The sequence below is a fragment of the Alicycliphilus sp. T452 genome, from assembly GCF_054512775.1.
Window position 1 is genome coordinate 52,882 of the sequence record NZ_JBTNEH010000017.1, and the last position, 56,943, is coordinate 109,824.

Here is a 56,943-nt window from a genome sequence, read left to right on the forward strand (position 1 = left end):
GCTGGTGCCGGGGCTCAGTTGGCTGGCCTTGCTGGCCGGCATGGTGGTAACGATGAAAGCGTACTGGATCGCGCTGCTGGCGCGCCCCGGTGTTCGACGAACCGATTGATATTTGAGAGAAGAGTTGTCCAATGGCCGCAGAAGCGAATGCACCGACCGCCAGTGAATACATCGTTCACCACCTGCAGCATCTGCAGAACGTCAAGCAGGGTTTCATCGTTGACTTCTCGGTGGTCAACCTCGACTCCATCGCCGTCAGCGTGCTGCTGGGCGTGCTGATGCTGCTGGTCTTCTGGTCGGCCGCGCGCAAGGCCAGCGCAGGCGTGCCGGGGCGTTTCCAGGCGGCGGTGGAGATCCTCGTCGAGATGGTGGACAACCAGGCCAAGGCCAACATCCACAACGCCCAGAGCCGCAAGTTCATCGCGCCGCTGGCGCTCACCGTGTTCGTCTGGATCTTCCTGATGAACGCCATGGACATGCTGCCCGTCGACCTGCTGCCGGTGCTGTGGCAGGGCGCGCTGAGCGACCACCACGCCTATCTGCGCGTCGTGCCCACGGCCGACCTGTCCACGACACTGGGCCTGTCCTCTGCCGTGCTGCTGCTGTGCTTCTACTACAGCATCAAGATCAAGGGCCTGGGCGGCTGGATCCACGAACTGTTCACGGCGCCGTTCGGCACCAGCAAGAATCCGCTGTTCGCCGCCATTTTGGGCGTGGTGAATTTCGCCATGCAGATCATCGAATACCTTGCCAAGACGGTTTCGCACGGCATGCGACTGTTTGGCAACATGTACGCTGGTGAGTTGGTGTTCATGCTGATCGCCCTGATGGGCGGCGCGGCTGCCATGTCGCTCTCTGGTGTGTTGCTCCCCCTGGGGCACATCATTGCGGGCTCTATCTGGGCGATCTTCCACATTCTGATCATCACCCTGCAGGCCTTCATTTTCATGATGCTGGCGCTGATTTACCTCGGCCAGGCGCATGACGCTCACTGAGCTTTCCCTTTCCTTTTCCTTTCTCAACCAACCTTTCTTTTCATCCTAGGAGTCATCATGGAAAACATTCTCGGCCTCGTCGCTCTGGCTTGCGGTCTGATCGTTGGTCTCGGCGCCATCGGCGCTTCGATCGGTATCGCTCTGATGGGCGGCAAGTTCCTGGAATCGTCGGCTCGTCAGCCTGAGCTGATCAACGAGCTGCAAACCAAGATGTTCATCTTGGCCGGTCTGATCGACGCGGCCTTCCTGATCGGCGTGGCCATCGCGCTGCTGTTCGCTTTCGCCAACCCCTTCGTCCTGGCCTAAGCGCTCCGATCAACGCCAACGAATAGAAAGGTGTTGCCGTGAGTATCAACGCGACCCTGTTCGTTCAGGCTATCGTCTTTCTGATCCTGGTGTGGTTCACGATGACTTTCGTGTGGCCCCCGATCGCGAAGGCGCTGGATGAACGAGCCCAGAAAATCGCCGATGGTCTCGCCGCTGCCGATCGTGCCAGGACCGAGCTTGCCGCTGCCGACCAGCGCGTTAAGCAGGAACTGGCAGCCGCCAGCAACGAAACCGCGAGCCGCCTGGCCGACGCCGAGCGCCGCGCCCAGGCCATCATCGAAGAGGCCAAGGCGCGCGCCACAGACGAAGGCAACAAGATCGTCGCCGCCGCCCGTGCCGAGGCCGAGCAGCAGGCCATTGCCGCCCGCGAGGCCCTGCGCGAGCAGGTTGCCGCGCTGGCCGTCAAGGGCGCCGAGCAGATTCTCCGTAAGGAAGTCAATGCCGGTGTCCACGCCGATCTGCTGAACCGTCTCAAGACCGAGCTGTAAACGTAAGGGAGCAACCCCATGGCTGAAATCGCCACCATTGCCCGCCCTTACGCAGAGGCGCTGTACAAGGCCTGTACCGGCAAGGCCGGTGCCGACCTGAACGGCGCTTGCGCCTGGGTGGACGAGCTGGCGGCGATTGCCGCCAACCCTCAATTGCGCCAGTTGCTGGACAACCCCAAGGTGACCGCGGAACAGCTGTTCGGTGTCATCACCGGGGTGGCCAAGACGGCGCTGCCGGAGATGGCGCACAACTTCCTGCGCACCCTGCTCGACAACGGCCGGGTGCAGGTGCTGCCCGAGATCGCGACGCAATTCCGCGCGCTGGTCAACCAAGGCAACGGCTCTTCGGATGCCATCGTCTACAGTGCCTTCCCCCTGGATGCCAACGCCCTGGCCGAGCTCTCGGCCACGCTGCAAAAACGCTTTGCCCGCACACTCAATCTCTCCGTGCAGACGGACGAGTCCCTGATCGGCGGCGTGCGCGTGGTGGTGGGCGACGAGGTGCTCGACACCTCCGTCAAGGCACGTCTGGAACAAATGAAAGCGGCCCTCACGGCCTGAGCGGCCGGTGAGGTCTGGGCTTATTAAAGAAAGAAGGAAAGAGTCATGCAACTCAATCCCGCAGAAATTTCTGAACTGATCAAGAGCCGCATCGAAGGGCTGGCAGCCAGCAGCGACATCCGCAACCAGGGCACCGTGGTGTCCGTGACCGACGGTATCGTGCGCATCCATGGCCTGTCGGACGTGATGCAGGGCGAAATGCTGGAATTCCCCGCCGACGCGGACGGCCAGCCGAGCTACGGCCTGGCGCTGAACCTGGAGCGCGACTCCGTCGGTGCGGTGATTCTGGGCGCCTACGAGCACATCTCCGAGGGCGACACCGTCAAGTGCACGGGCCGCATCCTGGAAGTGCCCGTGGGCCCCGAACTGGTCGGCCGCGTGGTGAACGCCCTGGGCCAGCCCATCGACGGCAAGGGCCCGATCAACGCCAAGATGACGGACGTGATCGAGAAGGTCGCTCCCGGCGTGATCGCGCGCCAGTCCGTGGACCAGCCCCTGGCCACCGGCCAGAAATCCATCGACTCCATGGTGCCCGTCGGCCGCGGCCAGCGCGAGCTGATCATCGGCGACCGCCAGACCGGCAAGACGGCCGTGGCCATCGACGCCATCATCGCCCAGAAGGGCCAGGACGTGACCTGCATCTACGTCGCCATCGGCCAGAAGGCGTCGTCGATCAAGAACGTGGTGCGCTCGCTGGAGCAGGCCGGTGCGATGGACTACACCATCGTCGTCGCCGCATCCGCATCGGAATCCGCCGCCATGCAGTACGTGTCGGCCTACTCCGGCTGCACCATGGGCGAATACTTCCGCGACCGCGGCCAGGACGCGCTGATCGTCTATGACGACCTGTCCAAGCAGGCCGTGGCCTACCGCCAGGTCTCGCTGCTGCTGCGCCGCCCGCCGGGCCGCGAAGCCTTCCCCGGCGACGTGTTCTATCTCCACAGCCGCCTGCTCGAGCGCGCCGCCCGCGTGAACGCCGATTACGTCGAAGCCTTCACCAAGGGCGAAGTCAAGGGCAAGACCGGCTCGCTGACCGCGCTGCCCGTGATCGAAACCCAGGCCGGCGACGTGTCCGCCTTCGTTCCGACCAACGTGATCTCGATCACCGACGGCCAGATCTTCCTGGAAACCAGCCTGTTCAACGCCGGTATCCGCCCCGCCATCAACGCCGGTATCTCGGTGTCGCGCGTCGGCGGTGCTGCACAGACCAAGCTGATCAAGGGCCTGTCCGGCGGTATCCGTACCGACCTGGCTCAGTACCGCGAACTGGCCGCGTTCGCGCAGTTCGCCTCCGACCTGGACGAAGCCACCCGCAAGCAGCTCGACCGCGGCGCCCGCGTGACCGAACTGCTCAAGCAGCCCCAATACAGCCCGCTGCCCATCAGCCTGATGGCCGCCTCGCTGTTCGCGGTGAACAAGGGCTTTCTGGATGACGTGGATGTGAAGAAGGTCCTGCCCTTCGAGTCCGGCCTGCACCAGTTCCTCAAGACCAGCCATGCAGCCCTGCTCGAGCGCCTGGAGCAAAACCGCGCCTTCGACAAGGAAGGCAAGGACGAAGCCGAACTGACGCAAGCCATCACGGCCTTCAAGAAGTCGTTCGTTTAAACCGGACGAGGAAGCATCATGGCAGCAGGCAAGGAAATACGCGGCAAGATCAAATCGGTGGAGAACACCAAGAAGATCACCAAGGCCATGGAAATGGTGGCCGCGTCCAAAATGCGCAAGGCGCAAGACCGCATGCGCGCTGCTCGTCCCTTTGCCGAGAAGGTGCGCAATATCGCGGCCCATCTCGGCGAAGCCAATCCCGAGTACGTGCATCCCTTCATGAAGGTGAACGACGCGAAGGCGGCGGGCGTCATCGTGGTGACGACCGACAAGGGCCTGTGCGGCGGCATGAACACCAACGTGCTGCGTGCCGTGACGTCCAAGTTGCGCGAGCTGCAGTCCCAGGGGGTCGAGGCGCAGGCCGTTGCCATTGGCAACAAGGGCCTGGGCTTCCTGAACCGCATCGGCGCCAAGGTCGTGGCACAGTCCGTCGGCCTGGGCGACACGCCCCATCTGGAAAAGCTCATCGGCCCCGTCAAGGTGCTGCTGGACGCGTATGCCGAAGGCAAGATCAACGCGGTGTACCTCTCCTACACCAAGTTCATCAACACCATGAAGCAGGAATCGGTGGTGGAGCGGTTGCTGCCCCTGTCCTCGGAGCACCTGAAGGCCGACAAGTCGGGTCCCAGCTGGGACTACATCTACGAGCCGGACGCTCAGACCGTGATCGACGAGTTGCTCGTGCGCTATGTCGAGTCGCTGATCTACCAGGCCGTGGCCGAGAACATGGCTTCGGAGCAGTCGGCGCGCATGGTGGCCATGAAGGCCGCCACCGACAACGCGGGCAACGTCATCAACGAGCTCAAGCTGGTCTACAACAAGACGCGCCAGGCCGCGATCACGAAGGAACTTTCGGAGATCGTCGCGGGTGCGGCAGCCGTCTAACCGGTTTCACAAATTTCTGGAGCAAAAAATGGCTCAAGTGCAAGGCAAGATTGTTCAATGTATCGGTGCCGTGGTGGACGTGGAGTTCCCGCGCGACCAGATGCCCAAGGTGTACGACGCCCTCAAGCTCGAAGGCTCTGCCCTGACGCTGGAAGTGCAGCAGCAGCTGGGCGACGGCATCGTGCGTACCATTGCCCTCGGCTCTTCCGACGGTCTGAAGCGCGGCCTGATGGTCACCAACACGGGCAACCCCATCACCGTGCCCGTGGGCAAGGCCACCCTGGGCCGCATCATGGACGTGCTGGGCAACCCCATCGACGAGCGCGGCCCCGTCAGCCAGGAACTCACCGCCTCCATCCACCGCAAGGCCCCGGCCTACGACGAGCTGTCGCCCTCGCAGGAGCTGCTGGAAACCGGCATCAAGGTGATCGACCTGGTGTGCCCGTTCGCCAAGGGCGGCAAGGTGGGCCTGTTCGGCGGCGCCGGCGTGGGCAAGACCGTGAACATGATGGAGCTCATCAACAACATTGCCAAGGCGCACTCGGGTCTGTCCGTGTTCGCCGGCGTGGGCGAGCGTACCCGTGAGGGCAACGACTTCTACCATGAGATGAGCGACTCCAAGGTCGTGGTGCAGGAGGACCTCTCCCAGTCCAAGGTGGCCATGGTCTACGGCCAGATGAACGAGCCCCCGGGCAACCGTCTGCGCGTGGCCCTGACCGGCCTGACTATCGCCGAGTCCTTCCGCGACGAAGGCCGCGACGTGCTGTTCTTCGTGGACAACATTTACCGCTACACCCTGGCCGGTACCGAGGTGTCCGCCCTGCTGGGCCGCATGCCCTCCGCCGTGGGCTACCAGCCGACGCTGGCCGAGGAAATGGGCCGCCTGCAGGAGCGCATCACTTCCACCAAGGTGGGTTCGATCACTTCCATCCAGGCCGTGTACGTGCCTGCCGACGACTTGACCGACCCTTCGCCTGCCACGACCTTTGCCCACCTGGACTCCACCGTGGTGCTTTCGCGTGACATCGCCGCCTTGGGTATCTACCCGGCCGTGGACCCGCTCGATTCGACCAGCCGCCAGCTCGACCCCCATGTGGTGGGCGAGGAGCACTACAACGTGGCCCGCCAGGTGCAGGGCACGCTGCAGCGCTACAAGGAACTGCGCGACATCATCGCCATCCTGGGCATGGACGAACTCGCGCCCGAGGACAAGCTCACCGTGGCCCGCGCGCGCAAGATCCAGCGTTTCCTGTCGCAGCCCTTCCACGTGGCCGAAGTGTTCACGGGCTCGCCCGGCAAGTACGTGCCGCTGTCGGAAACCATCCGCGGCTTCAAGATGATCGTGGCCGGCGAGTGCGACCACCTGCCCGAGCAGGCTTTCTACATGGTCGGCACCATCGACGAAGCCTTCGAAAAGGCCAAGAAGCTGGCCAACTGAAGCGGGTTCGGAGTGCAGGCTGGCTGCAAGCCTGCCGGCACTCCTCTCCCCGCTTTTTCTAAGGAGCAAAGATGAACACCATCCACGTCGATGTGGTCAGCGCCGAAGAGTCCATCTTCACCGGTGAGGCGCGCTTCGTCGCGCTGCCGGGCGAGGCGGGCGAGCTGGGCATCCTGCCCAAGCACACGCCCCTGATCACGCGCATCAAGCCCGGCTCGGTGCGCATCGAGATGGCCGATGGCAGCGAAGAATTCGTCTTCGTCGCCGGCGGCATCCTGGAAGTGCAGCCGGACTGCGTCACGGTGCTGTCCGACACCGCCATCCGCGGCGCAGATCTGGATGACCAGAAGGCCCAGGAAGCCAGGGCAGCGGCCGAGGAAGCGCTGAAGAACGCCAAGAGCGAGATCGACATCGCGCGCGCCCAGTCCGAGCTGGCCATCATGGCCGCGCAGATCGCGGCGCTGCGCAAGTACCGCCAGAAGCACTGACGGAAGGCCGATGGAAGCAAGAAGGACGTGCGCGACACGTCCTTTTTTTATGCCGCGTCCGGCAGGGCGCACATATCTTGCATGAGGGCGCCCGAGCGCGCGGCGCTGTGATTCAGCCCACCACGGGCATGTCCGGCAGTTCGTTGTCGCGCGGCCCGGGTTGTTCGGGGGCTGCAGGAAAGTGCTCCACCAGCAGGGCCGAGACTTCGGCCAGGGCCTGGGTCAGCCCGTCCTCGTAGCGGCCCGCGCGGAAGGCCTGCGCCATGTGATCGGCCATGGCGCGCCAGGTGTCGGGGGGAACGGCGCGGGCCAGGCCCCGGTCGGCGACGATCTCGATGGCGTGCTCGGCCAGCAGCAGGTAGATCAGCACGCCGTTGTTGTGCTCCGTGTCCCACACGCGCAGCTTGCCGAACTGCGTCACGGCCCGCTCGCGCACGCCGGCGCCGCTCCACAGGTAGGACAGGGGCAGGCCGCCTTCCACGCAGATGCGGATCTGGCCCGTGTGGCGGCGTTCGCTCGCCGACACGCGCCGGCCCAGGCGTTCGAGCAGTTCGGGCGGCAAGGCCTGGTGCAGGCCACCGTCGGCCCAGCGGTGGCGCAGCAGGCGGGCCAGGCGGTGCAGGAGGCCGGTGCGGGTCTTCTTCGCCATGTTTTTCACATCCTCACCAGTCGCCGGAGGCGCCGCCGCCGCCGAAGTCCCCGCCGCCGCCGGAACGGAATCCGCCGCCACCGCCGCCGCTCCATCCCCCGCCGTGGCCGCCCCAGCCGCCCCCGTTCCAGACGATGGGCGCGCCGCGCCCCGCGAAGGCCCAGGTGTAGAACAGCGCGGCGATACCGGCACCCGCGGCCAGCAGCACGCTGGCCGTGGCCAGGAAGGCCAGCGCGCCCACGCCGCCGCCCATCACCAGGGCGCCCAGGCGCTGCCCGAACAGGGTGCGCACGACGGGGCCCGCGACCAGGACGCCGAAGAACAGGAAGATGGCCAGGTCCTCCCAGCCAGCGCCGTCCGATCCGCGCTGCCGCTCGTCTTGCGGCAGCGGCAGCGATTCGCCCGCGATGCGCGCGCCGATCTGGCGCACGGCGGCATCGAGCCCGCCCGCGAAGTCGTTCTCGCGAAAGCGCGGTTTCATCGCGCCGTCGATGATGCGCGCGGCCGCGATGTCGGGGATCGCGCCTTCGAGCGCCTTGGCGACCTCGATGCGCATGCGCCGGTCGTCCTTGGCAACGATGACGAGCACGCCGTCGCCCACGTCGCGCCGGCCGATCTTCCAGGCATTGCCCACGCGGTTGGCGAAGGCGGCGATGTCCTCGGGCGTGGTGGTGGGCACCATCAGCACCACGACCTGCGAGCCGTGCTGCCGCTCGATGGCCGCGAGCTGCGCCTCCAGCGCCTGGCGCTCGCCCTCGGAGAGCGTGGCGGTCTGGTCGATCACGCGCGCCGTGAGCGCGGGCACGGCGCGCAGCGGCTGCGCCGTGGCGCCAGGAGCCCCGATAGCTACTAAAAATATAGCTATCAGCGCTTGTAGTACAAGCGCCAGAGGCATTTTTTACTTGGATGCCGGTGCGGCAGGGCTGGAGAAGTCCACCGTGGGCGGGGTGCTGATCTGCGCCTCGTTCTGCACGGTGAAGCTGGGCTTGGGCGCATAGCTGAACACCATGGCCGTGATGTTGGTGGGGAAGCTGCGCGCGAGCACGTTGTATTCCTGCACGGTCTGGATGTAGCGGTTGCGCGCCACGGTGATGCGGTTTTCCGTGCCCTCCAGGGTCACCCGCAGGTCGCGGAAGGCCTGGTTGGCCTGCAACTGCGGGTAGCGCTCGGCCACCACCATCAGCCGCGAGAGCGCGCTGGACAGCTCGCCCTGTGCCTGCTGGAACTTGTTGAACGCCTCGGGATTGTTGAGCAGCTCGGGCGTCACCTGGATGGAGGTGGCCTTGGCGCGCGCCTCGATCACCTTGGTCAGCGTCTCCTGCTCGAACGCGGCCTCGCCCTTGACCGTGGCGACGATGTTGGGCACCAGGTCGGCACGGCGCTGGTACTGGTTGAGCACTTCGCTCCACGCGGCCTTGGACTGCTCGTCCAGGCGCTGGAAGTCGTTGTAGCCGCAGCCTGACAAGGCCAGTGCCGCGGCGATGATGGCGATGAGTCGTTTCATGGTGCGAGGTCTTTGCAACTGAGGGGATGGGCCGCGACTCGGGAATCAAGTGGCGCCCCGGATGCCGGCATTGTGCCGTGACAAGCCGATCCGTGGTGCGGACAATGGCGGTTTCATCGCATGCACGGCGCCTGGCTCATGACCCGATCCTCTTTGCGTGCTGCCATCCTGGCCGGCACGCCCGACGAACTCGAAACCACTTTCTACGATGCCCTGCGCGCGGGCGACCTCGAGCGCGTGATGGCCTGTTGGGCCGACGAGGACGAGATCGTCTGCATCCACCCCGGAGGCCCGCGCCTGATCGGGCCGGCGGCCATCCGCGCGGCATTCGCCGCCATGCTCAGGCACGGAGGGCTCGGTGTGCGGGCGCAGCAGGTGGTGCGTGTGCAGGCGCTGGCCAGCACCGTGCACAGCGTGCTCGAGCACGTGAGCGTCATGCTGCCCGATGGCCCGGGCGAGGCCGTGGTGTGCGCCACCAACGTCTATCACAAGACGCCGCGGGGCTGGCGCCTGGTGGTGCACCATGCCAGCCCGGGTGCGGCAGGCGAGGGCGCCGCGCCAGCGGCCGCCGCGCATGTGCTGCATTGAGCGTGCGAGTGCTCCCCGCTGCCGTGCAAGGCGCACAATCGCGCCATGGATGACATCGTCAAGCAGGCCATCGCCAAGTGGCCCCATGTACCCGACTGCTACGGCTGGCTGGGCCTGGATGCGCGCGGACAGTGGTATCTGCGTGACGAGGGCACGCAGGCGCGGGGCGACTTCCGCGCGGCGCGCGGTGTCCGGCTGGAGCATGCTAAGCTCATCGACTTCATCCACCGCAACTACGAGGCCGATGCGCGGGGCTGCTGGTTCTTCCAGAACGGCCCGCAGCGCGTCTACGTGGAGCTGGAGGCGGCGCCCCTCGTCTGGCGGGTGAGCGCCGCGGGAGAGGCCGTGGCCCACACCGGCGCGCCCGCGGGCGGCGTGCAGGAATGCCTGGTGGACGAGGAGGGCCGCGTGTATCTGACGAGCCCCATGGGCCTGGGCCTGGTGCACAGCCTGGACGTGGACTGCGTGGCGCAGCAGATCGAGCAGGGGCGCTGGCAGCCGCGCGAGGTGCGCGCGGCCGACCTGCCGGCGGCCTGCGGCTTCGTGCCCAGCCCTGCCGCCCTGGCCCGCACCGGGGCCTGATACGGCTTCGCATTCGATCGCCTAACGTCGTTGGTTCGCCTCGCCGTGCTGCAGCACTGTCTTCGGCTTCCCGCCTAGTTATCCGACCGAATGCAAAGCCGTATGAAAATGCAAAAGCCGGTCATCGACCGGCTTTGGGGTGGGCAGAGGGCCGTTTACTTGGCCGAATTCACCAGGTACTCGACGGCGGCCTTGAAGTCAGCATCCGATGCGCTGGAGCCGCCCTTGGGCGGCATGGCGCCCTTGCCTTGCGTGGCGATCTTCAGCACCTCGTCGAAGCCGGCTACCAGGCGCGGGGCCCAGGCCGCCTTGTCGCCGAACTTGGGTGCGCCCGCGACGCCCGTGCCATGGCAGGCGACGCAGGTGGACTCGTACACGGCCTTGCCGGTCCCGCCCGCGGGCGCGGTGGCGGCAGGGGCGGCAGCTGCTGCGGCGGGGGCCGCTTCCGGTGCCGCAGGGGCTGCCGCGGGAGCGGCATCCGCCGCGGCCGGGGCGCCCGGCTCGGCGAACTTCGCGCCCGCCGCATTCGCCATGTAGGCCACGCCGCGCGCGATTTCGGTGTCATTGAAATCGCCGCCGCCCTGCGGTGCCATGGCGCCCTTGCCCTTGAGGGCCGACTGCACCAGTGCCTCGAAGCCGGTCTTGATGCGCGGGCCCCAGGCCGCCGCATCGGCCAGCTTGGGCGCGCCGGCGGCGCCGGTGGCGTGGCATGCCGCGCACTGGCCCTTGAATACCTCTTCACCCGGGCGCAGTGGGCGGTTGGCATCGCGCACCTGCACGCTGCCGACCTTCTGGAGGCGCTGCGCAATGGCCATTTCGGCGTTGTCCACGCCAGCGTTGGGCTTGTTGCCCGAGGTCACGAAGATCACCAGGCCAATGATGATGAACACTGGCAGCACGAAGGCAAAGATGGCGGAGAGCAGGAACTGCTTCGGGCTTTTGATCATCCCGGAATGCGCTTCGTCGTGGGAGTCGCTCATGAGAACCTCTGTAATGTTGTTGTGCTGGCGGGTGGAAAGAAAAAGAGTTTTCGATTATAGGAGCGGCCTTCGCACCCGCCCGTTGGGGAAAACGGGCAGGCGCGAAGGCCGGCATTGCCATCAGGAGCGCGCAGGTCCGTCGGTATCCGTCCAGCCGCCGCCCAGCACCTTGTACAGAGTGACCTGGTTCTGCAATTGCAGCAGGCGCGTCTGCACCAGGGCCTGCTCCGTCGCGTACAGCGAGCGCTGCGCGTCCAGCAGGTCCAGATAGCTGGCCACGCCATTGCGATAGCGCAGGTCGGACAGGTCCAGGCGCTTGGCATCGGCCTGGGTCTGGGCGCGCTGGGCATCGATCTGCTGCTGCAGCGTGGCCTGTCCCGCCAATGCGTCGGACACCTCGCGGAACGCGGTCTGGATGGATTTTTCATACTGCGCCACGGCGATTTCGCGGCCGGCGCGCGCGGACTCCAGGCCAGCCTGGTTGCGCCCGGCGTCGAAGATCGGCAGGGCCAGCTGCGGCGCCAGCGAGAAGGCCCAGGTGCCGCTCTTGAACAGGCCCGAGAGCTCGTTGCTCACGCTGCCGAACTGCGCGGTGAGCGAGATGCGCGGAAAGAACGCGGCGCGCGCCGCGCCGATGTTGGCATTGGCACCGATCATCAACTGCTCGGCCTGGCGTATGTCCGGCCGGCGCTGCAGCAAGTCCGACGGCAGGCCCGCGGGCAGCGGCTGCATGGGGGCGGCATCGGCCAGGCGCATGGAGGGCAGGCTGGCGCGGATGTCGTCGGGCAGCGGCTGGCCCAGCAGCAGGGCGAGGGCGTTTTCGTCGAGCAGGCGCTGGCGCTGCTGCTGGGCGTAGGTGGCGCGGGCGGCCTGCGCCAGGCTCTCGGCCTGGTGGCTGTCCAGTTCGGAGCTCACGCCATGCTCCAGGCGCAGGCGCGTGAGCTTGACGGACTCCTCGCGCGTCTCCAGCGTGCGGCGGGAGATGTCCAGCAGCTCCTCGTCGGCCATCAGCGTGAGCCAGCCCGATGCCACGGCCGCCACCAGGCTGATCTGCGCCGACTTGCGCGCCTCCTCGGTGGCCAGGAACTGGGCCAGGGCCTGCTCCTTGAGGGCCCCGATGCGGCCAAAGAAGTCGATCTCCCAGGCGGAGATGCCCAGGCCGGCCTGGAACTGGTTGGCGTATTGGCCGTTGACGATGTTGGGCTGGCGCGTGCCGCTGGCGATGGCATTCACCGTGGGGAACTGGCCCGCGCGCTGGATCTGGAACTGCGCGCGCGCCTGCTCGACGTTGAGCATGGCCACGCGCAGGTCGCGGTTGTTGCCCAGCGCGATGCCGATGAGCCGCTGCAGCCGCGGGTCGGTGAAGTAGTCCTTCCAGTCGATGTCGGCGGCGGCTCTGGCCGTGGCCGGTACGTCGCTGCCGGCCAGGGCGAAGGCCTCGGGCACCGGCGCCGCGGGACGCTCGTACTTCGGTATGAAGCTGCAGCCGGCGAGCAGGGCCGCGATCACCAGGGGCGAGAGGGCACGCGCCGGGCGCGTGCGGGGCAGGGTGTGCTTGTGCATGTTTGTCGTACTCCGGCGTCCGGGTCAGGCCGCGCTGTCGCTGTGGTGCTGCATGGCGTGCTTGGCGTCGTGTTCGCGCTGGCGCCGGCTGCCCTTGAAGAAGCTGCGCACCACCACGAAGAACACGGGCACGAAGATCACGGCCAGCAGCGTGCCCGTGATCATGCCCCCGATCACGCCCGTGCCGATGGCGCGCTGGCTCGCCGAGCTGGCGCCCGAGGCGAGGAACAGCGGCAACACGCCGAGCGTGAAGGCCAGCGAGGTCATCACGATGGGGCGGAAGCGCAGGTGCGCGGCCTCCAGCGCCGCTTCGATCACGCCCTTTCCCGAGGCCTGCAGGTCCTTGGCGAACTCGATGATCAGGATGGCGTTCTTCGCCGACAGGCCGATGATGGTCACGAGGCCGATCTGGAAGTACACGTCGTTGGACATGTTGCGCAGCAGCGTCGCGAGCAGCACGCCCAGCACGCCCAGCGGCACGACCAGCAGCACCGAGAACGGGATCGACCAGCTCTCGTAGAGCGCCGCCAGGCACAGGAACACGGCGAGCAGCGAGAACGCGTACAGCACCATGGCCTGCGAGCCCGCGAGCTTTTCCTCGCGCGACTGGCCCGTCCACTCGAAGCCGAAGCCCTCGGGCAGCTGGGCGGCCAGGCGCTCCATCTCGGCCATTGCGTCGCCCGTGCTGAAGCCGGGCGCGGCGTCCCCGGCGATCTTCATCGACGGGTAGCCGTTGTAGCGCACGGTCTGCATGGCGCCGGTCAGCCAGCGCGTGGTGGCGAACGTCGAGAGCGGCACCACTTGCCCCTTGTTGTTGAGCACGGGAATGTCGAGCACTTCCTCGGGCTGCATGCGCGCACGCGCATCGGCCTGCACCACCACGCGCTGCAGGCGGCCCTGGTTGGGGAAGTCGTTGACGTAGGACGAGCCGAGCGCCGTGGAGAGCGCGCTGCCGATGGTGTCGAACGACACGCCCAGGGCGTTGGCCTTGTCGCGGTCGATGTCGATCTGCATCTGCGGCGCATCCTCCATGCCGTCGGGGCGCACGCCGGCCAGCACCTTGCTCTGCGCGGCCATGCCCAGCAGTTGGTTGCGCGCGGCGACCAGTGCCTTGTGGCCCTTGGAGCCGCGGTCCTGCAGGCGGAAGGTGAAGCCCGTGGCGGTACCCAGCTCGGGGATGGGTGGAGGGCTCAGCGCGAAGATGAATGCGTCGCGGTAGCCCATGAGCGCGCCCATGGCGCGGCCCGCGATGGCCGCTGCCGAATGCTCGGGGCCGGGGCGCTCGCTCCAGTCCTTGAGCGTCACGAAGGCCAGGCCCGCGTTCTGCCCCTGGCCCGAAAACGAGAAGCCCGCCACCGTGACGATGTTGTGCACCTCGGGCTGGTGCAGTGCGAACTCCTCCACCTTGGTCAGTGCGGCGCGCGTGCGCTCCAGCGACGCGCCCGCGGGCAGCTGGATGTTGGTGATCAGGTAGCCCTGGTCTTCGTTGGGCAGGAACGAGGTGGGCAGGCGCGTGTAGACGATGGCCACGGCGCCGATCAGCGCTGCGTAGATGATGGCCATGCGCCCGCTGCGGCGCACCAGCCTGGCCAGGCCCGACTCGTAGCTGTGCGTGGTGCTCTTGAACGCGCGGTTGAACCAGCCGAAGAAGCCTTTCTTCTCCATGTGGTGGCCGGCCTCGACGGGTTTGAGCAGCGTGCCGCACAGCGCCGGCGTGAGCGACAGTGCGAGGAAGGCCGAGAACGCGATGGACGTCGCCATGGTGGCGGCGAACTGGCGGTAGATGTTGCCCGTGGAGCCCGCGAAGAACGCGAGCGGCACGAACACCGAGACCAGCACCACCGTCACGCCGACGATGGCGCCCGAGATCTGGTCCATGGCCTTGCGCGTGGCCTGCAGCGGCGGCAGGCCTTCTTCGCTCATGATGCGCTCGACGTTCTCGACCACCACGATGGCGTCATCCACCACGATGCCGATCACCAGCACCATGCCGAACATGGTCAGCACGTTGATCGAGAAGCCCATCGCCAGCAGCGCGCCGAAGGTGCCCAGCAGCGCCACGGGCACCACGATGGTGGGGATGATGGTGTAGCGGAAGTTCTGCAGGAACAGGAACATCACCAGGAACACCAGCACCACGGCTTCGAGCAGCGTGTGCACCACCTTCTCGATCGAGACCGAGATGAAGGTGGAGGTGTCGTACGGGATGGTGTACGTCACGCCCTGGGGGAAGTACTGCTGCAGCTCGGCCAGCCTGGCCTTCACGGCCTTGGCCGTGGCCAGCGCGTTGGCGGTAGGCGTGAGCTGCACGCCCATGCCCACGGCGGGCGTGCCGTTCAGGCGCGCGCTGGTGCTGTAGCTCTGCGCGCCCAGCTCCAGGGTCGCCACGTCCTTCAGGCGCACGGTGGAGCCGTCGGTGTTGGCACGCAGCACGATGTTGCCGAACTGCTCGGTGGTGGAGAGCTGGCCCTGCACCACGATGGTGGCCGTCGTGGTCTGTCCCTGGGCGCTGGGCAGATCGCCGAGGTTGCCCGCGGACACCTGCACGTTCTGCGCGCGGATGGCCGCGTTCACCTGGTCGAGGGAGATGTTGAAGCCCTTGAGCTTGGCCGGATCGATCCACACGCGCATGGCGCGCTCGGCACCGAACTGCGTGACAGAGCCGACGCCGGGCAGGCGCTGCAGTTCGGGCACGATGTTGCGTGCAGCATAGTCGTTGAGTTCATCGATGCTCACGTTCGGGGTTTCAGACGTGAGCATGGAGAACAGCAGGAAGTTGGCGCGCGACTTCTCCACGCGCACGCCCTGCTGCGTCACGGCCGCCGGCAGGCGCGGCGTGGCACGCGAGAGGCGGTTCTGCACGTCCACCTGGGCCATGTCAGCGTTGGTGCCGGGCTCGAAGCTCAGCACGATCGAGCCGGTGCCGTTGGCCTGAGCCGTGGCTTCCATGTAGGCCAGGCCCGTGGCGCCGTTCATCTCGCGCTCGATGACGGCGAGCACCGAGTCCTCGAGCGTCTGTGCCGTGGCGCCGGGATAGACGACGGATACCTGGATCGTGGGCGGCGCCACGGCAGGGTATTGCGCGATGGGCAGCTGGGTGATCGAGACGGCGCCCGCCACCATGATGAAGATTGCGACGACCCACGCGAAGATGGGGCGTTCGATGAAGAACTTGGCCATGTGCCGCGCTCCTGATTCTTATTGCTTGGCCGGCGCTGCGGCGGGTTGGCTGGCGGCGGCCGACGCGGCCGGTGCAGGCGCCTTGGCGGCGCCATTGGCCTGCCAGGGCACGGGCTGAACGATCATGGGATCGCCGGGCTTGACGCGCGGCAGCTTCTGGAAGCCGTCGACCATCACCTGCTCGCCGGCCTTCAGGCCTTCGAGCACCACCCAGCTGGAACCTTGCGCGGGCCCGAGCCTGACCGGGCGCGGCTCGACCTTGCCGCCTTCGCCGACCACCATCACCGTATCGGCCGCGCCCGTGCGCGTGACCGCCTGCTGCGGCAGCAGCACGCCGTTGTCCACCTGCGCCTGTTCCAGCCGCACGCGCACGTACAGGCCCGGCAGCAGCGAGCGGTCGGGATTGGCCACCTCGGCGCGCAGCGTGACCTGGCCGCTGGTCGCATCCACCGTCAGGTCGGTGAACAGCAGGCGGCCGGGCTGCTTGTGCACGCTGCCGTCCTCCAGCACCACGCTCACGTTCGCGACGTTGGCGCCGGCCTTCTTGTACTTGCCGCTGGCCATGGCCGCGCGCAGCTTGAGCGCCTCGGCGGCCGACTGCGTGAAGTTGATGTAGAGCGGGTCGATCTGCTGGATCACCGCCAGTTCGGTCGCCGTGCCCTGGCCGACCAGCGCGCCCTCGGTCACCAGGGCGCGGCCGATGCGGCCGGAGATCGGCGCGGTCACGGTGGCGTAGCCCAGGTTGATGCGGGCCGTGGTCACGGCCGCCTTGGCGGCGGCCACGTTGGCCTCGGCCGTTTTCTGCGAGGCCACGGCGTTGTCGTAGTCCTGCTTGCTGATGGCGTTCACGGCCACCAGCGGGCGGTAGCGCTCGGCCAGTGCGCGGCTCTGGGCCAGGCTGGCCTCTGCCTGCGCCACGCTGGCCTGCGCCTGCGCCAGCACGGCCTCGTAGGGCGCGCTGTCGATCAGGAACAGCTTCTGGCCCGCCTTCACGTCGCTGCCTTCGGCGAACAGGCGCTTTTGCAGGATGCCCGCGGCGCGCGCGCGTACCTCGGCGATGCGCGATGCCTCCAATCGACCTGGCAGCTCCGTGACGAGCCCGATGTCTCCCGGCTGCACCGTCACCACGCCCACTTGCGGCGCGGGCGGCGGGCCGCCCGCACCGGCGGGGGCGGCGTCCTTCTTGCCGCAGGCCGTCAGCGCGAGGGCTGCGGCCAGGGCGATCGACAGGGCTACCGCCGAGCGGCGCTCGAAGCGGCGAACGGGGCGGGCGTTCTTGTTGTTCAGACGAGGCATGGAAGTCCTTTGGCTGGCAGGGTGCGGTGGTGATTTTGCGGTGCCTGTGCAAGGCAAACGCGGGATGCTCGCACCATCGAATGGCAATTGCACAAGGGGGTGAATTATACATACATTCATGAATGTATAATCAAGGGCTGTAGCGCCACCCGATCCGGCTGGTGGCGCTCTTTTTCTCGGAGGTCCACGATCCATGGCTCGACGCACCAAGGAAGATGCAGGCGCCACGCGCAACGCTCTGCTGGACGCGGCCGAACTCGTCTTTTACGAAAAGGGGGTGGCGCGCGCATCGCTGAGCGAGATCGCACAGGCGGCCGGTGCCACGCGCGGCGCCATCTACTGGCACTTCAAGGACAAGGTGGATCTGTTCAACGCGATGATGGATCGGGTCACCCTGCCGCTCGAAGGCGTGTGCAATGCCGGCGAGGTTGCGCACGCCAAGGAGCCGCTTGCGCAGCTGCGCAGCATGGTGGAGTTGCTGCTGCGCAGCATCGTGAACGACGCCCGCGTGCGCCGTGTGTTCGAAATCGCCCTGTACCGCGTGGAATACGTGAGCGAGCTCCGTGGCGTGCGCGAGCGCCATCTGGCCGCGCATGCCCGCTTCCAGGCCCTGCTGGAGCGCAACCTGGCGCTGGCGGCCGCCCAGGCATCGCTGGCGCTGCCAATGACTGCGTCAATGGCTGCAGCCGGTCTGCATGCACTGTTCAACGGCCTGCTGCAATCGTGGATGCTGGGCGATGCCAGTTTCGACCTGCCGGCCACGTGCCGTGCGGCCGTGGATGCTTATCTGCGCGGGTTGGGCTTTCGCGTGTGACCCGCGTGCGATAATTGCCAGTCTTTCCTGAACGCGGCTGTAGCTCAGTGGATAGAGTATTGGCCTCCGAAGCCAAGGGTCGTGGGTTCGATCCCCGCCAGCCGCGCCAACAGTGTCCTTTTTGAGTCCTCCGGGCGGTGTTGCATCGATTGCGGACATGTAACGTTGTGCGGAGCGGATGCTGCAGGTGAGGCTGGAATTTCCAGGGTGGCAAAAAAGCTGCTATGATTGCAAGTTCTTCGGAGGGGTGCCCGAGTGGCTAAAGGGGGCAGACTGTAAATCTGTTGGCTTACGCCTACACTGGTTCGAATCCAGTCCCCTCCACCAAGATGTGAGTTGAAGGCGTTGGATCGCGATTGCGCAAGTCTCGATCTTGCGGGAGTAGTTCAATGGTAGAACCCTAGCCTTCCAAGCTAATGACGCGGGTTCGATTCCCGTCTCCCGCTCCACGTTTTGGTTGTTGGTTTTTTTGGGGGGGTACCTCCAGTTGCCCATGTGGCTCAGTGGTAGAGCACTCCCTTGGTAAGGGAGAGGTCGCGGGTCCGATTCCCGCCATGGGCACCAAGATTCAATGGTGCGTCTCCATATGGGGTGCATCAATATTTGTCGTGTTGGTGTAGCTTTTTCGGAGTCGAAAAGATGGCAAAAGGTAAATTCGAGCGGACCAAGCCCCACGTGAACGTGGGCACGATCGGTCACGTGGACCATGGCAAGACGACGCTGACGGCGGCCATCGCGACGGTGCTGTCCAAGAAGTTCGGCGGCGAAGCCAAGGGCTACGACCAGATCGACAACGCGCCCGAAGAAAAGGCGCGCGGCATCACCATCAACACCTCGCACGTCGAATACGAAACGGCCAACCGCCACTACGCCCACGTGGACTGCCCCGGCCACGCCGACTACGTCAAGAACATGATCACCGGCGCCGCCCAGATGGACGGCGCCATCCTGGTGTGCTCGGCCGCCGACGGCCCCATGCCCCAGACGCGCGAACACATCCTGCTGGCCCGCCAGGTGGGTGTGCCCTACATCATCGTGTTCCTGAACAAGTGCGACATGGTGGACGACGAAGAACTGCTCGAACTCGTCGAAATGGAAGTGCGCGAACTGCTGGACAAATACGAATTCCCCGGCGACGACACCCCCATCATCCGCGGCTCGGCCAAGCTGGCCCTGGAAGGCGACCAGTCCGACAAGGGCGAACCCGCCATCCTGCGCCTGGCTGAAGCCCTCGACACCTACATCCCCACGCCCGAGCGCGCAGTGGACGGCGCCTTCCTCATGCCCGTGGAAGACGTGTTCTCCATCTCCGGCCGCGGCACCGTGGTCACGGGCCGCGTCGAGCGCGGCATCATCAAGGTCGGCGAAGAAATCGAAATCGTCGGCATCCGCGACACGCAAAAGACCACCGTCACCGGCGTGGAAATGTTCCGCAAGCTGCTGGACCAGGGCCAGGCTGGCGACAACGTCGGCCTGCTGCTGCGCGGCACCAAGCGTGAAGACGTCGAGCGCGGCCAGGTGCTGTGCAAGCCCGGCTCCATCAAGCCGCACACGCACTTCACCGCCGAGGTGTACGTGCTCTCCAAGGACGAAGGCGGCCGCCACACGCCGTTCTTCAACAACTACCGTCCGCAGTTCTACTTCCGCACGACCGACGTGACCGGCTCCATCGAGCTGCCGGCGGACAAGGAAATGGTCATGCCCGGCGACAACGTGTCGATCACCGTCAAGCTGATCGCGCCGATCGCCATGGAAGAAGGCCTGCGCTTCGCCATCCGCGAGGGCGGCCGCACCGTGGGCGCGGGCGTCGTGGCAAAGATCATCGAGTAATCGGAAAAGCGAAGGGGTATAGCTCAATTGGCAGAGCGTCGGTCTCCAAAACCGAAGGTTGTAGGTTCGATTCCTACTGCCCCTGCCACCTGAATGTGGTGGTGAACGAGCCCGCCAGACCCTGGCGGGCTTCGGCGTCTTGTGAGACGCCAGATCAAGAAGGTTAATGCTCATCTATGGCCACTTCCCAGGTTGAAACGGTCACCACTGGCGCGGACAAGGCAAAGCTGTTCGCTGCGGTGGCGATCGTGCTTGCTTCTGTCGCTGGTTTTTATGTGCTGGGAAAGCAGGGGCCCCTGATCCAGTGGGGGGCATTGCTGCTCGGTCTGGTGCTGGCTGTCGCAATGTTCCTGGCTTCGGAGCATGGCCGTCAATTCATGGGCTTTTCCCGTGATGCGTGGCGCGAGGTCAAGAAGGTCGTCTGGCCCACGCGCAAGGAAACGCTGCAGATGACGGGCTATGTGTTCGCATTCGTGGTACTGATGGCATTGTTCCTCTGGCTCACGGACAAGACCCTGGAGTGGGTTCTGTACGATTTGGTCTTGGGTTGGAGAAAGTGATGGTGGATGCCGTGGAAACCAATGGCGCTCAGCCTTCTGTGGATGCATCGGTGAACCCCGACTTGCGTTGGTACATCGTGCACGCCTACTCCGGGATGGAGAAGGCGGTGGAACGCAATATTCAGGAGCGCATCGTGCGCTCCGGCATGCAGCAAAAGTTTGGCCGCATTCTCGTTCCGACCGAGGAGGTCGTGGAGATGAAGAATGGCCAGCGCAAGACCACCGAGCGGCGCTTGTTCCCCGGTTACGTGTTCGTCGAAATGGTCATGGATGACGACACCTGGCACTTGGTGAAGCACACCAGCAAGGTGACTGGCTTCGTGGGCGGGGTGAAGAATCGCCCCGCCCCCATTTCCGAAGAGGAAGTGCAGAAGATCGTGAGCCAGATGCAGCAAGGCACTGACAAGCCGCGCCACAAGATCGAGTTCATGGTTGGGGAACTGGTGCGCGTCAAGGAAGGGCCTTTCACGGACTTCAATGGCTCGGTGGAAGAGGTCAACTACGAGAAGAGCCGCCTGCGGGTCTCGGTAATGATCTTCGGCCGCTCCACTCCCGTGGAACTGGAATTCGGCCAGGTGGAGAAAACGTAAGTTTCACCAAGACTTGGCAGGTTGAATGAGTATTCGCGCTTTTCGACTCGGCGCGATGGGAAACAAAGAGTCGGTAACCCCGGGGAGCCTGGTTGTTTGATCAGGCGTCATCACCCGCAAGGAGCTATCAATGGCGAAGAAAATCGTCGGCTTCATCAAGCTGCAAGTGCCAGCTGGTAAGGCCAACCCGTCCCCCCCGATCGGTCCCGCACTGGGCCAGCGTGGCCTCAACATCATGGAGTTCTGCAAGGCGTTCAACGCCCAGACCCAGGGTGTCGAGCCGGGCCTGCCGCTGCCTGTGGTGATCACGGCATTTGCAGACAAGAGCTTCACCTTCATCATCAAGACGCCTCCGGCGACGACCTTGATCAAGAAGGCCATCAAGCTGGACAAGGGTTCCTCCAACGCGCTGAGCACCAAGGTCGGCAAGATCACCCGCGCGCAGCTGGAAGAGATCGCCAAGACCAAGCTCAAGGACATGAATGCCGCCGACGTGGACGCCGCCGTGCGCACGCTGGCCGGCTCTGCCCGTTCGATGGGCGTGACGGTGGAGGGCCTCTGAAATGGCAAAGTTGACCAAGAAGCAAAAGGCCCTGCAGGGCAAGGTCGATAGCACCAAGCTGTACCCCTTCGCCGAAGCCGTCGCGCTGGTGAAGGAGGCTGCAACGGCCAAGTTCGACGAGTCCATCGACGTGGCGGTGCAGCTGGGCGTGGACGCCAAGAAGTCCGACCAGGTGGTGCGCGGCGCCGTGGTGCTGCCCAACGGAACGGGCAAGACCACCCGCGTGGCCGTTTTTGCCCAGGGCGCAAAGGCTGAAGAGGCCAAGGCTGCCGGTGCCGACGTGGTGGGCATGGACGACCTGGCCGCACAGGTCAAGGCTGGCGACATGCCGTTCGACGTGGTCATCGCAGCGCCCGACGCCATGCGCGTCGTGGGTACGCTGGGCCAGATACTGGGTCCGCGCGGCCTGATGCCGAATCCGAAGGTCGGCACGGTGACGCCCGACGTGGCCACCGCCGTGAAGAACGCAAAGGCGGGCCAGGTGCAGTTCCGCGTCGACAAGGCAGGCATCGTGCACACGACCATTGGTCGCCGCTCGTTTGCCGACGACAAGCTGCAGGGCAACCTGGCGGCCTTGATCGAAGCGCTGAACAAGGCCAAGCCTGCCACCAGCAAGGGTGTCTACCTGCGCAAGGTTGCGGTGTCGTCGACCATGGGCGTCGGTGTGCGCGTGGATACGCAATCCATCGCGGCGTAATTGCGAAATCTTGAGGCGCCCCGCAAGGGTGTCTCGGTGGTGGGCCGGCGCAGCGATGTGCCGGGCCATCCAAGACCGTTGGTGTGCAGATGGCTGCACTTAAATCCCCAGAGCCAACGCAGATGGCGATCCCGCTGAAGATGGAAAAGTTTTCCCGAAACAGTTGGTCGCTGCAAACCAAGAGCGCGCATGAAAGGATTCGTCCTGAATGCGCATATGAAGGAGTAGACCTTGAGTCTTAATCGCAGTGAGAAAGAAGCGGTCATCAATGAAGTGACCAGCCTCGCCGCTAAAGCTCAAACGCTCGTGATCGCGGAATACCGTGGCATCACGGTGGCCGACATGACCAAACTGCGCGTGGCAGCACGCAGCCAAGGCGTTTCCCTGAGTGTTCTGAAGAACACCCTGGCACGCCGTGCCGTGGCTGGCAGCGCGTTTGACGTGGTGGCCGACCAGATGACCGGTCCGCTGGTCTATGGCTTCTCCGAAGACGCTGTGGCCGCCGCCAAGGTGGTGGCCGATTTCGCGAAGACCAACGACAAGCTGGTCATTCGCGGCGGCGCTTTCGCGGGCAAGGCCCTGGACGTCAACGGCGTGAAGCAACTGGCCAACATCCCTTCCAAGGAAGTGCTGCTGGCCCAGCTGTGTGGCTTGCTGATGTCGCCGATCTCCCGCACCGCCGTGGTGCTGGGTGCCCTGGCGGCCAAAAAAGGCGAAGGCGAGGCTGTGGCCGCTTAAATGGCGAGCACACGGTTCGCATCCTCTTAAAACCAATTGTTAGGAAATCAAAATGGCATTCGATAAAGACGCATTCTTGACCGCTCTGGACAGCATGACGGTGATGGAACTCAATGACCTGGTGAAGGCCATTGAAGAGAAGTTCGGCGTGAGCGCTGCCGCCATGGCCGCTCCCGCTGCTGGCGGCGCTGCTGCCGGTGGTGCTGCTGCTGTCGAAGAGAAGACCGAGTTCAACGTGGTCCTGACCGAAGCCGGCGCCAACAAGGTTGCCGTGATCAAGGCCGTGCGCGAAATCACCGGCCTGGGCCTGAAGGAAGCCAAGGACCTGGTGGACGGCGCGCCCAAGAACGTCAAGGAAGGCATTGCCAAGGCCGATGCCGAGGCTGCCGTCAAGAAGCTGGTGGACGCCGGCGCCAAGGCCGAACTCAAGTAATCGGGTTTGTCCTTTCGGGCTGGAGGCCTTGCAAAAGGCCTCCAGCCTTTGGCGCTTTATGGGATTAGCGCTCCAGAGCGCACCAGCAAGCGGCCTTGTGGCTGCTTGCTAGTGTCTTCTGACCCATCCGACAGCGGAAGACGCCTTGGTTCGGGCGATGTGCAATGCATCGCCGTCCGCCATGGTTGGTAGTGGCCAACCGCCAAGCCCGCAAGTAGTTCCTTGTGGGGCAGTAGTCGTCGAAGACCCTATTCCATGTCTTTGCCCGGAGATCTCATGGCCCAAACATCCACGTACAGCTACACCGAACGCAAGCGGATTCGCAAGAGTTTTGGTAGCCGTGACAGCGTGCTTACAGTACCCTATCTGCTGCAGATGCAGCGGGATGCCTATACCGCATTCCTGCAGGCAGATACGCCCCCGCAGAAGCGCAGCACCGAAGGCCTGCAGGCCGCGTTCAACTCCGCGTTCCCCATCGTCTCCCACAACGGTTTCGTGGAGATGAAATTCGTCGAATACAACCTGGCCAAGCCTGCGTTCGACGTGCGCGAATGCCAGACCCGCGGCCTGACGTTCGCGTCTGCGGTGCGTGCCAAGGTGCAGTTGATCATCTATGACCGGGAATCGTCCACGTCCCAGTCCAAGGTGGTCAAGGAAGTGAAGGAGCAGGAGGTCTACATGGGCGAAGTGCCGCTCATGACCGACAAGGGTTCGTTCATCATCAACGGCACGGAGCGCGTGATCGTCTCGCAGCTGCACCGCTCGCCAGGCGTGTTCTTCGAGCACGACAAGGGCAAGACGCACAGCTCGGGCAAGCTGCTGTTCTCGGCGCGCATCATTCCCTACCGCGGCTCGTGGCTGGACTTCGAGTTCGACCCCAAGGACATCCTGTACTTCCGCGTGGACCGCCGCCGCAAGATGCCGGTCACGATCCTGCTCAAGGCCATCGGCCTGAACCCCGAGTCCATCCTGGCGAACTTCTTCGTCAACGACAACTTCCGCCTGATGGACAGCGGAGCGCAGATGGAGTTCGTGCCCGAGCGCCTGCGCGGTGAGGTCGCGCGCTTCGACATCACCGACAAGTCCGGCAAGGTGGTGGTCGCCAAGGACAAGCGCGTCACGGCGCGCCATACCCGCGAACTGGAACAATCGGGCACGACGCACATCAGCGTGCCGGAGGACTTCCTGCTGGGCCGCGTCGTTGCGCGCAACATCGTCGACCCCGACACGGGCGAGATCCTGGCCAAGGCCAACGAGGAACTGACGGAAGCACTGCTCAAGAAGCTGCGCTCGGCAGGCGTGCAGGAACTGCAGGCCATCTACACGAACGAACTCGACCAGGGCGCCTACATTTCCCAGACGCTGCGCATCGACGAGACCGCGGACGAGTTCGCCGCCCGCGTGGCCATCTACCGCATGATGCGCCCCGGCGAGCCGCCGACGGAAGACGCCGTGCAGGCCCTGTTCCAGCGCCTGTTCTACAACCCGGACACCTACGACCTGTCGCGCGTGGGCCGCATGAAGTTCAACGCCAAGGTCGGCCGCAGCGAAGCCACGGGCCCCATGGTGCTGGACAACGACGACATCCTGTCGGTGGTGAAGATCCTGGTCGATCTGCGCAACGGCAAGGGCGAGGTGGACGACATCGACCACCTGGGCAACCGCCGCGTGCGCTGCGTGGGCGAACTGGCCGAGAACCAGTACCGCACGGGCCTGGCGCGCATCGAAAAGGCCGTGAAGGAGCGCCTGGGCCAGGCCGAGCAAGAGCCCCTGATGCCGCACGACCTGATCAACTCCAAGCCGATCTCCGCGGCCCTGAAGGAGTTCTTCGGCGCCTCGCAGCTGTCGCAGTTCATGGACCAGACCAACCCGCTGGCCGAGATCACACACAAGCGCCGCGTCTCGGCCTTAGGGCCGGGCGGCCTGACGCGCGAGCGCGCGGGCTTCGAGGTGCGCGACGTGCACGTGACCCACTACGGCCGCGTGTGCCCGATCGAGACGCCGGAAGGCCCGAACATCGGCCTGATCAACTCCCTGGCCCTGTACGCGCGCCTGAACGAGTATGGCTTCATCGAGACGCCGTACCGCCGCGTGGTGGATGGCAAGGTGACGAGCGAGATCGACTACCTCTCGGCCATCGAAGAGGGCAAGTACATCATCGCCCAGGCCAACGCCACGCTGGACGAGGAAGGGCGCCTCACGGGCGACCTCGTGTCGGCGCGCGAACAGGGTGAGTCCACCCTGGTGTCCGCCGAACGCGTGCAGTACATGGACGTGTCGCCCGCGCAGATCGTGTCGGTGGCCGCATCGCTCGTGCCCTTCCTGGAGCACGACGACGCCAACCGCGCGCTGATGGGCGCCAACATGTCGCGCCAGGCCGTGCCCGTGCTGCGTCCCGAGAAGCCCATGGTGGGCACGGGTATCGAGCGCGTGGCGGCCGTGGACTCGGGCACCGTGGTGACGGCGCGCCGCGGCGGCGTGGTGGACTATGTGGATGCGACCCGCATCGTGGTCCGCGTCCATGATGCCGAGGCCGTGGCCGGCGAAGTGGGCGTGGACATCTACAACCTCATCAAGTACCAGCGTTCCAACCAGAACACGAACATCCACCAGCGCCCCATCGTCAAGCGCGGCGACGTGCTGGCCAAGGGCGACGTGATCGCCGACGGCGCCTCGACCGACCTGGGCGAGATCGCCATCGGCCAGAACATGCTGATCGCGTTCATGCCCTGGAACGGCTACAACTTCGAGGACTCGATCCTGATCAGCGAGCGCGTGGTGGCCGAAGACCGCTACACCTCGATCCACATCGAGGAACTGGTGGTAATGGCGCGCGACACCAAGCTGGGCGCCGAGGAAATCACGCGCGACATCCCGAACCTGTCGGAGCAGCAGCTCAACCGCCTGGACGAGTCCGGCATCATCTACGTGGGCGCCGAAGTGCAGCCCGGCGACACGCTGGTCGGCAAGGTCACGCCCAAGGGCGAGACCACGCTCACGCCCGAGGAAAAGCTCCTGCGCGCCATCTTCGGCGAGAAGGCTTCCGACGTGAAGGACACCTCGCTGCGCGTGGACCAGGGCTCGTCCGGCACCGTGATCGATGTGCAGGTCTTCACCCGTGAAGGCATCCAGCGCGACAAGCGCGCGCAGCAGATCATCGACGACGAGCTCAAGCGCTTCCGCCTGGACCTGAACGACCAACTGCGCATCGTCGAGGCCGACGCTTTCGACCGTATCGAGAAGCTGCTGGTGGGCAAGAAGGCCAATGGCGGCCCGCAGAAGCTGGCCAAGGGCACGACCATCGACAAGGAATACCTTGCCGGCGTGGAGAAATTCCACTGGTTCGACATCCGCCCCGCCGACGAGGCTGTGGCCGCGCAGCTCGAATCCATGAAGAACGCGATGGAGCAGACGCGCCACAGCTTCGACCTGGCATTCGAGGAAAAGCGCAAGAAACTCACGCAGGGCGACGAACTGCCCGCGGGCGTGCTCAAGATGGTCAAGGTGTACCTGGCCGTCAAGCGCCGCCTGCAGCCCGGCGACAAGATGGCCGGCCGCCACGGCAACAAGGGTGTGGTCTCCAAGATCACGCCCGTGGAAGACATGCCGCACATGGCCGATGGCACGCCGGTCGACATCGTTCTGAACCCGCTGGGCGTGCCCTCGCGCATGAACATCGGCCAGGTGCTGGAGGTCCACCTGGGCTGGGCCGGCAAGGGCCTGGGCCAGCGCCTCGGCGACATGCTGCGCGACCAGGCTGCGGCAGCCGAGCTGCGCAAGTTCCTCGAAGAGGTCTACAACTCGCGTGGCCGCAAGGAAGACCTGGGCCAGCTCTCGGACGACGAGATCCTGAGCATGGCCGCCAACCTCACGGGCGGCGTGCCCTACGCCTCGCCGGTGTTCGACGGCGCCTCCGAGGCAGAGATCAAGGACATGCTCAAGCTTGCCTACCCGGACGACATCAAGGAGCGCAAGGGCCTGACCGATACGCGTACCCAGGCCTGGCTGATCGACGGGCGCACGGGCGAGCGCTTCGAGCGCCCGACGACCATCGGCTACATGCACTACCTGAAGCTCCACCACCTGGTGGACGACAAGATGCACGCCCGCTCCACGGGCCCGTACTCGCTCGTCACGCAGCAGCCGCTGGGCGGCAAGGCCCAGTTCGGCGGACAGCGTTTCGGCGAGATGGAAGTGTGGGCGCTGGAAGCCTATGGCGCCGCCTACGTGCTGCAGGAAATGCTCACCGTCAAGTCCGACGACGTGCAGGGCCGTACCAAGGTGTACGAGAACATCGTCAAGGGCGAACACGCCATCGAAGCGGGCATGCCCGAGTCGTTCAACGTGCTGGTCAAGGAAATCCGTTCCCTGGGCCTGGACATCGAACTCGAGCGCTCTTAAATCAAAAAGGATAGGTTCACATGAAATCGCTACTCGACCTGTTCAAGCAATTCACGCCGGACGAGCATTTCGATGCCATCAAGATCGGCATGGCTTCGCCCGAGAAGATCCGCTCGTGGTCCTTCGGCGAGGTGAAGAAGCCCGAGACCATCAACTACCGCACGTTCAAGCCCGAGCGCGACGGCCTGTTCTGCGCCAAGATCTTCGGCCCCATCAAGGACTACGAATGCCTGTGCGGCAAGTACAAGCGCCTGAAGCACCGCGGCGTGATCTGCGAGAAGTGCGGCGTGGAAGTCACGCAGACCAAGGTGCGCCGCGAGCGCATGGGCCACATCGACCTGGCCGCGCCCTGCGCGCACATCTGGTTCTTGAAGAGCCTGCCCTCGCGCCTGGGCCTGGTGCTGGACATGACGCTGCGCGACATCGAGCGCGTGCTGTACTTCGAGGCCTATGTGGTCACCGACCCCGGCATGACGCCGCTGAAGAAGTTCAGCATCATGAGCGAGGACGACTACGACGCCAAGCGCAAGGAATACGGCGACGAGTTCATCGCCAAGATGGGCGCCGAGGGCATCAAGGAACTGCTCGAAGGCATCGACATCGAGATCGAGATCGAGAAGCTGCGCGGTGACCTGACCGGCTCCGAAGTCAAGGTCAAGAAGAACGCCAAGCGCCTGAAGGTGCTGGAGGCCTTCAAGAAGTCCGGCATCAAGCCCGAGTGGATGGTGCTCGACGTGCTGCCGGTGCTGCCGCCCGATCTGCGCCCGCTGGTGCCGCTCGATGGCGGGCGCTTCGCCACGTCGGACCTGAACGACCTGTACCGCCGCGTCATCAACCGCAACTCGCGCCTGCGCCGCCTCCTGGAGCTCAAGGCGCCCGAGATCATCGCGCGCAACGAAAAGCGGATGCTGCAGGAGGCCGTCGATTCGCTGCTGGACAATGGCCGCCGCGGCAAGGCGATGACGGGCGCCAACAAGCGCGCGCTCAAGTCGCTGGCCGACATGATCAAGGGCAAGAGCGGCCGCTTCCGCCAGAACCTGCTGGGCAAGCGCGTCGATTATTCGGGCCGCTCGGTCATCACCGTGGGCCCGACGCTCAAGCTGCACCAGTGCGGCCTGCCGAAGCTGATGGCGCTGGAGCTGTTCAAACCCTTCATCTTCTCGCGCCTGGAGGCCATGGGCATCGCCACGACCATCAAGGCCGCGAAGAAGGAAGTGGAAGCCGGCACGCCCGTGGTGTGGGATATCCTCGAAGAGGTCATCAAGGAGCATCCGGTCATGCTGAACCGCGCTCCCACGCTGCACCGCCTGGGCATCCAGGCGTTCGAGCCCATCCTGATCGAAGGCAAGGCCATCCAGCTGCACCCGCTGGTCTGCGCGGCCTTCAACGCCGACTTCGACGGCGACCAGATGGCCGTGCACGTGCCGCTGTCCGTCGAGGCGCAGCTCGAAGCCCGCACGCTGATGCTGGCATCGAACAACGTGCTGTTCCCGGCCTCGGGCGAGCCCTCCATCGTGCCCTCGCAGGACGTGGTGCTGGGCCTGTACCACGCCACCCGCGAGAAGATCAACGGCAAGGGCGAGGGCATGGTGTTCACCGACATCGCCGAGGTCCAGCGCGCTCTGGATGCGGGCGAGGTCGAACTGGCCACCAGGATCAACGTGCGACTGACCGAGTGGAACAAGGACAAGGCCACGGGTGAATTCGTTCCCGAGACCAAGCTGGTCGAGACCACCGCGGGCCGCGCGCTGCTGTCCGAGATCCTGCCCAAGGGCCTGGCCTTCTCCAACCTGAACAAGGCGCTGAAGAAGAAGGAAATCTCGCGCCTCATCAACGCCTCGTTCCGCAAGTGCGGCCTGAAGGAAACGGTGGTGTTCGCCGACAAGCTGCTGCAGAACGGCTTCCGCCTGGCCACGCGCGCGGGCATCTCGATCTGCGTGGACGACATGCTGGTGCCGCCGCAGAAGGCCGAGATCATCGGCCGCGCCGAGCGGGAGGTGAAGGAGATCGAGCAGCAGTACGTCTCGGGCCTGGTGACGGCCGGCGAGCGCTACAACAAGGTGGTGGACATCTGGGGCAAGGCCGGCGACGAAGTGTCCAAGGTCATGATGCAGCAGCTCGCCAAGCAGAAGACCACCGACCGCCACGGCAAGGAAGTGGACCAGGAGTCGTTCAACTCCATCTACATGATGGCCGACTCGGGCGCCCGCGGCAGCGCGGCGCAGATCCGCCAGCTGGCCGGCATGCGCGGCCTGATGGCCAAGCCCGACGGCTCCATCATCGAGACGCCCATCACCGCGAACTTCCGCGAGGGCCTGAACGTGCTGCAGTACTTCATCTCCACGCACGGCGCCCGCAAGGGCCTGGCCGACACGGCGCTGAAGACGGCCAACTCGGGTTATCTGACGCGCCGCCTGGTGGACGTGACCCAGGACCTGGTGGTGACCGAGGAGGACTGCGGCACCTCTAACGGTTCGCTGATGCGCGCCATCGTCGAGGGCGGCGAGGTCATCGAGTCGCTGCGCGAGCGCATCCTGGGCCGCGTCGCGGCCGAGGACGTGCTGCACCCCGAGACCCGCGCCGTGCTGGTGCCCGCCGGCCGCATGCTGGACGAGGACCTGATCGAGGAGCTGGAGAGCGCCGGCGTCGACGAGGTCAAGGTGCGCACCGCGCTGACCTGCGAGACGCGCTACGGCCTGTGCGCCAAGTGCTACGGCCGCGACCTGGGCCGCGGCGGCCTGATCAATCTCGGCGAGGCCGTGGGCGTGATCGCCGCCCAGTCCATCGGCGAGCCCGGCACGCAGCTGACCATGCGCACGTTCCACATCGGCGGCGCGGCATCGCGCGCGGCCGTGGCGTCCAGCGTCGAGGCCAAGAGCAACGGCGTCATCGGCTTCAACGCCACGATGCGCTACGTGACCAACACCAAGGGGGAACTGGTGGTGATTGCCCGCTCCGGCGAGGTCATCATCCAGGACGAGCATGGCCGCGAGCGCGAGCGCCACAAGGTGCCCTACGGCGCCACGCTGACGGTGAAGGCCGATCAGCAGATCAAGGCCGGCACCATCCTGGCCAACTGGGATCCGCTGACCCGCCCCATCATCACCGAGTTCGCCGGCACGGCCAAGTTCGAGAACGTCGAGGAAGGCCTGACGGTGGCCAAGCAGGTCGATGAGGTGACCGGCCTGTCCACGCTGGTGGTGATCGACCCCAAGCGCCGCGGTTCCGCCAAGGTGGTGCGTCCGCTGGTCAAGCTCATCGATGGCCATGGCCAGGAGGTGAAGATCCCCGGCACCGACCACTCGGTGACGATCGGCTTCCAGGTGGGTGCGCTGATCCAGGTGCGCGACGGCCAGGAAGTGGGCCCCGGCGAAGTGCTGGCGCGCATCCCCGTCGAAGGCCAGAAGACCCGCGACATCACGGGCGGTCTGCCGCGCGTGGCCGAGCTGTTCGAGGCCCGCAGCCCCAAGGACAAGGGCATGCTGGCCGAGATCACCGGCACCGTGTCGTTCGGCAAGGAGACCAAGGGCAAGGTGCGCCTGCAGATCACCGACCCGGATGGCAAGGTGTGGGACGAGCTCGTGCCCAAGGAGAAGAACGTGCTGGTGCACGAGGGCCAGGTTGTCAACAAGGGCGAGCTGATCGTGGATGGCCCGGCCGATCCGCAGGACATCCTGCGCCTGCTGGGCATCGAGGAGCTCTCGCGCTACATCGTCGATGAGGTGCAGGACGTGTACCGCCTGCAGGGCGTGAAGATCAACGACAAGCACATCGAGGTGATCGTTCGCCAGATGCTGCGCCGCGTCGTGGTCGAGAACCCCGGCGAGTCCAGCTACATCGCGGGCGAGCAGGTCGAGCGCTCGGAGATCCTCAACACCAACGAGCAGCTGCAGACCGAGGGCAAGATCCCCGCTACGTACACCAACGTGCTGCTGGGCATCACCAAGGCGTCGCTGTCCACCGACTCGTTCATCTCCGCCGCGTCGTTCCAGGAAACGACCCGCGTGCTCACCGAGGCTGCCATCATGGGCAAGCGCGACGAGCTGCGCGGCCTGAAGGAGAACGTCATCGTCGGCCGCCTGATCCCCGCCGGTACGGGCCTGGCCTACCACCAGGCGCGCAAGGTCAAGGACGCCATGGACGAGGCCGAGCGCCGCGCCATCGCCGAGGCCGAGGCCGCCGAGCTGGCCAGCGCGGGTGCCGAGGGCGCGGCCGCCGAGATCGACGGCAGCGTCGACACGGCGGATTAAGCCGCCAGCCCCGCACCTCCCATGCGGGCACTGAACGCTCCCGGCTTGCCAGTCAGGCAGGCCGGGAGTTTCTTTTTTGTCTTGCTGCAAGGGGCGAGCCAGCCGCCCCGGTCGTGAACATGTGGACCACCTGGATTCTTCTGGCGCTGCTGCTGTTCTGGGCGGTGGGCGCCTACAACCGGCTCATCCGCCTGCGGTCGGCCGCCATGCAGGCCTTCGGCGGCCTGGACGCGCACATGCTGCGCTGGATGGCCTTGCTGGGGGAGTACGAGGTATCGCGCGCGGCGTCCACCGATACCCAGGGCGCTGCGCTGCCCGTGGGGCAGGACGATGCCCACGCAGCCCTGTGGGCCGCCGCGACCCAGCTGGGCGCCTCGCTGGCCGTGGCGCGCGCACGGCCGCTGGACGCGGATGCCGCGGCCGCGCTGTCGGCCGCGGCGCAGGTGCTCGAGACGGCCTGGCAGACCGTCGTGCGCGAGGCCGCGCAGACCAGCGAGGGCGTTGCCCCGCCCGCGCTGGCGCCCTGGGTGCAGCGGCGCGAGCAGGTCGCGCTGCAAAGCGATGCGGCGCGGCGCCAGTTCAATGACGCGGTGCTCCTGTACAACCATGCCGTGGCCCAGTTCCCGGCCAGCCTGTTGGCCTGGCTGTTCGGCCTGAAGAAGGGGCGCACGCTGTGAACACGCACCCCCATCATTCCCCGGGCGCGGCATCGGCAGCGCTGTACAGGCTGCTTGATGCGACCGCCACGGCGCTGCAGGCCATATGTGCCGGGCAGTCGGGCACGGCGGCGCTGGCCGCCACCGATGCCGCCCTGCGCCCTGCGGTGCAGGCGCTGCTGTTCCAGGTGCTGCGCAACCTGGGCCGTGCCCAGGCGCTGCGCCGCCTTCTGGCGCCGCGCAAGCCCCCGCCGCGCGTGGATGCCCTGCTGTGCACGGCGCTGGCGCTGGCCTGGGAACCCGAGGCGGCGCCCTACGAACCGTTCACGCTGGTCAACCAGGCGGTGGAGGCCGCCAAGCGCAACCCGGCGATGCGCGGCAGCGCCGCGTTCATCAATGCCTGCCTGCGGCGCTTCCTGCGCGAGCGCGAGGCGTTGGTGGCCGCCACACAGGGCGACGAGGTCGCTGTCTGGAACCACCCCGCCTGGTGGATACAGCGCCTGCGCCGCGACCATCCCCAGTGCTGGCAGCAGATACTGCAGGCTAACAACGCGCCCGCGCCCATGGTCCTCAGGATTTCAAGGCAAAAAAGCACTCCAGCGCTTTACCAGCAAGCGCTTACAGCTATCAATATTGAATCTTCCGCAATGGGCGACTGGGGCGTGGTGCTGGCCCGCCCCGTGCCGGTACAGCAGCTGCCCGGGTTCGACGAGGGCGTGGTGTCGGTGCAGGACGCGGCCGCGCAAATGGCGGCGCCGCTGCTGCTGGACGGGCTGGATGCGGGCAAGTCGCTGCGCCTGCTCGACGCCTGCGCCGCGCCCGGCGGCAAGACGGCGCACCTGCTCGAATGGGCGGCCGCGCTGCAGGCGCCCTGGCAGGTCACGGCGCTGGAGGTGGACGCGGCCCGTGCCGAACGCATCCACGACAACCTGCGCCGCCTGGGGCTGAGCGCCCAGGTGCTGGTGGCCGACGTCGGCACGCCCGAGGCCTGGTGGCAGCAGGCCAGCGGCGGCGAGCCCTTCGACGCCATCTTGCTGGACGCGCCCTGCACGGCGTCGGGCATCGTGCGCCGCCATCCGGACGTGCGCTGGCTGCGCCGCGAGAGCGACGTGGCGCAGCTGGCCGCGCTGCAGGCGCGCCTGCTGGCCGCGCTGTGGCCGCTGCTCAGGCCCGGCGGGCGCCTGCTGTACTGCACCTGCTCGGTGTTCCGCGCGGAAGGGGATGCGCAGATCCAGGCGTTTCTTGCACACAACACCGATGCGCATTTGCAGCCGTCTGCGGGCCACTTATTCCCCGGTAGCCCGGACAAGCGTGGTGCGCTCCGGGACAATGGGCCGGGTGAGCACGACGGTTTCTTTTACGCATTGCTGCAAAAAGCCGCCTGAGCGGCCGTGGCACCCCCGATTGCACTGGAGGCACTGGTGCGCCTTGTTCGCCTGCCTGTTCGCCCTCTGGGCGCTGCCTTCGGCCGTGCGCGCCCAGCACCACGGCGAGGTCGCCGACCTGCAGTTGGAGCGCACGGCCGAAGGCCTGCTCCTGAGCGCCGCCTTGCAGCTGGAGCTGCCCGAGGTGGTTGAGGACGCGCTGTACAAGGGCATCTCCATGCACTTCATCGCCGAGGCTGAGGTGGTGCGCCAGCGTTGGTATTGGTCTGACAAGACCGTGGCGCGCGCCACGCGCTTCCTGCGCCTGAATTACCAGCCGCTCACGCGCCGCTGGCGCCTGACGCAGTCGCCCGTGCTGTTTGCCGCCAACGGCCTGGGGGTGTCGCTGGGCCAGAACTTCGAGGAATTGCCCGACGCGCTCTCGGCCATGCAGCGCATCGCCCGCTGGAAGATCGCGGACGAGGCGCAGATCGACGAGGGCGTGCCCTACGTGGTCAATTTCCAGTTCCGCCTCGACATGTCGCAGCTGCCGCGGCCACTGCAGATCGGTGCCGTGGGGCGCTCGGGCTGGGACATCGTGCTGGCGCGCAGCGTGCGCCTGCCCGCCGCGGAGGCCGCGCGATGAGCGGCCAAGGGGTGCGCCCCGCCGCATCCGCGCGCAAGGCGGCCAGCCGCGCGCGCGCCATGCGCTGGGCCCTGGGGCTGGGTGCCGGGGTGATGAGCGCCATCGGCCTGGTGCTGCTGTTCCTGCTCACCCAGGCCACCAACAACCGTGTGCTGTACGAGCGCAACTTCGCCTGGCTGCTGGGCGTGAACGTGCTGGTGGCGCTGGTGCTGCTGGCCGTGCTCGTCTGGGGTGCAGTGCGCCTGGCCGTGCGCCTGAAGCGCGGGCGCTTCGGCAGCCACCTGCTGATCAAGCTGGCGGGCATCTTCGGGCTGGTGGGGGTGATACCCGGACTGCTGATCTACGTGGTGTCCTACCAGTTCGTATCGCGCTCCATCGAGAGCTGGTTCGACGTCAAGGTTGAGGGCGCCTTGTCCGCCGGCGTGAGCCTGGCGCGCGTCACGCTGGACACCATCGCCAGCGACCTGGCCACCAAGACGCGCAGCGCCAGCACCCAGCTCGCGCAGGTGCCCGATGCCGCGGCGGGCCTGGTGCTCGAGCGCATGCGCGACCAGCTGGGGGCCACCGACCTGGTACTGTGGAATGCCGCCGGCCAGCCCGTGGCGGGCGTGGGGCAGTCGCGCTATTCGCTCAACCCCGAGCGCCCGAGCGTGCAGCAATTCCGCATGGCGCGCCAGGAGCGCATCAGCTTCCAGATCGAGGGCCTGGACGACATCAGCGACCCCATGGCCGCCGAGAATGCGCGCGTGCGCACGCTGGTGCTCGTGGCCAACCCTGGCGTGGGGCTGCTGGCCGAGCCGCGCTACGTGCAGGCCACGCTGCCCCTGCCCCAGGCCCTGGTGGCCAACGCCATCGCCGTGCAGGAGGCCAACCGCGAGTACCAGGAGCGCGCGCTGGCGCGCGTGGGCCTGCGGCGCATGTACATCGGCACGCTCACGCTGAGCCTGTTCCTGGCCGTCTTTGGCGCGGTGCTGCTGGCCGTGGTCCTGGGCAATCAGCTGGCGCGCCCCTTGCTGGTGCTGGCCGACGGCGTGCGCGAAGTCGCGGCGGGCAACCTGGGCCCGAAGGCAGCGCTGCAAGGCAAGGACGAGCTCGGAGGGCTGACGCGCTCCTTTGCCCTGATGACCCAGCAGCTGGCGGACGCGCGCTCCGCGGTCGAGCAGAGCATGGGCGAACTCGATGCGGCGCGCGGCAATCTGCAGACCATTCTGGACAACCTCACCGCCGGCGTCATCGTGCTCGACCGGCAGGGTGTCATCCGCTCGACCAACCCGGGCGCCACCCGCATCCTGCGTGCGCCGCTGGCTGCCTATGAGGGCAGGCCCCTGGTCGAAGTCCCCGGCCTGGCCGATTTCGCCGCCACGGTGCAGCGGCACTTCGACACCTTCGCGCTCGAGCGCGACCACCACGGACTGGACCATTGGCAACATCCGTTCGAGCTGCATGCCTCGGGCGGCGGCCTGGCCGCGCAGGGCACCAGCCTGGTGGCGCGCGGCGCGGAGCTGCCCGACCATGAGCGCCTGCTGGTGTTCGACGACATCTCGGAAATCGTCTCGGCCCAGCGCGCCCAGGCCTGGGGCGAGGTCGCGCGGCGCCTGGCGCACGAGATCAAGAATCCCCTCACCCCGATACAGCTGTCCGCCGAGCGGCTGGAACGCAGGCTGGCCGGCAAGCTGCCGGACGCGGAACAGGCCGTGCTGGCCAAGTCGGTCAAAACCATCGTGGACCAGGTGGATGCCATGAAGCGCCTGGTCAACGAATTCCGCGACTATGCCCGCCTGCCCGCCGCCGAGTTGCACCCGCTGGACCTCAACGCGCTCATCGCCGACGTGCTGCACCTGTACGACCCCGAGACTGCCCAGGTGCCCGTGCGGGCCGAGTTCGACGAACGCTGCCCTCTCATACGTGGCGATGCGCAGCAACTGCGCCAGGTGGTGCACAACCTGCTGCAGAACGCCCAGGACGCCACCCAGCAGGCCGCCGAGCAGCAGGGCGCGTCGCCCGCCGCAGTGCGCATCGGTACGCGCTGGAACGCTGCGGCGCAGCGCGTGCGGCTCACGATATCCGATTGCGGTCCGGGCTTTCCCCAGCACATCCTGCAGCGTGCGTTCGAGCCCTACGTCACCACCAAGCCGCGCGGCACGGGCCTGGGCCTGGCGGTCGTCAAGAAAATCGCCGACGAGCATGGAGCCCGTATCGATCTGGTCAACCGCATGGAAGGCGATGTGGTGATAGGCGCCCAAGTATCGCTATCATTTGCCCCTGAAACGGCGGCGACGCTGTAACAGCAACGCGGCACGTGCAGTAAGGGTGCATTTACACACATGGCAAACATTCTGGTGGTCGACGACGAACTGGGCATCCGGGACCTGTTGTCAGAAATCCTGAACGACGAGGGACACAGCGTGGACCTGGCCGAAAACGCCACGCAGGCACGCAGCGCACGCCTGTCCAGCAGCTACGACCTGGTGCTGCTCGATATCTGGATGCCGGACACCGACGGCGTTTCACTGCTCAAGGAATGGGCCATGGCAGGCACGCTGACCATGCCCGTGATCATGATGAGCGGGCACGCCACCATCGACACCGCAGTGGAGGCCACCCGCATCGGGGCGTTCTCGTTCCTCGAGAAGCCCATCACCATGCAAAAGCTGCTCAAGGCCGTGGAGCAAGGCCTGGCACGCAGCGCTGCCGGCCAGCGGCAAGCAGCTCCTGCGCCCGCCCACGCCGCCGCGGCGTCGCCATCGGGCATGGCCCCTGGCGGCAACGGTGCACAGCTTACCGTACATGCCGCCCCGGCGGCCGAGTCGCTGCCGCTGTCGCACCAGGGCTTCAACCTCGACCGCCCCCTGCGCGAGGCGCGGGACGGCTTCGAAAAAGCCTATTTCGAATTCCATCTGGCGCGTGAGGGTGGCTCCATGACGCGCGTTGCTGAAAAAACGGGGCTGGAGCGCACCCATCTCTATCGCAAACTGCGCCAGCTGGGCGTGGATCTGGGGCGAAACAAGCGTAGCGGGTGAGCGGGACAAATTTTCTGAAATTTGGCGAGGCCTCCATTTATCGGCATATAATTTGAGGCTCAGGCCCGGTAGCTCAGTCGGTAGAGCAGAGGATTGAAAATCCTTGTGTCGGCGGTTCGATTCCGTCCCAGGCCACCAAAAAAAATCCAAGTGTGACAAGCACTTAGAGAAAACGGCGACTCCGGAAGGGTCGCCGTTTTGCTTTGTGGAGTGGAATTGTGCAGCTCGCTGTACAAGTGGGCGATGCGGTCAGGTGCGGGTTATTGCGCAGCACTGCGCGACATGGCGACCCATCATGACCCCCCCGGCCGTCCATTTCTGCAAATGGCTAAAGTTTCTTCCTGTACGTGACTCCTCATTTTTGGAGCCGTCATGACAGAGTCTTCCTCTTCCTCTTCCCCCGCTTCCGTTTCCGTTTCCGCGGCCAAATCCGCCGGCGCACCGCGCGCTCCCTCCCAGCCCTATCGCCATGGCAAGGGCTGGGCCATCCGACGCTCCTACAAAGGGTACTCGCTGTTTCTGAGCGGTTATCGCAGCGCCGCAGGCGCCTCCAAGGCGATGCGCCAAAAACAGCAGGATATCGACGACCAGCAAAATCCCGCAGGCTATGGCCCCGAACGCACCACCCTGGCCCAGGCGATGCAGGACTACGCTATGGAGCGCCTGCCGTTCAAGAAAGGCGCCGTGCAGGAGGCGCGCCGCATCAATGTCTATCTGCGCAGTGCGGGGCTGAGCCTTCTGGACGTGCAGCCTGTCCCCTCAGCGAAAGAGACGCCATCGAGGCCGGCCGCCTCGACGTATTTTGAGGTGAGCCTGATGCCACACCAGCTCGAGCGCGAGATTCCCAGGGGCCTGGGGGCTCATCGCCGCGCGCAGCTGACGGCCAATGCCAAGACCGACCAGTTGCGGGCCGCGTTGGCCACCACCCCCATGGCGGACATCTCGCGCGAGCTGATTCAGCGCCTGGTGGACCAGATGAGAAAAGACGGGAACAGCGCGGCAACCATCGACCTGGAGCGCTCGGCGCTGCGCGTGCTGTTCAACCACGCTCGGAGCCACTGGCGTTGGGCGGCCCTGTGTGACAACCCGGCCACCCATCTGAAGATGCCTCGCCTGGACAACCAGCGCTCGCGGGTACCGTCGGACCAGCAGCTGTCGCGTCTCGCGCAGGAGTTGGCCCGCTGCAGAAATCGGCAACTGGCGCCCACCCTGGCCTTGCTGGCGGAGACCGCCATGCGTGCGTCAGAGCCACTGAGCCATGCCCGCTGGAAGGACGTGAACTGGACAGAGCGCATCCTGATGCTGGGAGACTCCAAAAACGGCAAACGTGCGGTGCCCTTGTCTGATGGAGCGTTGCAGGCCCTGAGAGCCCTGAGCGCACTCAATGGCCAGGAGCCCGAGGCGCCTATCACCACTGCGACCTACGATGCCCTGGCTGCGGCCTGGCGCCGGGCATGCAAGCGCGCGGGATTGGTGGACCTTCACATCCATGACCTGCGGCATATTTGCGCCACGCGCTGGGCCCGTGTGATGCCCAACGTCCTGCATGTGATGGCGCTGACCGGACATAAGACCTTTGTGTCGGTGCAGCGCTATGCCCACGTGGATGCGCAGGACGTCGTAGGCATCATGCGCAACGCATCGGCGATTTGCGGTCCTCTGGCTGCGACCTTGGTGCCCGCGGGAACGTCGGCGTCTCCAGCTTCGCAAGCCGCAGGGGCAGCGCCTGGCGCGGGGGCTGACGCATCGGCGCCGGAGCAAGCGATGGGCAGCAACGTGCTGGCTTTTCCACAGCGCCGGCGCGCCTAACGTGCGCAAGCTTCGATAGCCTCGCGCAGGGGCTCCTGCCAACCGCCGGCCCCACAAGAAAGCGGCCTTGGCATCCAGGCGCTGGCTTCAACTGTTGAGGCTGACCCGCTAGGCAGCTAGGCAGCTAGGCCGCAGATTCGCCCTATGAAACTTCATGTTTTATAGGGCTTTTCTCCGCCGATGATTTTCTGGCAGGACATACGCGGATGGGTTTTGGCAGGATGCAGTCAGCGCATCAGTCTTGCGTTCATAAGACGCATTAGTCTTGTAACCATCGGGCGCAATAGTCTTGTGATGGCAAGGCATCAAACGCTTGCCACCGTGCCTTCTCCGAATGAAAAGCCAGTCGAGCCCCCTGAAGTTCTCCGCGCACCAGAACCTGCAAGCGCCATACCTGCGAAGGCGCTCACCCGATTACATCGGCAACGGTTGAGGGACGCAGGTTTTCTTGGGGAGGTGGTGAAAGGCTGGTACACGTAGCCCCCGCTCTCGCGAAGGACCAGGACGGCACCGTCGCGAAGTCGGCTCGACGGCCGAGAGAGACTTGAGGGCTCGTCAGGTCTGTTGCCACCAGCCCGTGCGGGCTGGTGAGCCTCATCCGCGCCGGGATTTCAGTGGGTTCCAGTTTTCCTGGGCCGCGAATGCTCTCTCGGTAAAACGGTCCACCACGGTGCGACTCCAATAGCATTGGCGCCCCATGCGAACGCCCGGCGGAAGCTCGTTGCGTCTTACCAAATTGTCGATGGTGCGGGCGCTCATGCCTAGCTGCTGGGCGAGTTGCTCCTTGTTCAGACGGTCGTGAACGGGTTGGTCAGTCATTTGCGGTGCCTAGAGATGTAGAAGTTACCTCTAGGCATTGGCTTTATATGGAGGCGTAGTTCCTCTGAAAAACCGTGCCTTCATCGAGTGAAGCACCGCGACGCTTCACTCGCAAAAAAGGCCTCCCCAGGGATGCGGAGAGGCCCAATCAGCTCAATGACCCAGTTGCCTGTGGACTGTTACCCCGTTACCTCCGCAGCAACGGCAGAGGCTTTGCCAATCTTTGCTGCCTCAAAAGCGATGATGAGCAGCGTGCCCGTCGGCTTGCCTTCACGTGACAGATAGAAGTCCGTCTTGAGTTTGCCCGTGACCTTCACGAAATCGCCCCTGTCGAGCAACGGCTTGCTGTCCTTCATGAGCCGCACCGTGTACCACGTGGGCTCGGTATCAACGCCGCGCTGACTCTCAGCCAGGCGAAATTCGAAGTACGCCTTGCCGCTGACCTTGCTCTTCTTCACCTCTGGTTGGGTGGCAACGTTTCCAAAAACTTGCATTCGATGTCCTTTTTGAACACAGGGCGGATGCCCTGCCTTGTTCGTGTAGCAACCTGGCTCGTTCCGGGTCAGTGCACGGTCTCCTGCGGTGAAGCCTCGGTAAGCGCATGACCGGAAGTGAGCATGGAGACACTCACATCAGTCACCTCATGCCCCATCACGAAGCTCGGGATGGCATCTGCGCGACCGAGCGTCAGCATCGCCATTAGCATGTCGCCAAGACCCGCTTCTGCAGGCGGCCTTTGGGCGCTTGTGCACAACCGCAGCAGTGGCTGAATGTCCTCCTCGCCGGTGGGTTGACCCGGTATCACCACCGCCTGCAGCTCTCCGGCGCGCCCCAGCGAGAAACCATGGCGTGCCTCGGGCATCGCACGGAAGAACGCTGCAGAGGCCGGTTCCCAAAGAGGCAGAACGAATCGATGTTGGTGGCCTTCGATTTGGTGCGTTACCACTCCCCAGCGGCTGCCAGGTGTCGAAGTAAATGCGCTCACGCGAAACGGAATAGCGATAGCTGGAGTGCGTGAGAAAAGCTCATAGGTTGCTGCCTTGACGTCTCCGCAGAGCATCCAGCGCTGCTCGTAGCACTCTGTCTCATGATGAGGGCGATGTCGCGTGGCCGCGGCGACTTCTGCAGGAGACATCAGGCGCCCCATGGCAAACTGCGTCTCCAGGTTGTGCTTCGATGGCTCGTATGTGAGCTGTCTCAATCTGTTCATGGTTGTCCTTACAAAGCGCGGTATCGCGCAGTTCGTATAGACACCAGTCACACTTGCCTCGAATCCAGGCGGCTGGCCGTTGCGGCCCCCACTGCGCGCATGTCATTTCGTGACCGCAGGTGGGTAGCGTGACTCGCCATGGATGCGCGTAGCGCTATCAACCGGGTGCAATAACCCGATGGGGTGTGGCCACGGGGTCATGCCCGGCGGCCTGCGGTAAGGCAAATAGTTATCGGTGAACCAGCCCTGCGTGGAGAAGCCTCCGCGTCCATCCATGCGCACCCGCGGCAACCAAACGGGCAACTCCTGCACCATCACATGTCCGGCGACAACGTCCACGAGCCGCAGGCGCCCGTCCTTCATCCGCTCTTCTACCGTGAGCCACACCTCGAATTGCTGCCCGTCGATGGACACCAGCCGACGGCGCCCCTCGGCTAGCGAGTGCCGCGCTGTCTCTGCGGCGAGGCTTGCCAGCGTCGCGAGCACACGGCTTTTGATGCGCTCGGTGCGGGTGTACACGACGACCCGGCGCAGTACGGGGCCGAGCGTGGTGGCCGCGCCCACCGAGAGCACCAGCGATTTGAGGGAGGCGGCACGGTCTGACCCGCGCGCGCTGCGGTCCACCTCGAACCACGTCACTCCATCGGACTCGATGGCCACCGCGTCAGGTCGAAGGTTCAGGACCCTGCGCTTCCCGGGTGATTTGGTTGCCGCCTGCAGCAGGCCTTGCGCGACAGAGCCGTCTGAGCCGAGTCTTGTGCTGAGAACCTGAAGCAACTCCTGTTCAGCCATCGCTGCCAGCCCTCGCGCCTCCGAGCAGAGTGTCAGAAACTGAGCCCACAGCCGATGCTCCGGGTTCGTCATGTCCGTGACGCGTCGTACAGACGCTGCGGCATCAACGTCACGTTCCTCCAGCCATGCCGCCCCGCGTTCGGTGATGCCGTAGACAGTCATAAAGCGGCTGGTGCGGTACCTGGCAAGCAATCGTGCCTTGCACATGCCACGGACCGCTCTTTGCGCCGCACTCAGAGCCGCTTTGAACGGTCGCTCTGCAAAACAGTGCACTGCAATATCGACGGTACGAATGACCCGAAAGCGGTTGGCCAAGGTCAGCGAGCGCAGCCAAATGGCCTCCTGCAGAGGCCATGTTCCGATGCGTGCCGTCAGCCCTCGGGGAACCTTCCGGGATGCCTCTGCTGTCGCAGGCAGGGGCTCTTGCATCTCAGGGACAGGCGCAGCTCTCCCGTGGGTGCATTGCATCTCTGCACCTGTGGCAGTGGTGGCCGGTTCCGGGGTGGAGTCGGGCGTGTCGTCGGGGTGTGTTGTCATTGTCAGGACTCCGGTGGTTGATTCCACCGGCCCCCTGAGCAACCGTGCGGTGCTGTCGGGCCTCGTACCGGTGGTTCCCTCGTGTAGCGAACGCATCGCTGTCGCGCTGCCCGTTCGCACCACCCAGCACACCTCGCGAGACCCGCATGTGCTTGGTGGCACCGATGTCCGACTGCACGACCTCCAGCGGGCATGGGGCAGATGTCTTTCCCCGCTGGAGGTCTCGCACGCTGCGTGCGTGCGTCAGTCGCGTTTTCGTCGCGACGTGCTTCCAACGCCACTGTTCCATCGCCCGGCTTCGCCGGTGCGAACCGCCGCCGTCCGCAGATGTTTTTGCGAGGGCGGATGTACCTCAGGACGGCTTGCGCAACTGTGCTCACGGCGTGCCCTGCGGCCCCGGCTGACCCCAAGTCCGCCAGAAGCATCCGTTCTTTCGGGCGGCCCAGGGGCCCCGGCCGGTTGAGGTGCTGTGCACCCCGTTCCTCCAATGACGGCACGCGCGGGGACGGCGGCGGTTCGCACCGCCTCACCGGCCCTGTCGCGAGCAGCTGTACTCCCACAGATGTTCACCAAAGCCATTCGTGCTTCTTGCACGCAGCAACGGGTTCCACAAGGGCCCGGGCTGGACGCCCGGCCGTCCGCCCGCTGTTGTCCTCGAAGGCGGGCCTTTGCTGTCATCGGGCCGGGCGTCTGCAGAAACCGTTCTATCCGAAGCAGAGGGTTCTCCCGAAACCCCTGTCGACAGGCATTCGCGTTTCCGTGGTGCAGCCGGGCGTCTATCCCCTAGACATCCGTCAGGTGTCTACACGTCACACGGGGCCCCGTCGGGCTGCCGGGAGCCTTTCATGAAAATCAATATCCGAGGCCGTCGTGCCTATCTCTACCGGCGACGCTGGGTGCCTGTCGGCCCTGGCGTGCCGCACGGGTATCCGACTGAAGACTATGTCGGTGTCATCGACGCCGATGCCGAGTCCATCCCTGCGCAGCTCCTGCCGCTGTTGAGTGAGACTGAGCAGGAGCAGTTGCGCGACAAGGTTCTGCGGCCTGCAGCGCAGGCCCGTGCGGCCCGGGAGCGCAAAGCGCTAGACCCGCAGTGGCGTATCGCGGAGGCCACGCGACTGTTGTCAGAGGCTGCACAGCTCAGCCAGGAGCGGCGTGTGCTGCGCTCCACTCTCGCACCGGCGCTGCAAGCGCTGGACGCCATTCGTCTGGCAGATGGCGCACCGATTCGGCCTCCACAGCCCGTGCCCGCAGCTTCGGACAGGATGGCAGAAGCACTGGCCGCCGTGAAGGCAGCCGCTGCCTCGGTCCGCGATGGGGCCTATGGTTACGCCCCTGTCGGGGGTGCGCGCAGTACCCGAACGTATCGCCTTTGGTCTGAGCTGACCGAGGCGCTGGACGGCAGTCGCCAGAGCCTGTTGCGTGCGCTGCAAGAGAAGGGCTTTGTGAAGGCGCGCAAAGCTTCATAAGCCAGGGCCCTCGCAATCTCTATGGCGGTGCTGTGCAAGGTCTAGGGAGCGGTTTTGTTCTTTGCAGTTGGCCCAACGAAAAAATCTCATCGGTGACTACACGTGAGGCATGCATGTGCATGTGCTACAGGACACATCATCGATGAATTCCAATATTTGTTTGCAAGCCAACCTAGTCAACTCCCAAAGGACATCCACCCAGGCGCTTGCCCTGGAGGATGACTCCAGGGAAGAGCGAGTCAGCCGTTTGTACGCATCGCCCGGTGGTCCGCTCATCGGCTGGCTGTTTGATGAATGCCGTCGGCGCCGTCAGGAGTACCGCGAGATGGCAGCTTGTTTGGGCGTGACCTATGGCTACGTCAACCAGTTGCGCAGCGGCATTCGACAGGCACGTCACATCAGTGACGACTTTGCCGTCAGTTGTGCTCACTACCTGGGTGTACCGCCAGTCGTCGTCAAGATGGTTGCCGGTCGTATTCCCATGTCTGACTTTGTGACCCCGCGGGAACCGGAGGTAGACGCATTGGACCGCGCGATGGCGCAAATGCTCGACGACCCGGTCGCGCGGAGGAATTTGCCGGCTGATATGAGCGAACTCACCCTCTCTGCGAAGCGTGCACTGGTGGCCATGTACATCGAAGCTTCCGGACGAGATGTTTTTGGTATGCACCAGCTGCCGGAGATGGTGCGCTGGCTGCAGCGGGCGGCAGCGATTCATGATGAGTCTGAAGCTGAAGTGCTCAGAGGACACCGCGATTTAGCTGATTGACGCAGAGGGTATTGCTCCTGCCGGCGCAGTAGCGATGAAGTGATTGATTGACCAACAAGGGGCAAGCCATGGCTTGCCCCTTCTTTTTTGTCGGAAGGAATAAACACCCGACCTAGACCTATCAGCTGGAGCCACTTGGTGGCGTCAGCAAACACGACAGGACACCACCGGCCATCACCGGGGTCCTTTGATTGACACCGCTAAATTTTTGAAAGACTCAAACATGTCAGACCTGCATAACGACGCTCGCATTCCTTTGAATTCTGAAACCGTCCACAACCTGCTGCTCGCCGCCGAGGATGTGATGTCTCGCTATTCCGTCCCGGAGGAATACGCTCTTCAGCGGCTCATGGAGTCCTTGGAAGGCCGTGAAAGTAACGCCCTGAACATTCCGTGTGGCGTTCCGATGGTGCAAGCCAGCGCGCGCTACTTCGTGCTGTTGGAGACAGCGACTGAGCACCTCAAAGGTCGGTTTTCTTCTGCTGAGTTCGACCTTCTTCTCAATGCCCAGTGCACACCGGTCTGGACCTGGGAGCCTTCCTACTCGCTGGCAGGCATGGTGGCGGACGCGCACGGGATAGAGGGGTTGGAAGAACTGGACGTTGGCAATCCATTACGCGTCTTTTTGGAGCGGTTGCTGACGCTGTCGCCGCTGGAAAACGCCGTCTTGGTGGATGCGTGTGAGCAAGTCTGGCGCGGACATCCCAATCCTCTGCTTTGATTTTTTGAATTTTGTTGTCTTTATTTTTATGGACAACAAAACTGCCGGGCGAGATGATTCGCCACATGGCTCAACACAAGAAATCACGAGGCAGACCGACTACCCGCATTGATACCGCAGTGCTCGCGCATTTGCGTCAGAAAGCGGGGTTAACCCAGTTGGGTTTGGCAGAAGAGGTTTACCGCTTAGCCAAAAAACGTTCGTCGAGCCAGGCAAGCCTCAAAAACACTGGCCAGCGTTGGGAAAAGAAGGGCACTCTGGATGCTGGGTTGGCTCAGCACCTTGCCACTGTCTTGAAAACGCCCGTCGAGATTCTGCGTGGCGAACACCCGTTTCCCACGCCCGAGCCCGCCCCCAGTTATGTCAACGAGCTGGAGGCGTTGCTTCGCAAACGCGTGCAAGAAGAGACCATCCCAGAGCTCGAAAATGCCCTCCAATATTTCCGAGAATACGGATATGACGACCCTGTAAGGGAATTGGCTGAAGAGTTGAATCGGGAGCTGGAAATCGCTCCTTTAAGCGCATCGAGGGAACGATGGGCGACACTTTCTGCCATCACTGGAATGACGCGGCGCCAGATGCTGCGACCTGTAGGCCATGAAGGACTTTGGCTGCTTATCGCCAGTGGACCGCCAGGACCTATTCGACATGAGCTCCTTGGCGGAATCCATGGGGTCAGGGAGGCTTTGCGCGCTGAGTGGGCAGACGTTCGACAGTCCAGCTCATTCGGCGATTCCGTCATCACATTCAGCGACGAAAAGCCCTGGTTCAAAGTCTCGTGGATGCACATGAGGATTCCCGAATGGGTACGCGAGATGCGGTTTGTGCGTTGCCAGCCCACTGAAGCGGGGCTAATTTGGGTCGCCCCTACAGACAACGACGGCTTTTGGCTCGACCAAATGAGCAATGGCGCCTATGAATACTTCGACTATGTGAAAACGTCCGACGGCATTCAGTCGCCCTCTGTCATAGCCAACCTTTGCCTTCTGCTTAAGAAGTACCTCTCGCCGCAGGAGGTTGAAGCCCAGCAAGCCAGTTCCGAAGAGACGTTGCTTGAAGTGCATCACGGCGCGGTATCCGAAATGCCTGCGTCCACTTTGGCTAGCTTTTCTAAAGATGGACGCGCCAAGCTCATCGTGGTGAATTGGCTTTGCTCGGGCCTTTGGGAGGCACTGTTGCCGCATCTGTCTGAATGGCCGCTGAAATACTGGTCTGTCGATGCGGCTCCAGGACGGATTGATGTTCGCGTGAGAGCTGACCAAATTCCAATCAGAGAGTGGAAGACGTTTGCCTGTCCTCCTCCTTTTGGAACGCGATTGAGCATTTCCCTTGCCGAGCTGACTGATAGTGGCCGTCATAAATCGGTGCCGTGGAGCCATACCAGCGTAGAGGACGTCTGCGCCAAGCTCAATCGCTCATTTCAAGAAGCACTGGCAACTTCTCAAGTTCCGACCGGTTAGTCGTTAACCAAGCATCCTTTTTTGAATCGAGCTGCACGGGGCGTGGTCCCGGGCACGGCGCAGCTCGTCCTTTTTCCGGGACCTTGGAGAAATTTATGAGCAATACCCCCACCAATGGCCCTAGCAAGACCGGCAATCCTTCTGGTCCCGGACGTGGCAACAATCCGCCTCGTTCGAAGTGATGCAGCCACAGGCTGCAAGCCTTGGCGCGACACCATTCACGTTTTCTATTCATCAAGTTTTATTCAAGAGGTACTTCCATGGGACGCACACCGAACGATGACCGTAGCGACAGCATGAATCCGAACAACGATGCATATCACCATGCGCAGGACAACCATTCGGACCAGTTGAACCCCAACAACGAGCGTTACGCAGGCGAAATGCCTGACGACGAGACGGACTAGCCGTCGTTCTCGGGACCGCGAGTCGCCTTCTTGCAAGAGCACTCGTTGGCTTCGTCATGCGGCCCCTGGTGGCCGCTTTTTTTTGCCAGGCTAAAACATGCTCCTAGACGTGCCAGCTGGAGCCGTTTTGTGGCGCCAGCGGGCACGAGAGGGCGCCGCCGGTCGCTCTCGTGCTCCGACCATCGGCGTGGAGCAAATAAATGTCAGAAACGAAGTCGGTCCTCGTACTGAGAGACCTCGCAAGCCTCTTGGGCCGGAGCCCGGAAACCATCCGCAAGGACCTGCGCCGCAACCCGGCCGCAGTGCCGCCGCGGCTGCGTATTGAGGGGACACGGCTGTTGCGTTGGCGGGCCGCCGATGTGGATGCCTGGCTCGCTCAGCGTGTGGAGGGCCTGAACCATGACTGAGGCAATGAAGAACGTGTTTTCTCGCCCACTCAACATCGGGTACATGCTGCGTAATGAGCCACCGGCGTTGGACCATGTCCTTCCCGGACTGCTGGCGGAAACGGTGGGCCTCGTTGTTGGCCCCGGCGCGGTGAGCAAGACGATGCTGGCGCTGCAAATGGGTATTGCGATGGCAACCGGCACGCCACTGCTGGGCGGACTGGTCGGTGGTATCTCGGGAAGAGCACAAACGCCAGAGCGAGTGGTGCTGGTTCTCGCCGAGGAATCCGCCAATGTCGTCTGGCAGCGCCTGCACGCCATCATGAGCGTCCAACTTGCGGCCTTGGACATCGACCCCGAACTGGCAGCGGAGCTTCTTGAAAAGAACCTGGGCATCCATGCGCTGGCCGGCAGCGACCAGGTCAACCTGCTCGGCGACAACTGGGACAAGACACCCGCCGGTGACCTGCTGCGTCGCGCTTGCGAAGGTGCTCGCCTGGTGGTCCTCGACCCAGTGCGGGATTTTCACAACGCGGATGAGAACGACTCGACGGCCATGAAGGCCCTTGCTCGTCATATCGCGAGCTATGCCAAGTCGACGGGTGCAGCTTGGCTGTTGGTTCACCATGCCAGTCGCGCTGCAGCCCTGAGTGGCTACGGCGGGAGCGCGGATGCGGGACGGGGGTCCACAGCACTGATGAATGCTGTGCGCTGGCAGCTCAACCTCAGCCGTCCCACCCGGGATTCTGCGAAGCAGCATGGACTGCCCCTCAACAGTCTGCATAAGCATGTGCTTCTCGACGTACCGAAGGCGAACTACATCGAAACACCCAGCACGATGGTCGTTGCCCGAGGTCCCAACGGTGTGCTGGTCCCTGCCGGGGAGGTCGCATGAGTCGAAAGCCCGTAGCCGCCATTGCAACTGCGCCACGCGTTGTTCGTCTCGCGCATCCCTTCGGGTTGTGCCAGTTGTTCCGGCCGCTGGCTAAAGACAGCAAACCCCGTCCGGTGCTCAATGAGCAGTTCGAGTACGCTGGCGTGACGCTGCGCTTCAGCGCACGCGAAGCGATGGGGGCACCGGAACAGACGCTGTTACTAGCTCTGCTCGAGATTGCACAGGAGCAGCATCGACGGCGTCCGGCAGAGCACATGCTGGATGAGACCGACCACAGCGAAGTCGGAGCCTTGCTTTGGTCGGGGCTGCACGTCGGTAGTGCTGCACCGCTCGTGGATGCGCCTTCTACCCTGAAGCTGCACTGCAGCTGGAGTGAACTGCATCGCCGTTGCGGCGGCAAGAGCGTGGGAGGCCAGGTGACAGAAAGCCGAAGGCAGTCGCTGATGAGACTGTGCGAGGTGACGGTCTGGGAACGGGTCGAATCGACACGCAAGGTGCGCTCGTGCCGATTGGTGAGCTGGCTGCTCGGAGACGACCAGCGCGTTCATGTCGCGTTGAATCACCGACTGGCTGCTGCGCTGCTGGCGCCGAGCTACGCTCAGGTGCTCATGTCCGAGCGGCTCAGCTTACCTTCGCAGACGGCGATGTTGGTCCATGCCTTTTTGTCGACCTGTCTCGGCGTCGGCAAGACGATGGCTATCGGGCACGAAACGCTGGTTGCTCGGCTGTGGCCTTTGGGAAGCGGATTGACACCCGCCAGTACACAGCGGCGACGCCTAAGCGATGTGCGTGCTGCATTGCGCTCCATCGGTCGGCTGCAGCGGTGGCGGGTGGAGCTGGGAGCCACAGTCGCGACCGTCACCCGGACTCTTTCGAAGCCAGGTGCTGATTGTGTCGCTCCGCAAGAGTCTCTCGCTCCGACCTCAGCGTCTCGGCCGGCTGCCGAACCGCGCGCCCGCGATATGACGAGGGCAGGACATTTCGTGGTCTCCGACGCGTCATTTGGTGAGCAGCCGTTCTGGAAAAAGCTGAACGCCCACAAGCACTTGCTGCGAAAAGACGAGGGCAGTACTACTTCTTAATAAAGAAAACTCTCTTAGAGGCAGGGCAGGGCGTTCGCTGCCCGCCCTGCCATTGCGTGGAGGGCTCCCAGCTCATCAAAGGCGGTTGACCAACCTTCCTTGCCCAGCCTGCTGCGCTATCTTGCCTCGAGGCAAGACGCCTTCCGTTACCTCGTTACCTGGGTTACCGTGCTCACTGCAAAGAAAGAGGGGCTACCAGTGTGGCAGCCCCTCCATGAATCAGCCGCTTCGCGGCCCTTGTGCAAGGTTTATTGAATGACCTCGTCGGCCCCGGTCGAGAGCGCTTGAGCCGCCTGAGTTGCAGCGAAAAAGGTGTTCATCAAGAGCACCGCATTTGCACCACGTCCGGCAACCATGACCCGGCTGTCCAACGGAGGCTCCTGGGTACGGGCGAATTTGCCAGATGTATCGTTCATAAGGTACAGGCCTGCATTGAGCATGTGAAACAAATGCTCTTTGCCTATCAGCTGCTTTTGCACGGTGGCCGCCCTGAGGAGGGCTTCGTCATTACGCAGCATGTCGCAAGCGGTCATCATGACCATGCTGACCGACGCATCGAAGGCGTTGAGCATCAACGTGATGTGGCCTCGTTCGACCGAGTCGCGCAACCATAGTTGCGCATCCTTTTCCCACATCGGCACAGCCCACTGGAATCGCAGACCTTCGACTTGAGTAGTGAGGATGACGACGGGCAGGCCGCCATCGAAGTCCTGCACCACCAACCGAGCCGGTGGCTTGGGGTGCTGCGTCAGATGTTCGATATCTTCGCTTGAGAGCTCGGCATGGATGACCCAGCTTTGTGGGGCTGCTTCTAGCCCTGCATCGGCAGCTATTTCGGCCACCTCCGTGGGGCTCAGCAGTTCGGCGTAGCGTGCGCGATGGCACCCGAGGAGCAGGGAAGGGACGTTGCCGATTGCGCCGCTTGCTGTGTTGTTTGTGACCTTCAACATGATTTCCTTTTCCTTTAAGTGACCTGGAAACCTGTGTAGCGAACAATCTCGCGATGCCTGGTTCCGCAGAGGAAGGGCAATGGGGCGCAATACTTCATCTTAAGCAGTGTGCCGAGTGGGCGACCGAGCAAGCACGTTTTGCTGTGGACGCGAAAAATTTGTTACGACTCGCACCAAGTAAGTAAGATGGCATCCCTCTACTTACCCACCTAAGGCATGCCGTGAGTACCCAGCGCAAGACCGAGGTTTTGTCTATCAAGACAACTCCAGAAATCAAACTTGCCTTGAAGCACATTGGTGAGCGAGAGCACCGAAGCATGGCCAATACCTTAGAGACACTAGTTATCGACTACTTCACTCGGCATGACCTGCCGTTTCCTGAGGTAGTCGATGTGATTAGCGAAGTTCAGGGCACCAACAACACCAGAGGGACTGCATGACGACGATTTACCAAGCCTGTCAACCGAGGCCGGACCTCATCACCGGCAGCTTCAACCCGGAAGTCTTTACAGCCAGCCTCTCGGCGGTCTTCGAGCACTACCAAGGTGGCGCCAGCGCCACCAGTGCTGTCTACACCGACCCCAAGACCTTCTTCACCGAGGCGACTTACCCGACCAACGGCATGCGCCAGGTGCTCGGCGACGTGTTCCAGCGCCTGTCTGGGGACTTGTCCGCTCCGGCGGTCCATCGCCTCGAGACCGGCTTCGGCGGTGGGAAGACCCACACCCTCATCGGTCTGACCCACATTGCGAAGCGCGGTAAGGCGCTCTCGGGCATCACTGGCGCGCTGCTCGACGACAAGTACCTGCCTGAGGAAGGCGCCGTGGTCGTCGTTGGCATCGTCGGCGACGAGCTGCCCGTCCAGGCCGTCAAGGGCGCCAAGGTGCAGCCCTACACCCTGTGGGGCGAGATGGCCTACCAGGTCGGCGGCGAAGCCCTTTACAAGTCCCTGTCGGACGAGGTGACCAGCTTCTCGGCGCCCGGCAAGGAGTTCATGAAGGCCGTCTTCGGCGGCAAGAAGGTCCTGGTGATGCTGGACGAGATGGCGCAATACGCCACCCGTCTCGAAGCTGCTCGCGCCAACGGCGCCGAGCAGTTGCAGGCCTTCCTTATGACGCTGCTGAACTACGCGCAGACCAACGCCGGTCTCTCCGTGGTCATCACGCTGTCCGGAGCCAGCGACGCGTTCTCCCGCCAGGCTAAGTCGCTCAAGGACGTGGTCGGCAAGGTCATGGGCAAGGACGTCACCGAGGCCGAGGCGGTTGCGCTGGCTGAGAAAGCTGCCGAGGGCACGAACAGTGTCGTGGCGCGCGCGGCGACCACGGTGGTTCCTGTCGCTGCGTCAGAGCTCTCCCGCCTGCTGGCGCGTCGCCTGTTCACCCAAATCGACTCCAGCCGTGCAGCCGACGTTGCGAAGGAGTTCGGCCAGGCCTACAAGGCATCGTCCAGCTATCTGCCAGCGCACGCCCAGGGCAACGACTACATCGAGCGCATCCAGAACTTCTACCCCTTCCACCCCACGTTCATCGAGTTCCTGAACCAGAAGCTCGCGTCGGTGGAGAACTTCCAAGGCACGCGCGGTGTGCTGCGCATGCTCTCGCTGGTCATCCGCAATCTGTGGGAGAAGAAACGTCCCCTGGCCATCGTGCAGACAGGCGACATCGACCTCAAGGACGAGCGCATCCTCAATGAGCTGCTGGGCCGCACCGGCAGCGGTGAGCTCCAGGTCGTCGTCAATACGGATGTCGGCGGCCCCGGCTCCTCTGAGATGGAGGCGGGCTACAGCCGTGCAGAGCTGTGCGACCGAAGCAATCCACACCCGGCAGGCGTGCCGATGCACATGGTCGTCTGGCGCACGGTCTTCCTGCACAGCCTGGCCGGTCGTTCTGAAGGACTGGCCTCGAATCTGTTCGGCATCACCCAGCAGGACGCGCAGCTCTCCTGCGTGATGCCCGACATGTCAGGCCCACAGGTGGAAATGGCGCTGAAGGCGCTGAAGGACGAGGCCTTCTACCTGCGCGAGCGGGACGGGCGCCACTACGCCAGCCTTGACCCGTCCGTCAACCGTGCGCTGGGCAGCATCCGCAACGGCGTCACCGATGCGCTTGCCCAGGAGTACGTCTCGGGCATCGTGCGCAGCGCCATCAAGGACGGCGCTGGCGTCTTCCGCATCGTGCACGACGTGTTCGAGCCTGGCCACGTCGACGACAAGCCTGGCCAGCCGCAGCTGGCAGTCGTGGCACTCGGCACGGCGTCCGTGGATGTCGAGCGCATGGTCACCGAGGCCGCCGCAGGCCCGCGGCGCAACCAGAACCTCTTGTTGCTGCTCCTGCCCCAGACCTGCAAGGCTGTGCAAGACGGCCCCTGGAACGAGGACAAGACCCAGCGCACCTCTCAGGCCTTCGAGAAGCTGCTGGGCATCGCCAAGCAGGTCATCGCCATGCGCCGATTGGCGGAACAGCCGGGCGCCTACGGCCTGTCCGACAAGCACCTCGAGGCCGACAACTTTCGTGCGCAACGCGCTGAGCGCGAGAAGGCCCTGGAGACCGAAACCGTTCGCCTGTACGACACCCTCTGGTATCCCTCGGCGTCGGGCAACTTGGCACGCAAGGAAGTCCGCACCTCCAGCGGTGACTCTGGCGCTGCCGTCGTGCACAAGGTCCGCGAAGTGCTGCGCGGTGACGGCGAACTCATCACCCAGGAAGACGCGCTGACGCAGGAAAAGCTGCTGCAGCTGAACAAGCTGTTCTTTGACGCGGTGGACGCCCTGCAAATCAAGACGCTGCGGGACAACTTCAACCAGCGGCGCAGCTGGCCCGTACTGGAGAAAGCCGACCTGCTTGACCGCGTCCTGCGCCAAGGGGCTGTCCAGGGCTACTGGTGCGTCTACCGTTTGCAAGACAACAACGACCGGCCGGACAAGTTTTTCGCCCGCGAACAAGGCGGAGTGCCCATCGATGTCAACCTCGAAGAGGCGGGCTGGGGCATCGTTACTGAACCGGGCGCCAAGAAGCGCGACTGGATGGCCGGCAGCGTTAGCCCGGCGAAGGTGAAGGACTGGACCCGTGAGGCCGTCATCCATCAGGGGGCAGCCAAGGTCGCCGATGTGGTGACTGCCGTGGCGGCGCAGCACGGCAACGTGCCGCAGAACATGGTGCTCGACGCTCTGCACAGCCTGGCCAGCGAAGAGGCCATCGGCTACTACGTGGGCGAGCCCGAGCAGACCTACAAGCCCGAGCTGAAAACCGGCGGCAGCACGCTGCTGGACAACGTTACGACGGAACACACCATCGTGACCCGCGCCAAGGCCGCCGAGCGCGGCTGGTTGACCGGCAATGCCAAGCCCAGCTTCCGCATCGAAGCCGACCAGTCGCGAGCCAAGCTGCTTCCCCTGCTCAAGCGGTTGGGCAGCGTCTACACGTCCGAGGGCGGCAAGTCCCAGGTCGACTATCTCGATGTGTTCGACCTCGTGCTGCCTGGCGGCGGCACCTTGCGCCTCCAGCTGAGTGACGCCAACGCCACCGACATGAAGGCCCTGCAGGAACTGTTCGAGGTGCTGATGAGCGTGGCCAAGGTGGGCTCCAGCACCGGCGCCGAGCTGGAAATCAAAGACCCCGTCGCCGACTGCGGGCTCGTCAAAAAACTAAAGGGCGTCTGACGACGCACACCCATGGCCACGAAAGTCTCCCTCCAAGAGCACTACGACCGACAGCTCAAGGGCTTGGTCAAAAGCGCCCCGTTCGTCCTCCGCATCACAGAGTGGAAGGACCAGCCGCCACCCATCCTGGTTGTGAAGGAGCGCGTCAGCCGAGACGAGGCTGAGCGCAAGCGCGGCGAGAACTGGGCCGAACGTGGCTTTGTCAAGGGCGAGACCTTGCGACGCCTGTTGCCCCTGCTGAAGAAGGCCTGCGCCTCGGTGGTCGATGCCTCAGGCGTGCCGACTCAGGTTGACCGCTTTCTGACGCAGGAGGGCCTGCGTCAACGGGTGACCCTGCCCCTGGACGACGAAGCTGGCGCCAAGCTGGCGCTCATCTTCCGCCTGCAGGAACGGCTGCCGGATGCCGACCGCGTCGAACTGCTAGCCCGGCGGGTGCTGCTGTTCTCGCGTGAAGAGGCGCTGTACTGGCTGTCACGCGTGACCGACTTCGGACCCGACGCCAACCGCTGGGCCATTTCTGGGTTGCGGCTGTTCCTGGGAGGGCAGCCCAATGACGATGGCGTGTCTCGCATGCTCGAGTCGCTGCGGACCAAGTAAAAACGAGTACAGAACAACGATGACTATCAGAACCGACCTGCGGCTGATTGAAGCCGGTTTCCCCTGCCACCAGGTGGGGGCAGAGACCCAGCGCGAGCGCGGTGCCAGCTCGGCACTGCCGCCGCTCTACTTCCTGCACGTCTGGTGGGCACGTCGCCCGCTCACGCCATCTCGGGCTGCCATCGTGGCATCTCTCGCACCAGCTGATACCGACCCTGACACCTTCGTTCGGGAACTTGGCATCGAGCGGAAAGTCGTCAAGTTCGGAGACCAGGCTTGGGCATTGACCGGTACGCTGCTGGCGCGTGTCGAGGCGAGCCAGGGCAAGGAATGGTTGCCAATCATGGCGGCCACGCAGCGCGCATTTGAGGCCGAAAACCTCCGACGGACCGAAGCGCGCCAAACCATCGCGCTGCTCCGTACCGGCAGCGATGAGATTGCGAACCATGCGGTGCTGAAGCGATGGGAAGCGGAGACCAAGCCTCTTACCGTTACCGGATTCAATCTCGGCGACGCGTGGCCAGTCACTCGCATCATGGGCGACCCAGCCCACGTGGCGGCTCGCATCGAGTTCGCCAAGCTGCCTGAGGTGAAGCAACTCCTCGGGGGAGAGTTGCGTTGGTCTGCTGAGGACCTGTACGCCTACGGCCGAGCATTTGCTAATGACCATCCCCCTAAAACCAGTGGCCTTGTAGTCTTGGACCCCACGTCTGGCGGCGGTTCGATTCCGTTCGAGGCTCTGCGGTTAGGCCACTCCGTCGTCGCCAACGAACTAAATCCGGTCGCAGCTTCGATTTTGCACGCCACCGTTGACTATCCTGCCCGGTTCGGAGTTGGGCTCGCAAAAGATATCGAAAGGTGGGGGCGAAGAATCGTTGAAAGCGTCGAGAGCTTCATGGACGATTATTCGAAATTTTCGACCATACCGGAGTCGGAAAGCGAGCACCTAAGACAGCATCTGGCTCAAACTCCTGAGCTAATTTCGCAGTTCGAAATTGAGTATGACTACACCGGCTTTTTGTATGTTCGTCAGGTTGTGTGTCCGCACTGCCATGGAGAAGCACCACTACTGAATACGTACTGGCTTTCTAAAGAGCCAGATGACCTTTGGGCAGTGCGGGTCATTACAGATGGTGCGCCTCGGAACGGGAAGGTCCACTTCGAGACGTACAAGGTACGGAATGGCCTTGGCCCAAACGGTGAAGACCCGGATGGCAGAACAGTAAGTGACGGTGTTGGGCACTGCGTTCACTGCAAGCAAGCAATCGATGGAGACGAAATAAAACTGCAGGCCCGCGGAGAATCGAGCCTTGGACCATGGACAGAGCGTCTATATGCCGTGTCGGCAGTCCGGCTTCAGCCGAAGCTTGGACGTCAAGGTGAACTGCAACGGTTCAGCAGTGGAGCTCGCGCCGGCCAGCTAAAAACTGAGAAGGTCAAGTACTTCAGAACTCCAAATACGCAGGACCTTGAGTGCCTGCGCGAAGCAGCAGAATCGTTGAAAGTCAACTGGAATCGCTGGGACGAACTGGGCCTCATACCGACCGAATCTATTCCTGAGCAAAGCAACTATTCAAGAGGTCACCGCTTATACGGCATCACCAGGTGGAGTGACATGTTTACGTCGCGCCAGTTGCTTGGGCATCTTAAGTTTGCCGAACTTCTAATTGGTGCTTGGGGGCCAATGGCAGC

At 64.4% G+C, this 56,943-nt stretch carries 51 protein-coding genes and 6 tRNA genes (2 of these 57 cut by a window edge); 45 read left to right on the forward strand and 12 right to left on the reverse strand.

What is annotated here, in order from left to right; all coding sequences use genetic code 11:
* The 9 genes from ACX12L_RS15445 to ACX12L_RS15485 all read left to right on the forward strand — a co-directional run.
* Nucleotides 1-109: the final stretch of an ATP synthase subunit I gene (locus tag ACX12L_RS15445; RefSeq protein ID WP_459263399.1), read on the forward strand. It extends 380 nt beyond the left edge of the window; only the last 109 of its 489 coding nucleotides appear in the window; its start codon lies beyond the left edge, outside the window; it ends in the stop codon at nt 107-109.
* A 22-nt stretch (nt 110-131) separates the two neighbouring features.
* Entirely contained in the window at nt 132-995 is an 864-nt protein-coding gene (gene atpB, locus ACX12L_RS15450; RefSeq protein ID WP_459263400.1) for a F0F1 ATP synthase subunit A, read from the forward strand.
* Between the two features lie 57 nt (nt 996-1,052).
* A complete protein-coding gene (atpE, locus tag ACX12L_RS15455; RefSeq protein ID WP_011803767.1) occupies nt 1,053-1,301 on the forward strand; it encodes a F0F1 ATP synthase subunit C in 249 nt (82 codons plus the stop codon).
* Nucleotides 1,302-1,339: 38 nt separating this feature from the next.
* The gene (locus ACX12L_RS15460; RefSeq protein WP_459263401.1) at nt 1,340-1,810 is read left to right on the forward strand and encodes a F0F1 ATP synthase subunit B; all 471 of its coding nucleotides are present in this window, start codon (nt 1,340-1,342) and stop codon (nt 1,808-1,810) included.
* An 18-nt stretch (nt 1,811-1,828) separates the two neighbouring features.
* Nucleotides 1,829-2,371: a F0F1 ATP synthase subunit delta gene (locus ACX12L_RS15465; protein ID WP_459263402.1), complete on the forward strand. Its 543-nt coding sequence runs from the start codon at nt 1,829-1,831 to the stop codon at nt 2,369-2,371.
* A gap of 45 nt (nt 2,372-2,416) precedes the next feature.
* A complete protein-coding gene (gene atpA, locus ACX12L_RS15470) occupies nt 2,417-3,976 on the forward strand; it encodes a F0F1 ATP synthase subunit alpha (protein WP_459263403.1) in 1,560 nt (519 codons plus the stop codon).
* Nucleotides 3,977-3,994: 18 nt separating this feature from the next.
* Nucleotides 3,995-4,861, forward strand: coding sequence for a F0F1 ATP synthase subunit gamma (gene atpG / locus ACX12L_RS15475; protein ID WP_459263404.1), 867 nt, complete (start codon nt 3,995-3,997; stop codon nt 4,859-4,861).
* Between the two features lie 28 nt (nt 4,862-4,889).
* Complete coding sequence (gene atpD, locus ACX12L_RS15480) at nt 4,890-6,299, forward strand: F0F1 ATP synthase subunit beta (RefSeq protein WP_459263405.1); 1,410 nt, start codon at nt 4,890-4,892, stop codon at nt 6,297-6,299.
* A gap of 71 nt (nt 6,300-6,370) precedes the next feature.
* Entirely contained in the window at nt 6,371-6,787 is a 417-nt protein-coding gene (locus ACX12L_RS15485) for a F0F1 ATP synthase subunit epsilon (protein ID WP_459263406.1), read from the forward strand.
* A gap of 112 nt (nt 6,788-6,899) precedes the next feature.
* Here the strand turns inward: ACX12L_RS15485 and ACX12L_RS15490 are convergent, their stop codons facing one another.
* From ACX12L_RS15490 to ACX12L_RS15500, 3 genes are read right to left on the reverse strand one after another with little or no spacing between them, the layout of a single operon-like run.
* The gene (locus ACX12L_RS15490) at nt 6,900-7,436 is read right to left on the reverse strand and encodes a TPM domain-containing protein (RefSeq protein WP_459263407.1); all 537 of its coding nucleotides are present in this window, start codon (nt 7,434-7,436) and stop codon (nt 6,900-6,902) included.
* Nucleotides 7,437-7,449: 13 nt separating this feature from the next.
* Entirely contained in the window at nt 7,450-8,331 is an 882-nt protein-coding gene (locus ACX12L_RS15495; RefSeq protein WP_459263408.1) for a TPM domain-containing protein, read from the reverse strand.
* Between the two features lie 3 nt (nt 8,332-8,334).
* On the reverse strand, nt 8,335-8,940 hold the full coding sequence (locus ACX12L_RS15500; protein ID WP_459263409.1) for a LemA family protein: 606 nt from the start codon (nt 8,938-8,940) through the stop codon (nt 8,335-8,337).
* Between the two features lie 138 nt (nt 8,941-9,078).
* On the opposite strand from ACX12L_RS15500, the gene ACX12L_RS15505 reads away from it, so the two are divergent.
* Both ACX12L_RS15505 and ACX12L_RS15510 read left to right on the forward strand, forming a co-directional pair.
* On the forward strand, nt 9,079-9,528 hold the full coding sequence (locus ACX12L_RS15505) for a YybH family protein (protein WP_459263410.1): 450 nt from the start codon (nt 9,079-9,081) through the stop codon (nt 9,526-9,528).
* Nucleotides 9,529-9,573: 45 nt separating this feature from the next.
* Nucleotides 9,574-10,110 (forward strand): DUF2946 family protein, encoded by a 537-nt coding sequence (locus ACX12L_RS15510; protein ID WP_459263411.1) that lies wholly within the window; start codon nt 9,574-9,576, stop codon nt 10,108-10,110.
* A 155-nt stretch (nt 10,111-10,265) separates the two neighbouring features.
* Here the strand turns inward: ACX12L_RS15510 and ACX12L_RS15515 are convergent, their stop codons facing one another.
* From ACX12L_RS15515 to ACX12L_RS15530, 4 genes are all read right to left on the reverse strand, one after another.
* Nucleotides 10,266-11,090, reverse strand: coding sequence for a c-type cytochrome (locus ACX12L_RS15515; RefSeq protein WP_459263412.1), 825 nt, complete (start codon nt 11,088-11,090; stop codon nt 10,266-10,268).
* Nucleotides 11,091-11,210: 120 nt separating this feature from the next.
* A complete protein-coding gene (locus ACX12L_RS15520; RefSeq protein WP_459263413.1) occupies nt 11,211-12,653 on the reverse strand; it encodes an efflux transporter outer membrane subunit in 1,443 nt (480 codons plus the stop codon).
* Between the two features lie 24 nt (nt 12,654-12,677).
* A complete protein-coding gene (locus ACX12L_RS15525) occupies nt 12,678-15,833 on the reverse strand; it encodes an efflux RND transporter permease subunit (RefSeq protein ID WP_459263414.1) in 3,156 nt (1,051 codons plus the stop codon).
* An 18-nt stretch (nt 15,834-15,851) separates the two neighbouring features.
* Entirely contained in the window at nt 15,852-17,129 is a 1,278-nt protein-coding gene (locus ACX12L_RS15530) for an efflux RND transporter periplasmic adaptor subunit (RefSeq protein WP_459263415.1), read from the reverse strand.
* 193 nt (nt 17,130-17,322) lie between these two features.
* On the opposite strand from ACX12L_RS15530, the gene ACX12L_RS15535 reads away from it, so the two are divergent.
* The 22 genes from ACX12L_RS15535 to ACX12L_RS15640 all read left to right on the forward strand — a co-directional run bounded on the left by ACX12L_RS15535 (nt 17,323) and on the right by ACX12L_RS15640 (nt 39,499).
* Entirely contained in the window at nt 17,323-17,943 is a 621-nt protein-coding gene (locus ACX12L_RS15535; RefSeq protein ID WP_459263416.1) for a TetR family transcriptional regulator, read from the forward strand.
* 33 nt (nt 17,944-17,976) lie between these two features.
* Nucleotides 17,977-18,052: transfer RNA gene (locus tag ACX12L_RS15540), tRNA-Arg, on the forward strand.
* Between the two features lie 132 nt (nt 18,053-18,184).
* A tRNA-Tyr gene (locus tag ACX12L_RS15545) sits at nt 18,185-18,270 on the forward strand.
* Nucleotides 18,271-18,318: 48 nt separating this feature from the next.
* Nucleotides 18,319-18,392 (forward strand) — tRNA-Gly (locus tag ACX12L_RS15550).
* A gap of 40 nt (nt 18,393-18,432) precedes the next feature.
* Nucleotides 18,433-18,507 (forward strand) — tRNA-Thr (locus ACX12L_RS15555).
* A gap of 75 nt (nt 18,508-18,582) precedes the next feature.
* The gene (gene tuf, locus ACX12L_RS15560; RefSeq protein WP_459263386.1) at nt 18,583-19,773 is read left to right on the forward strand and encodes an elongation factor Tu; all 1,191 of its coding nucleotides are present in this window, start codon (nt 18,583-18,585) and stop codon (nt 19,771-19,773) included.
* Nucleotides 19,774-19,785: 12 nt separating this feature from the next.
* Nucleotides 19,786-19,861 (forward strand) — tRNA-Trp (locus tag ACX12L_RS15565).
* An 88-nt stretch (nt 19,862-19,949) separates the two neighbouring features.
* Nucleotides 19,950-20,333, forward strand: a complete 384-nt coding sequence (gene secE, locus ACX12L_RS15570) for a preprotein translocase subunit SecE (RefSeq protein WP_459263417.1) — start codon at nt 19,950-19,952, stop codon at nt 20,331-20,333.
* Nucleotides 20,333-20,923, forward strand: coding sequence for a transcription termination/antitermination protein NusG (nusG, locus tag ACX12L_RS15575; RefSeq protein ID WP_459263418.1), 591 nt, complete (start codon nt 20,333-20,335; stop codon nt 20,921-20,923). The genes secE and nusG overlap by 1 nt, the downstream gene beginning before the upstream one ends.
* A gap of 130 nt (nt 20,924-21,053) precedes the next feature.
* Complete coding sequence (gene rplK / locus ACX12L_RS15580) at nt 21,054-21,485, forward strand: 50S ribosomal protein L11 (RefSeq protein WP_459263419.1); 432 nt, start codon at nt 21,054-21,056, stop codon at nt 21,483-21,485.
* A 1-nt stretch (nt 21,486) separates the two neighbouring features.
* Complete coding sequence (gene rplA / locus ACX12L_RS15585) at nt 21,487-22,182, forward strand: 50S ribosomal protein L1 (RefSeq protein WP_459263420.1); 696 nt, start codon at nt 21,487-21,489, stop codon at nt 22,180-22,182.
* Nucleotides 22,183-22,413: 231 nt separating this feature from the next.
* A complete protein-coding gene (gene rplJ, locus ACX12L_RS15590; protein ID WP_459263421.1) occupies nt 22,414-22,920 on the forward strand; it encodes a 50S ribosomal protein L10 in 507 nt (168 codons plus the stop codon).
* Nucleotides 22,921-22,972: 52 nt separating this feature from the next.
* Nucleotides 22,973-23,353 carry a 50S ribosomal protein L7/L12 gene (gene rplL, locus ACX12L_RS15595; RefSeq protein ID WP_459263422.1) on the forward strand — a complete coding sequence of 127 codons (381 nt, stop codon included), beginning with the start codon at nt 22,973-22,975 and terminating at the stop codon, nt 23,351-23,353.
* 276 nt (nt 23,354-23,629) lie between these two features.
* Nucleotides 23,630-27,754: a DNA-directed RNA polymerase subunit beta gene (gene rpoB, locus ACX12L_RS15600; RefSeq protein ID WP_459263423.1), complete on the forward strand. Its 4,125-nt coding sequence runs from the start codon at nt 23,630-23,632 to the stop codon at nt 27,752-27,754.
* 20 nt (nt 27,755-27,774) lie between these two features.
* The gene (gene rpoC / locus ACX12L_RS15605) at nt 27,775-32,004 is read left to right on the forward strand and encodes a DNA-directed RNA polymerase subunit beta' (protein WP_459263424.1); all 4,230 of its coding nucleotides are present in this window, start codon (nt 27,775-27,777) and stop codon (nt 32,002-32,004) included.
* A 119-nt stretch (nt 32,005-32,123) separates the two neighbouring features.
* Nucleotides 32,124-32,681, forward strand: coding sequence for a LemA family protein (locus ACX12L_RS15610; RefSeq protein ID WP_459263451.1), 558 nt, complete (start codon nt 32,124-32,126; stop codon nt 32,679-32,681).
* The gene (gene rsmB, locus ACX12L_RS15615; RefSeq protein ID WP_459263425.1) at nt 32,678-34,045 is read left to right on the forward strand and encodes a 16S rRNA (cytosine(967)-C(5))-methyltransferase RsmB; all 1,368 of its coding nucleotides are present in this window, start codon (nt 32,678-32,680) and stop codon (nt 34,043-34,045) included. Before ACX12L_RS15610 ends, rsmB begins: the two co-directional genes overlap by 4 nt.
* A gap of 43 nt (nt 34,046-34,088) precedes the next feature.
* Nucleotides 34,089-34,670 carry a DUF4390 domain-containing protein gene (locus tag ACX12L_RS15620; protein WP_459263426.1) on the forward strand — a complete coding sequence of 194 codons (582 nt, stop codon included), beginning with the start codon at nt 34,089-34,091 and terminating at the stop codon, nt 34,668-34,670.
* Entirely contained in the window at nt 34,667-36,955 is a 2,289-nt protein-coding gene (locus tag ACX12L_RS15625; protein WP_459263427.1) for a sensor histidine kinase, read from the forward strand. Before ACX12L_RS15620 ends, ACX12L_RS15625 begins: the two co-directional genes overlap by 4 nt.
* Before the next feature lie 39 nt (nt 36,956-36,994).
* Entirely contained in the window at nt 36,995-37,690 is a 696-nt protein-coding gene (locus ACX12L_RS15630) for a response regulator (protein ID WP_459263428.1), read from the forward strand.
* 62 nt (nt 37,691-37,752) lie between these two features.
* Nucleotides 37,753-37,828, forward strand: a tRNA-Phe gene (locus ACX12L_RS15635).
* A 234-nt stretch (nt 37,829-38,062) separates the two neighbouring features.
* Nucleotides 38,063-39,499, forward strand: a complete 1,437-nt coding sequence (locus tag ACX12L_RS15640; protein ID WP_459263429.1) for a tyrosine-type recombinase/integrase — start codon at nt 38,063-38,065, stop codon at nt 39,497-39,499.
* Between the two features lie 594 nt (nt 39,500-40,093).
* On the opposite strand, the gene ACX12L_RS15645 is transcribed toward ACX12L_RS15640, so the two are convergent.
* The 4 genes from ACX12L_RS15645 to ACX12L_RS15660 all read right to left on the reverse strand — a co-directional run bounded on the left by ACX12L_RS15645 (nt 40,094) and on the right by ACX12L_RS15660 (nt 42,482).
* Nucleotides 40,094-40,318 (reverse strand): helix-turn-helix transcriptional regulator, encoded by a 225-nt coding sequence (locus ACX12L_RS15645; protein WP_416401393.1) that lies wholly within the window; start codon nt 40,316-40,318, stop codon nt 40,094-40,096.
* A gap of 179 nt (nt 40,319-40,497) precedes the next feature.
* The gene (locus tag ACX12L_RS15650) at nt 40,498-40,812 is read right to left on the reverse strand and encodes a single-stranded DNA-binding protein (RefSeq protein WP_459263430.1); all 315 of its coding nucleotides are present in this window, start codon (nt 40,810-40,812) and stop codon (nt 40,498-40,500) included.
* Nucleotides 40,813-40,880: 68 nt separating this feature from the next.
* Nucleotides 40,881-41,528 (reverse strand): hypothetical protein, encoded by a 648-nt coding sequence (locus ACX12L_RS15655; RefSeq protein WP_459263431.1) that lies wholly within the window; start codon nt 41,526-41,528, stop codon nt 40,881-40,883.
* Nucleotides 41,529-41,630: 102 nt separating this feature from the next.
* Nucleotides 41,631-42,482 carry a DNA-binding protein gene (locus ACX12L_RS15660; protein ID WP_459263432.1) on the reverse strand — a complete coding sequence of 284 codons (852 nt, stop codon included), beginning with the start codon at nt 42,480-42,482 and terminating at the stop codon, nt 41,631-41,633.
* A gap of 1,220 nt (nt 42,483-43,702) precedes the next feature.
* Between ACX12L_RS15660 and ACX12L_RS15665 the strand changes: the two genes are divergently transcribed.
* From ACX12L_RS15665 to repC, 8 genes are all read left to right on the forward strand, one after another.
* On the forward strand, nt 43,703-44,326 hold the full coding sequence (locus ACX12L_RS15665; RefSeq protein ID WP_459263433.1) for a hypothetical protein: 624 nt from the start codon (nt 43,703-43,705) through the stop codon (nt 44,324-44,326).
* Between the two features lie 142 nt (nt 44,327-44,468).
* Nucleotides 44,469-45,095 (forward strand): hypothetical protein, encoded by a 627-nt coding sequence (locus ACX12L_RS15670; protein WP_459263434.1) that lies wholly within the window; start codon nt 44,469-44,471, stop codon nt 45,093-45,095.
* Between the two features lie 223 nt (nt 45,096-45,318).
* Nucleotides 45,319-45,816, forward strand: a complete 498-nt coding sequence (locus tag ACX12L_RS15675) for a hypothetical protein (protein ID WP_459263435.1) — start codon at nt 45,319-45,321, stop codon at nt 45,814-45,816.
* A gap of 65 nt (nt 45,817-45,881) precedes the next feature.
* Nucleotides 45,882-47,276, forward strand: a complete 1,395-nt coding sequence (locus ACX12L_RS15680; RefSeq protein WP_459263436.1) for a hypothetical protein — start codon at nt 45,882-45,884, stop codon at nt 47,274-47,276.
* A 260-nt stretch (nt 47,277-47,536) separates the two neighbouring features.
* A complete protein-coding gene (locus ACX12L_RS15685; RefSeq protein ID WP_416401404.1) occupies nt 47,537-47,683 on the forward strand; it encodes a hypothetical protein in 147 nt (48 codons plus the stop codon).
* A gap of 200 nt (nt 47,684-47,883) precedes the next feature.
* Nucleotides 47,884-48,090: a helix-turn-helix transcriptional regulator gene (locus ACX12L_RS15690; protein ID WP_459263437.1), complete on the forward strand. Its 207-nt coding sequence runs from the start codon at nt 47,884-47,886 to the stop codon at nt 48,088-48,090.
* Nucleotides 48,091-48,094: 4 nt separating this feature from the next.
* Nucleotides 48,095-48,964: an AAA family ATPase gene (locus ACX12L_RS15695; protein ID WP_459263438.1), complete on the forward strand. Its 870-nt coding sequence runs from the start codon at nt 48,095-48,097 to the stop codon at nt 48,962-48,964.
* Nucleotides 48,961-50,046, forward strand: a complete 1,086-nt coding sequence (gene repC / locus ACX12L_RS15700) for a replication protein C, IncQ-type (RefSeq protein WP_459263439.1) — start codon at nt 48,961-48,963, stop codon at nt 50,044-50,046. Before ACX12L_RS15695 ends, repC begins: the two co-directional genes overlap by 4 nt.
* A 248-nt stretch (nt 50,047-50,294) precedes the next feature.
* On the opposite strand, the gene ACX12L_RS15705 is transcribed toward repC, so the two are convergent.
* Entirely contained in the window at nt 50,295-50,996 is a 702-nt protein-coding gene (locus ACX12L_RS15705) for a hypothetical protein (protein ID WP_459263440.1), read from the reverse strand.
* A 221-nt stretch (nt 50,997-51,217) separates the two neighbouring features.
* On the opposite strand from ACX12L_RS15705, the gene ACX12L_RS15710 reads away from it, so the two are divergent.
* The 4 genes in view from ACX12L_RS15710 to ACX12L_RS15725 are tightly spaced (at most 19 nt apart) and all read left to right on the forward strand, a layout consistent with a single transcriptional unit that may run on beyond the window.
* Nucleotides 51,218-51,436 (forward strand): hypothetical protein, encoded by a 219-nt coding sequence (locus ACX12L_RS15710; RefSeq protein WP_459263441.1) that lies wholly within the window; start codon nt 51,218-51,220, stop codon nt 51,434-51,436.
* Nucleotides 51,433-54,654 (forward strand): ATP-binding protein, encoded by a 3,222-nt coding sequence (locus ACX12L_RS15715; RefSeq protein WP_459263442.1) that lies wholly within the window; start codon nt 51,433-51,435, stop codon nt 54,652-54,654. The genes ACX12L_RS15710 and ACX12L_RS15715 overlap by 4 nt, the downstream gene beginning before the upstream one ends.
* 12 nt (nt 54,655-54,666) lie before the next feature.
* The gene (locus tag ACX12L_RS15720) at nt 54,667-55,251 is read left to right on the forward strand and encodes a DUF7680 family protein (protein ID WP_459263443.1); all 585 of its coding nucleotides are present in this window, start codon (nt 54,667-54,669) and stop codon (nt 55,249-55,251) included.
* Nucleotides 55,252-55,270: 19 nt separating this feature from the next.
* Nucleotides 55,271-56,943 carry the 5' portion of a DUF1156 domain-containing protein gene (locus ACX12L_RS15725; RefSeq protein WP_459263444.1) on the forward strand. It continues 1,594 nt past the right edge of the window, so 1,673 of the gene's 3,267 nt are visible here — the first part of the coding sequence; it begins with the start codon at nt 55,271-55,273; its stop codon lies off the right edge, out of view.

Coding starts and splice junctions, on each gene's coding strand:
- atpB (WP_459263400.1), top strand. CDS start 132: ATGGCCGCAGAAGCGAATGCACCGACCGCCAGTGAATACATCGTTCAC.
- atpE (WP_011803767.1), top strand. CDS start 1,053: ATGGAAAACATTCTCGGCCTCGTCGCTCTGGCTTGCGGTCTGATCGTT.
- ACX12L_RS15465 (WP_459263402.1), top strand. CDS start 1,829: ATGGCTGAAATCGCCACCATTGCCCGCCCTTACGCAGAGGCGCTGTAC.
- atpA (WP_459263403.1), top strand. CDS start 2,417: ATGCAACTCAATCCCGCAGAAATTTCTGAACTGATCAAGAGCCGCATC.
- atpG (WP_459263404.1), top strand. CDS start 3,995: ATGGCAGCAGGCAAGGAAATACGCGGCAAGATCAAATCGGTGGAGAAC.
- atpD (WP_459263405.1), top strand. CDS start 4,890: ATGGCTCAAGTGCAAGGCAAGATTGTTCAATGTATCGGTGCCGTGGTG.
- ACX12L_RS15485 (WP_459263406.1), top strand. CDS start 6,371: ATGAACACCATCCACGTCGATGTGGTCAGCGCCGAAGAGTCCATCTTC.
- ACX12L_RS15490 (WP_459263407.1), bottom strand. CDS start 7,436: ATGGCGAAGAAGACCCGCACCGGCCTCCTGCACCGCCTGGCCCGCCTG.
- ACX12L_RS15495 (WP_459263408.1), bottom strand. CDS start 8,331: ATGCCTCTGGCGCTTGTACTACAAGCGCTGATAGCTATATTTTTAGTA.
- ACX12L_RS15500 (WP_459263409.1), bottom strand. CDS start 8,940: ATGAAACGACTCATCGCCATCATCGCCGCGGCACTGGCCTTGTCAGGC.
- ACX12L_RS15505 (WP_459263410.1), top strand. CDS start 9,079: ATGACCCGATCCTCTTTGCGTGCTGCCATCCTGGCCGGCACGCCCGAC.
- ACX12L_RS15510 (WP_459263411.1), top strand. CDS start 9,574: ATGGATGACATCGTCAAGCAGGCCATCGCCAAGTGGCCCCATGTACCC.
- ACX12L_RS15515 (WP_459263412.1), bottom strand. CDS start 11,090: ATGAGCGACTCCCACGACGAAGCGCATTCCGGGATGATCAAAAGCCCG.
- ACX12L_RS15520 (WP_459263413.1), bottom strand. CDS start 12,653: ATGCACAAGCACACCCTGCCCCGCACGCGCCCGGCGCGTGCCCTCTCG.
- ACX12L_RS15525 (WP_459263414.1), bottom strand. CDS start 15,833: ATGGCCAAGTTCTTCATCGAACGCCCCATCTTCGCGTGGGTCGTCGCA.
- ACX12L_RS15530 (WP_459263415.1), bottom strand. CDS start 17,129: ATGCCTCGTCTGAACAACAAGAACGCCCGCCCCGTTCGCCGCTTCGAG.
- ACX12L_RS15535 (WP_459263416.1), top strand. CDS start 17,323: ATGGCTCGACGCACCAAGGAAGATGCAGGCGCCACGCGCAACGCTCTG.
- tuf (WP_459263386.1), top strand. CDS start 18,583: ATGGCAAAAGGTAAATTCGAGCGGACCAAGCCCCACGTGAACGTGGGC.
- secE (WP_459263417.1), top strand. CDS start 19,950: ATGGCCACTTCCCAGGTTGAAACGGTCACCACTGGCGCGGACAAGGCA.
- nusG (WP_459263418.1), top strand. CDS start 20,333: ATGGTGGATGCCGTGGAAACCAATGGCGCTCAGCCTTCTGTGGATGCA.
- rplK (WP_459263419.1), top strand. CDS start 21,054: ATGGCGAAGAAAATCGTCGGCTTCATCAAGCTGCAAGTGCCAGCTGGT.
- rplA (WP_459263420.1), top strand. CDS start 21,487: ATGGCAAAGTTGACCAAGAAGCAAAAGGCCCTGCAGGGCAAGGTCGAT.
- rplL (WP_459263422.1), top strand. CDS start 22,973: ATGGCATTCGATAAAGACGCATTCTTGACCGCTCTGGACAGCATGACG.
- rpoB (WP_459263423.1), top strand. CDS start 23,630: ATGGCCCAAACATCCACGTACAGCTACACCGAACGCAAGCGGATTCGC.
- rpoC (WP_459263424.1), top strand. CDS start 27,775: ATGAAATCGCTACTCGACCTGTTCAAGCAATTCACGCCGGACGAGCAT.
- ACX12L_RS15610 (WP_459263451.1), top strand. CDS start 32,124: ATGTGGACCACCTGGATTCTTCTGGCGCTGCTGCTGTTCTGGGCGGTG.
- ACX12L_RS15625 (WP_459263427.1), top strand. CDS start 34,667: ATGAGCGGCCAAGGGGTGCGCCCCGCCGCATCCGCGCGCAAGGCGGCC.
- ACX12L_RS15630 (WP_459263428.1), top strand. CDS start 36,995: ATGGCAAACATTCTGGTGGTCGACGACGAACTGGGCATCCGGGACCTG.
- ACX12L_RS15640 (WP_459263429.1), top strand. CDS start 38,063: ATGACAGAGTCTTCCTCTTCCTCTTCCCCCGCTTCCGTTTCCGTTTCC.
- ACX12L_RS15645 (WP_416401393.1), bottom strand. CDS start 40,318: ATGACTGACCAACCCGTTCACGACCGTCTGAACAAGGAGCAACTCGCC.
- ACX12L_RS15650 (WP_459263430.1), bottom strand. CDS start 40,812: ATGCAAGTTTTTGGAAACGTTGCCACCCAACCAGAGGTGAAGAAGAGC.
- ACX12L_RS15655 (WP_459263431.1), bottom strand. CDS start 41,528: ATGAACAGATTGAGACAGCTCACATACGAGCCATCGAAGCACAACCTG.
- ACX12L_RS15660 (WP_459263432.1), bottom strand. CDS start 42,482: ATGACTGTCTACGGCATCACCGAACGCGGGGCGGCATGGCTGGAGGAA.
- ACX12L_RS15665 (WP_459263433.1), top strand. CDS start 43,703: ATGAAAATCAATATCCGAGGCCGTCGTGCCTATCTCTACCGGCGACGC.
- ACX12L_RS15670 (WP_459263434.1), top strand. CDS start 44,469: ATGAATTCCAATATTTGTTTGCAAGCCAACCTAGTCAACTCCCAAAGG.
- ACX12L_RS15675 (WP_459263435.1), top strand. CDS start 45,319: ATGTCAGACCTGCATAACGACGCTCGCATTCCTTTGAATTCTGAAACC.
- ACX12L_RS15680 (WP_459263436.1), top strand. CDS start 45,882: ATGGCTCAACACAAGAAATCACGAGGCAGACCGACTACCCGCATTGAT.
- ACX12L_RS15685 (WP_416401404.1), top strand. CDS start 47,537: ATGGGACGCACACCGAACGATGACCGTAGCGACAGCATGAATCCGAAC.
- ACX12L_RS15690 (WP_459263437.1), top strand. CDS start 47,884: ATGTCAGAAACGAAGTCGGTCCTCGTACTGAGAGACCTCGCAAGCCTC.
- ACX12L_RS15695 (WP_459263438.1), top strand. CDS start 48,095: ATGAAGAACGTGTTTTCTCGCCCACTCAACATCGGGTACATGCTGCGT.
- repC (WP_459263439.1), top strand. CDS start 48,961: ATGAGTCGAAAGCCCGTAGCCGCCATTGCAACTGCGCCACGCGTTGTT.
- ACX12L_RS15705 (WP_459263440.1), bottom strand. CDS start 50,996: ATGTTGAAGGTCACAAACAACACAGCAAGCGGCGCAATCGGCAACGTC.
- ACX12L_RS15715 (WP_459263442.1), top strand. CDS start 51,433: ATGACGACGATTTACCAAGCCTGTCAACCGAGGCCGGACCTCATCACC.
- ACX12L_RS15720 (WP_459263443.1), top strand. CDS start 54,667: ATGGCCACGAAAGTCTCCCTCCAAGAGCACTACGACCGACAGCTCAAG.